Here is a 56,483-nt window from a genome sequence, read left to right on the forward strand (position 1 = left end):
GTGAGCTTGCCGCATGAGTCCGTGCTTGCGCGCGATCGGCTCCGGTCCTGCGGACCGTTTCACGCTTCGGCCAGGCCTTGGCGGTACGCGTAGCGGATCGCATCGCCACGGCCTTGGGCACCGATCTTCGCGAAAGCGTTGTTGATATGCGTTTTCACCGTCGACTCGCCGATGAACAACGACGTGGCGATCTGCATGTTGCTCATGCCCTGGGCGATCAACTTCACCACCTCCACCTCGCGAGGGGTGAGTCTGTCCGGGTTGCTCCAGCGATCCACCGGGCCGAGGCGCGACGAGTCCGGGTGTCGCAGGGCCGCCACCAGCCGCCGGGAGACGACGGCGCCGAACGTGGATTGACCGGAAGCCGTCGCGCGCAGAGCCGCCGCGATCTCAGCCCGGCCGGCGTCCTTGGTCAGGTATCCGCGTGCGCCCGCATGCAAGGCCGAGACGATCGAGTCGTCGTCGGCGTAGGTGGTCAGCACCAAAACCGCTACCTGCGGGTACTCCCGGGTGATGCGCTCCGTGGCCTTCACCCCGTCCATCACCGGCATCCGCAGGTCCATCAGCACGATGTCGGCGGGGGTCTCCGCCAGCAGGCGAAGGACGTCTTCCCCGTCGCCCGCCGCGCCGACCACCTCGATCCCGTCCATCAGCCCGAGCAGCGCCACCAGCCCTTCCCGGATGATCTGCTGGTCATCGGCGACGACGACCCGGATGTCGTCGGTGTCACTCATGCCGGCACCTCAGCGACCAGATCCCAGCGTCCCTCCCTCTCCCGGGCGACCAGCCGTCCTCCCGTCAGGATGAGACGCTCACGCATACCCGTCAGGCCGTACCCTGCGGGCGGAGGCGTACGGAACCCGTCGGCGGAGGCGGGAACAAGCCTGTTGCGCACCTCCAGGAGAACGGTTTCGGCGCGGTACTCCAGCCGAACCTCGATCGCGGTACCGGGAGCGTGCTTGGCCGCGTTGGTCAGTGCTTCCCTGGCGGTGCGCAGCAGGCAGACGGTGGCCGCCGGAGACAGCGGGCGAGGCGTCCCCGCAACCGCAAAACGGACCGGCGTCGGATGGTCGGCGCCGTGATCCGCGGCCAGCTGGGCCAGCGCCTCGGCCAGCGGCGGAACGTCGTCGCGGAGCGCTGCCACCGCCTGCCGTGCCTCGGACAGGCCTTCGGCGGCCAACCGCCGAGCCCGCCGTACCCGTTCCAGCCCTCCGGTCAGGTCACGCCTCTCGCTCAGCAGCGCGTCGGCCAGCTCCAGCTGCACCCCCAGCGCACCCAGCGAGTGCGCGAGCACATCGTGGAGCTCGCGGGCGATCCTGGTCCGTTCATCCAACGCGGCGGCTCGCGCCTGTTCCGCCTGAGCCCTCCGCGTCTGTTCCAGGAGCCGCCCGGCGTGCTCGGCCTGGACACGGTACTGCCGCCTGCAGAGCCCCAGCACGACGACGACCGGCATCACCGCCGCATTGCCGAACGCGTCTCCCGCCGGCCGGCCCGCGAACACGCACGACAACGCGACGACCGTCACCGTCGCACCGGTCACCGTGACGATCAGAAGTGGGCTGGGGCGTATGTGCATCGAGAAGGCCACCAGCCCGACGCAGGCCATGATCATCGCGGTCCCGTCGGTGGTCGGCCCGACCGCCGTCGCCGCGATCGACGACGACGCGCCGAGGACGACCAGGGCGGGTACGGGTGCTCGCCGCTCCAGGAGGACGAAGGCCGACCAGGCGGCGAGGCTCAGGCCCAGCTGTCCCCAGGTCAGGCCGGTGAGCGCGCCCGGACGGGCCGTCAACGGGGCGGCCACCATCATGATCGTGCCGACCAGGCGTTCAACGCGCCACCCCGGTGACAGGTAGACCGGCCAGGACGGTCGTTTCGCCGGAATCCGCGTGCCGATCATAAGGTGGCTCCCGAGCGGAATGATGACTAGTCGCGCAGGTTGGCGATGAGTTCAACCGCCAGCAGCCGGTAGGCGATGAACCCCGCCAAGACCACCAGCCCCACGACAGCCAACGCAACTATCGACTTTCCGCTCATTCTTCCTCGTTTCCCGCCGAGAACCCAGCTCACAATCGCCTTGATCACGTTCAGCCGGTTGACCTCTCGTCTGTTCATGGAGGGAAACGTACGGATCCTCCGGCTATGTGGGCACCTCCCCACGATGGAGACCAGGGTGGAGCCGGGGTGGAGTTCTCAGGCGACCCGGATGGGTTGGGTCCAGGCGCGCCGAAGGGCTGGATGGGGTTCCAGGCCTGCCTCTCGTCCCAGGTTTCGGAGGGGCCGACGCATTCGCCACCCCGCCAGGAGCAGGCCTGACCTACCCAAGGTTTCACCGCTTAGGTTCCCAAGAGCGGCCCATCACCGCGATGTCCAAGCTCCCGTCGAGCTCCGCGGCCCGCGCGACCAGGCGCGCCGCCGCATCTGCCGTGGTCAAGGGCTCGTCGACCGCGGCAATCGCCAGGGCCAAGTCCTTGGCCAGGGCGGCGACCGTGAAATCCGCCCCACCGTAGGTTCCTTGAGTCAAGCGGGCGCGTTTGCCGGCCGCCAAGGGACCGAGCACCCCCTCCTGGAGGATGTCCAGGACGTCCTCCCTGTCCAGGCCGAGGCCGGACCCGAGCCGGATCGCGTCATGCAGTGCCCCCACCGCGGTGCCGAGAGCGAGGTTCGCGACCAGTTTGAGCGATGAGGCACTGCCCACAGGCCCCACATGGCGACGTCCTCCGGCATGTGACCAGACCCGCAGCACGGACTCCGCGTCCCGCGCGTCCTGGTCTGCTCCGCCGGTGAGCACGTGCAGCGCGCCCTTTCGCACGGCGGGCACCGAGCCGATCACCGGAGCCTCCAGATAACGCAGGCCGGCGGCATTCGCGCCCTGGGCCAGGCGCCGGGATTCGTCCGGGGCGAGGGTGGTCGCATTGATGATCAGCGTCCCCGGGGCGGCGCCTGCCGTCACCCCGGTTTCGCCGAGGAGTACGGACTCCGCGGCCGGACCGTCGAAGACCACGAGAACCACGGCCTCCGCGCCACGTGCCGCGTCGGACGGAGTGGCGGCGATACGGGCATCGGCCACCTTTCTGGGGTTCCTGTTCCACACGGTGAGGTCGTGCCCGTCGACGGCAAGAGCCTCCGCTAAGGCTGTCCCCATCCTGCCCAGGCCACACACCGCCACCTTCACTGCGCGGTCTCCGGGATCAGGGCAAGCGCGTCCACCTCCAGCAGTAGCTCCGGGCGGAACAGAGCGGCCACCTGGACAGCGGTACTGGCCGGCGCGCGCTCGGTGTCGATGTACGCGTCACGTACGGCGCGGACCGCCGACAGATGGCCGACATCGGTCACGAAGTAGGTGAGCTTGACGACGTCGTCAAACGTGGCGTTTGCCGCCGTAAGGCAACTGCGCAGGTTGTCGAACACCTGCCGCGCCTGGGCGGCAGGATCCCCCGCTCCCACCACCTCCCCTTGCTCGTTCAGCGCCACCTGCCCGGACAGTACGACCAAACGGCCGGATCCGATGACCACATGGGTGTATCCCATCCCCGGCGCGACGCCATCCGGAGCGGTGATGTGTGTGAGCTTCGTGTCATTCACGACGGCATCCTCCTCCACCGTGCCGCCATCTGACCAACGCATATACAGCAGAGCAGCCATGCGTGAATGGAATGTCCAGGCTAGGGTGCTCAGTCGTGGACATCACCGCACTGCGCTCGTTCCGCGAGGCGTACCGACAAGGTTCGATCAGCGTTGCCGCCCAAATCCTCGGCTACACCCAGTCCGCGGTCTCCCGGCAGATCGCCGCACTGGAGACCCGCCTCGGGACACCGCTGCTCGAACGCCACGCACGCGGCGTACGACTCACATCCGCCGGAGAGGTGCTGCTGGAGCACGCTGCGGTGATCCTCCGGCGCGTCGAGCACGCGGAGCGGGACGTGATCGCCTCGCGCGAACAACCCGTCACCTACCTGAGGGTCGGCGGCGTTCCCAGCACTTCGGCCGGCCTCCTGCCACAGGCGCTGAACGTGTTCGCCACCGAACTACCGTCCGTGCGAGTCGCGTTCGCAGAGGACGTCACCCCACGCATGCTGCCCCGGCTGCTCGACGGAGAACTGGATGTCGCCGTCATCACGGACTACCCGCCCGGCATCCCGGCCTATGCGGGCCTTGCCCTGACGCATCTGCTCGACGAGGAGCTGATGTGTGCGCTGCCGGAGGATCATCCGCTGGCTCGGCGGGACGTGATCGACCTTGCCGATCTATCCCAGGACACCTGGGTGGAGGACTACGAGGGCGCGGCGTCCATACTCTCCCTGGCCTGTGCGCAGGCGGGTTTCACTCCTCGCATCGACATCCGATGCGGCAGCTGGCTCGGCAAGCAGGCATTCGTCGCGGCCGGCCATGGCGTGATGCTGGCACCCGGGCTGCTTGTACCGGCCCTTCGCCGGGACTTGGCCGTCCGCGCCTTGGTGAACCCGCCGCGCCGAAGCGTGTACGCCTCGGTCCGCCACCGGCCGGCATCGGCGACGGCGGCCGCAGATGCCTTTGTTCGTGCCCTGGCTCAGGTGGGCGCCGAGGTGGCCTCGATTCACCGGGCATGACGCACCCGCCCGTCACCCGACGTCGTCCGGGTTGCGGCGGGCGGCGACCGCCTGCCGGGTCTCCTCGGCGATCAGATCGGCGTTGATCTGGTCCACCGCGTCCGCACCCGCCGCCGCGGCCACGCCAACCTGGGCCATCGGATTGCCGAGTTCCTCAGCCTCGTCGGCAAACAGGGTGAACGCGCCCACGTGCGCGCCCGCCCCACGGCGAAACGGTAGCCGGGGCAACCCATTTCAATTCGCCGGAACCGGACCGGATCTTGGACCGGCCATTCACTCTCTATTCTCTACAACTAGTAGTACTACGAGAGATAGAGGGCTGGGATGCGTGTTCTCATAGTGGGGGCGGGGATTGCCGGGCTTGCGGCGGCCAAGGGGTTTCTCGCCGCAGGACACGAGGTGACCGTGCTCGAACGGGCGCCCGCCCTGCGGGAGACCGGCTGCGCGATCGTGCTCTGGAGCAACGGCACGACGGTGCTGGGCGATCTCGGCGTGCGGATGGACGGCGCGGGGCGGCGCATCGACGCCTTCGAGGTCCGCAGTGCCGGGGGACGCCGGATGGTGACGATGGACACCGGACGGATGGCGGCCCGGTTCGGCGCGCCGATGGTGGTGATCCCTCGCTACGTGCTGATCGCCCGGCTCGCCGAGGGACTGCCGGAGGAGATCTTCCGCTTCGGCGCCCGCTTCACCCGTCTCCACGACGACGGCCGAGGGGTGCGGGTGGAGACCGAGGACGGCACCGAGTACTCGGGCGACCTGCTGGTCGGCGCCGACGGCGTGAACTCCCCGGTAAGCGCGGCCCTCTTCGGCCCCGGATCGGGCACCCGGGGCACAGCCGCCCCGCCGACCGGCGTGGCCACCTGGCAGGGCCTGGTCCCCGCGCCCTTCGACCTCGGCTCCCGCGCCCTGTTGTTCCTCGGGCGCCTGGGGGGTTTCGGGATGGCCTCCGCGGGCGACGGCCTGCTGCAGTGGCTCATCGACTTCCGCCCGCGGCCGGGTGACGACCTCGCCTCCCCGGACCGTGCGCTGGCCGCCCTCCGGGCACGGTACGGCGGGTGGGCGTCGCCCATCCCCGAGTTGCTTGCGGCGCTGACGGAGAAGGACGTCGGGTTCTTTCCGCACCACCGGCACCCCGCGCCGCTCCGCTGGGGCCGGGGCCGGTGCACCCTGATCGGCGACGCGGCGCACGCGATGCCCCCCATGCTGGCCCAAGGCGCCGGTCAGGCCCTTGAGGACGTCGGGGCACTGCTGCGTGCCCTGGCGGGCAATGCGGATCCGGCCGCGGCGCTGCGCGCGTACGCGAAGAGCCGCGGGCGCCAGGCCGCACTGGCCTCCGCCGTGGCCGTCCGGGGCATCGCGACCTCCGGGCCGCGGGCCCTGTTCCAGAGCGAAGGCCTCCTGCGCGCCGCCCCTCCCCTGCCCGGCCGCCTGGCGACCTGGCTGGTCGGAAACTTGATAAAAGGGGTCAGCGACCGGCTTTGAGCCCGCCCTCCCCGTGAGAGGCTCCGGCCGATGAGCACCTTGGCCAGGGCTTCGCCCACGTCGGCCGCGCGTGCGGGGTCGTCCATGAGCATCCGCCGGCGCACCCGCACCACGCTCGCCGCGGCCTCCGCGGCCGCCGGGTACGGCTCGGTCTTCGCCCCGGCACCGGTGAGCGCGGCGACGGTCCGGTCAGCACGGTTGGCGCAGTCCGGCGACGAGGAGCTCGACCAGTTGACGTGCGTCATAGCGGGGGTCGCTGTCGGCGCCTATGCAGAGGTTTCCGACGCCGCGCATGAGTTGGTAGGCGTTGAGGCCGGCGCGGATCTCACCGGAGGCGGCGGCGGCGTCGAGGAGCTGGGTGCACACCGGCAGGAGGCGGTCGAGAAAGTAGGCGTGCAGCGTTTCGAAGCCGCCGTTGTCGGTCTGCAGTGCGGCCGCGAGGCCGTGCTTGGTGACCAGGAAGTCGACGAAGAGGTCGATCCACCGTCCCAGTGCGGCGTGCGGAGTCGGGCCGGCCGCCAGGAGGGTTGGACCGGCCTCGGCGCAGGCGTCGACCTGGTGGCGATAGACGGCGATTACGACGTGCGCGCCGTCACCGGGCGGCGCTGCGTCCCGCCAGGACCTTGGCCAGCGCCCGGCTCACGTCGGACGCACGGGCGGGATCGTCCATGAGCATCTGCTGGCGGACCCACACCACGCTCCGCGAAGCCTCCTCAGCCGCCGGGCACGGCTCGGCCCTCGCCCCGGCACCGGTGAGCGCGGCCATGGTGCCGAGCGGCGGGTAGCCGCCCTCCAGAGGCACGCCCTCGGCCGCCATCGCCGTCAGCAGGAACTCCCGCTCGACCGGGGCCTCCACCCGCAGCATCAGCAGGTGCCGCGAGTCACGGGTCGTACCTGTGGGCTGCGGCACCACGCTCACCGGCAGGTCACCGAGGTCGAGCGCGGCGACGAAGGCCTCGCGCCGGGCGATCTCCTTCTCCAGCCGGTCCAGCCACGGCAGCAGCAGCGCCGCCTGGATGTCGGTCATCCGCAGGTTCCAGCCGACCTCGGGGTGCCCGTACCAGGCGCCGCCCAGCCGTCTGCCCAGGTTGCAGGCCGACCAGACGGCGCCGTGCACGGCCTGATCGGCACACACGATCACACCGCCTTCGCCCGCGGTCATCGCCTTGCTCGCCTGGAAGCTGAACACCCCGGCGTCGCCGAGGCCTCCGACGGGCCGACCGCGGTAGGCGGCCCCGTGGGCTTGGGCGGCGTCTTCGACGACCTTCAGGCCGTGCCGGGCGGCGACGGCGGTGAGCGGGTCCATGTCCACCGGGCTGCCGGCCAGGTGTACCGGCATGACCGCCGCGGTCCGCCCCGTGATCGCCGCCTCGACCGCCCGCGCGGACAGGTGCAGGTCCCCCGGGTCGACGTCCACGATCACCGGAACGGCCCCGGCGAGCAGCACGGAGGTGGCCGAGGCGACGAAGGTGTACGCGGGGACGATCACTTCGTCGCCGGGTCCCACCCCCAGCCCGCGGAGGGCGGCGAACAGGCCGAGCGTGGCGTTGGCGACGGTGACGCCGTACGGGACGCCGGACCGGCGGGCGAACTCCTCGGCCAGTTCCGCGCAGCGTGTGCCCTGGGTGGCGCCCCACAGGCCGCTCTCCAGGACCTCGGTGACGAGTTTGCGCTGGGCGTCCGACAGCGGTGGCGGCCAGGAGGGCCAGGGATCGGTGCGTACGGGGGTGCCCCCGTCGACGGCGAGCTTCATAGGGGTGTTCCTCCGGGATTGCGGGCGAGGCGGGGGCCGAGGACACGGGCGAGGTTGCCCCCCTGGATGAGGGCCCGATCGGGTTCGGCGAGCGGGGCCAGCGCGACCCGGCCGAAGCCGATGCGCTGGTCCAGGAAGCAGGCGTCGCTGCCGAACACCACCCGCTCGGGACCCGCGAGGGCGGCGAGACGGGCGATCCACCTGCCGGTCATCTTGGATCCGCAGACCTCCAGCAGGACAGACGGGTGCTCGGCCACGGCCTCGGCGGCGCGGCGGAAGCCGTACGGCCAGAGCCCGGTGTGTCCCATGAGCAGTGGGACCTGCGGATGGCGGGCCGCGACGACGGCGAATTGCTCCGGTGAGCTCCACGGCGAGTCGGTCTGGCCGTGCGCGAGCACGGGCAGGCCCAGCTTCCACACCGGCTCGTACAGCGGGTCGTCCAGGCGGCACAGGTGCACGTCTGGATGGAGTTTGACGCCCCAGACGCCCGGACCGTCGGTCGGCGGGGTGCGATGGTGGGGGTTGTAGACCTGCCAGACGCCGAACCTGCCGGGGTGGGCGGCGGCGACCGCGAGGGCACGGCGGTTGCCTTCGACGGCGTCGGGCCCGAGGCCGAGCAGATGGCTGATGCCGGTGGCGGCGATGCCGGTGGAGTCCATGGTGGCGATCAGGCCCTCGGCGGAGGGATCGGGGATGAGGAAGTCGGGCCAGCTGCCGATGTGGCCGTGCGCGTCGAGGATCACAGCAGTCCCTCCAGCGATCCGGCGGCGATCAGATCGACCTCGTCCTGGCCGAGGGAGAGATGGTCAAGCAGGTAGCGCGGGCCGCAGTCGTCGACGAGTGGTGCCCCGGTGCCGAACACCAGGCGGGACGCGCCGAACCGCTCGGCAAGCCACTCCACGCCGCCCTGGGTGTTGACGGTGCCGATCTCCAGCCACAGACCGGGGATCTCGGTCATCAGCTCGGCGATCGCGCGCAGACGCCTGTACCCGGGGTTCAGCAGCAGGATGCGCAGGTCCGGCAGGCTCCGGGCGAGGGTGAGCAGCCCGCCCGGCGAGGTCTCCTCGAAATCGATCGCGACGGGCAGGCCGAGCACGGCCAACCAGCGCAGCGAGACCGGGCCGGTCAGCTCCCAGCGGTGGCGTTCGGGACAGAGCCGGACCAGGCGCACGCCCCAGTCCCGCACCTCATCCGGGCTCGCGGGAGCGCAGGCCCCCGGGACGCCCGGCACCACCACGGGCACCGGGACCAGGCGGGGGTCGCCGAGCTTCAGCAGCGCTTCGTTGCCCGCCTGCGGGTCGGCGTAGAGGCTGAGGGTGTGCGTCACGTACGCCCGCTCTACGCCCAGCCGGTCCAGCTCGGCCCGGGGGTCTTCGGGGAAGTCGTCGAACGGCACCGGCCCGACAAGCCGGTGCGCGTCGGCAATCCTGCTCGGCTTATATTTCGGCACAGACCGAAATTTAGTCAAGAGCCAAAGTAGGCGTCAAGGGAGCGGCAAGCCCTTGTGGTTGCCTGGATCCAGCAATTATGGTCATGGCCGGTATCTCAAGGGAAGGCTTACGCATGACGCCCTTCGACACCCGGCACCTGATCGGCGACCTGGTGGTGACACTCGACGTGGACGTCCTTGCCGGAGCCTATCCGGACCGTGACCTCCCTCCGGACCCCGCGCCGGTCGTCCTGGCCCGGCACGGCGTCGCCGCGGCCGCGACGGCGGGCCTGCGCGCCGCGCTCTTCGACATGGTCTCGGGCAACGACGAGGTCCTGGCCTCGGCGCCCGGGAATTGGGTGGCGGTGGTACCCGTCGGAAGCCTTGACCTGCGCGACCCCCTGGGTGCGGTACGCGAGATGGAACGCCTGGCCGCCCTGGGCGTACGGGGGGTCCGCCTCTTCCCCGACGAACAGGGCGTCGAAGCGGACTTCCCCTCGGTCCGCCACGTGGCCCGGCGGGCCGCCGTACTCGGCCTGACCGTGCTCACCGGAGGTGACGTACGCCGCTTCTGGCGGCCGTTCACCGGCCTCGGCCTGCGGGTCGTCTTCCTGGACACCCACTTCTACCACCTCGGCGACTTCCTGGTGGCGGCCGCCGACGAGCCCGGCTTCCACACCTCGACCCGGCTGCTCAACTCCCCCGACGCGCTGGAGACCGCGGTCGGCGAGATCGGCCCCGAACGCCTGCTCTTCGGTTCCCGCTCCCCGTACTACGAGCCGCTCGTCCCCCTGCTGCGCCTGGCCACCGGCGGCCTGAAGCCCGACGAGACGGCGCTGGTCGCCGGAGGCAACGCCCGCCGCCTGCTCCTCGGAGAACCCGCATGATCATCGATGTGCACGCGCACCAGGGCCCGTGGTTCTTCACCATGGACGTCGCCGCGCTGACCGTCGCCGCCATGGACCGCTACGGAATCGACCTGGCGGTCGTCTCGGGCACCGAGGCCGTGATCTACGACGCCTCGGCGGGCAACCGCTCCCTCGCCGCCTTCCTGGGCTCCGGGGCGCCCGGCTCCGAGCGGCTGTACGGGTATGTGACCGTCAATCCGCGCCGCCTGGCCGCCGCCGAACGCGACCTGGACGCCTACCTGCCCACCGGCCGGTTCGTCGGGGCGAAGATCCACACTGACTACACCGGCTCCCCGATCGGCTCCCCGTGGATGCGCGAGGCGCTGACCCTGGTGGCGGCGGCGGGCGTGCCGGCGCTGGTGCACACCTGGGGCACCTCGGTGCTCGACCTGGCCCGGGTCTGCCGGGATATCCCGGGCCTGCGCGTGATCGCCGGGCATATGGGCGCGGACGGATACCGGCACGCCGTCGAGGCCGCCCGCACCTGCGACCGCCTCTACCTGGAGCCCTGCTGGTCGCACTTCCCCGCCGGGCGCATCGCGGAGGTCGCCGCCGCCGTGGACCCGGGCCGACTGCTGTTCGGCACCGACTCCACGCTCATCGACCCGGCCTCCGCGTTCGGCTCGGTGGCGGCGGCCGGGCTGACCGGCGACGCGGCGGACCGTCTGGCCTGGCGTAACGCCGCCGACCTCTTCCGCCTGCCGATCGGCTGAACGACTCCGGCCGTGCCAAGAAGGGTTATGTCGGGCGAAGCGGCGATCCTCATCCCCCGTGACGGGCACGGTCTTCGCCGCGACGAACGCCGCTCCCATCATCGTCGGCGGACTGGCGAGAAGCGTCGCTCGTGAGCGACGATTTCGCCCCCTGGCGGGAGTCCTCACTTTCGACCGTCTTTTACCGACCTGACGCGAGGACTCCTGTGACCGATGAGAAGTGGCTGTCTGACAAGACCGATCCGGCGCCGAAGGCACAGGGCCGTCGCGTGGCCGGCCTCTGGCCGCTGGTGCATGCCGAGCGGGCGGCCCTGGCGGGCGACCTGGTGGATCTGGCCGACGAGCGGTGGGCGACGCCGTCGCTGTGTGCCGGGTTGACCGTGCGGGAGGTGCTGGCGCACCTCACCGCAGGGGCGAGCCTCAACGGTGTGCGGTGGCTGGCGGGGGTGATCCGCTGCCGGTTCGACTTCGACAAGCAGGTCGCCATGCGGCTGGCCGAGCAGTTGGGCACGACCGCGGCCGAGACGCATGACAGGTTCCGCCGCGTCGTCACGAGCACCACCAAACCGCCTCTCCCCGTCATCGCGATGCTGGGTGAGACGATCGTGCACGCCGAGGACATCCGGCGACCGCTGGGCATTCGCCATGAGTACCCGATCGAGACCCTCACCCGGGTCGCCGAGTACTACCAGGGCTCGGACATGGTCGTCGCCGCCAGGAGACGGATCGCCGGCCTGCGACTCGTCGCCGTCGACGGCCCCTTCACCACGGGCTCCGGGCCGCTGGTGTCCGGCACCACCCTGGCATTGGTGATGGCCACGACCGGACGCTCGGTGTACTGCGATCAACTTGACGGCGACGGCGCCGAAATCCTGCGCGATCGGCGCGACATGAAGTGACCGGAGGTTCGAATCCAGCCCAGCCGGCTGTCCCGTTGCCTCAAGACCGGTGCCCGCTGCGGACACCGGCGCCGGCGACACCCACCCCTGCAGGCAGCACCACGACAGGAACTCCCCGACCGTCCCCATGATCGCGTTCACCGCCCGCACCGACGGCACCGCCTGCGAGGTCACCTGGACCCGCCTCCGCCGATCGCAGTCTGCCCTCATCCGGTACGGGCTGCGCCGGATCGCCGCGCGGCGTCCGGTCCGGCGCCCGGGCACGCCGCAGGCCGCAACGCTCACGCGGCGGCCCGTACCGGCTGCGATCGTCCAGCCAAGCCGCGGACGGGTCAGGCCTCGGCGAGAACGCTCCGTTCCAGCGCCCGTCCGTCCTCCCCCGCCGCCGGGCCGAAGAGGTCGACGGCGTGGGTGTGCGGGATGCGCCCCTCGGCGGCGGCCAGCCAGAGCATGCGCTGGACGTAGCCCTCCATCGGCGCGGTGAACGTCGCCGCGGCCAGCCGGTCCAGCCGCGCCGACGCCTGCTCGAACTCCCGCAGCTCGTTCCCGGCGAAGGCGCGCATCACCGCACGGGTGACGCCGACCCGCGCCGCCGCGATCCCGACCAGGGCGGCCTCGGCCCCCCACAGCAGGGAGGGCCCGAACATCCGGTCCTCGCCCGTGATCGCCAGCCGTCCCGCGTCCCGGGTGATCCGGATCGCCTCCTGGCAGCCCATCGCGTCCGAGAGCAGCGCCGTCTTCAGTCCCGCCACCCCGGGATGGCGGACGATCTCGCGCAGCAGGGCGGGCGGGCAGGGCCGGGTGTAGAGGTCAAAGGCGATCATGGGGAGGCCCGAGCCGCGCCAGACGGCGTCGTGGACGGCGAGCCGGTCCTGGGCGGAGGGGAAGACCAGCACGCCTGCGGCGCCGAGCTCGGCCGCGGTCCTGGCCTCGGCCACGGCCCGTTCCACCGGGTCCGCGGGCGCCTCCGGCCCGGCCGGTCGCGCCGTGTCCGCGGTGAGGGTCACCGGGTGCGGCGCTCCGGCACCGGGTGCGCCGCCGATCCCGACCAGCACGGGAACGCCCAGGGCGACGGCACGCTCGATCACGGCGGCCCGCACCGGCGGGGGCAGGAAGGGACCCCGGCCGGTGTGGGCGAGTACCGCGAGCCCGTCGGCGCCGTCGTCGAGCAGGCCGCGAAAGTAGGCCGTCACGACGTCGAGGTCCACCTCGCCGGAGGCCGTCATGGGAGTGGCCGCCGCGGCGAGAAGAGTGCCGTGCAGCCGATCCCGCAGCTGCGCGGCAGGTGTTGATATTTCCATCCAAAGGACTCTATTTGAGTCCGGTCATCGAGATGCTGTTCACCAGATAGCGCTGCAGCAGCGCGAAGACCAGCAGGCAGGGCAGCACCGACAGCGCGGCGGAGCCCATGAGGTGGGCCAGCGGCGCTCCCTCCGTACGCAACGAGGCCAGCCCCACGGTGAGCGTGCGCACCTCGTCCGACTGGGCCATGACGAGCGGCCAGAGGAAGTCGTTCCAGTGCCACAGGAACACGAACACCCCGAGGGTGGCCAGGATCGGTTTGGTCAGCGGGAGGACGATCTGCCAGTAGATGCGCCACTCGGAGGCCCCGTCGACCTTGGCCGCCTCGAACAACTCGTCGGGCAGGTCGCGGATGAACTGCCGCATGAGGAAGACCGCCTGGGAGTTGGCGAGCGTCGGGACGATCAGCCCCCAGAAGGTGTCCACCCCGCCGAGCTGGGAGACGAGGACGAACATGGGGATCAGTGTCGCCTGGAACGGCACCATGAACGTGGCGAGGAACGCCCACATCATCGCGTCGCGTCCCGGAAAGCGCTTCTTGGCGAAGGCGTACCCCGCCATGGACGCGGTGAGCAGAATGATCACCACGGAGACCACCGAGTAGATCACCGTGTTGACGGTCCAGCCGAGGAACCCGGAGGCCGACAGCAGGTCCGTGATGGTCTTCAGGGACAGCGACTCCGGCCACTGCACCGGCAGGGTCGGGCTGCCCGGCGGCGACAGCGCGACCACGAACATCACGACGAACGGGCTCACCGTGATGGCCGACACCAGGGCGAGCAGCACCCACAGGGGCCACCGGAAGGGTTTGCGCCGAGGCTTGGCCGACGGCTTCGCCTTCGTGGTGGCGGGCCGGGTGGCGGTGAGCGTCATGCGTTTCCCCGATCGAGCAGGCGGCGCTGGATCAGCGACACGACGAGCACGAGGGCGAAGAGCACGACGCCGAACGTGGCCGCGTAGCCGAGGTTGGAGAATTTGAAGCCCTGGTCGTACAGACCGTAGATGAGCGTGTAACTCGCGCGTGCCGGGCCGCCACCGGTCATCACGTAGATCGTGTCGAAGGTCTGGAAGGCACCGATCGTCTCGATGACCAGCACGAAGAACAAAGCGGGCTTGAGGAGTGGGAGGGTGATCCGGCGGAACCGCTGCCACGGTCCCGCCCCGTCCACCGTGGCCGCCTCCAGGTAGGAGGCCGGGATCGCCTTGAGCCCGGCCAGCAGGATCAGCATGGAGTACCCGAAACCCTTCCACACCGACACCACGGCCAGCGCGGGAAGGACGAGGGCGGAGTCCTCCAGGAAACCGATGGGGCCGACGTCGAGTTTCCCCAGCAACCCGTTGATCAGCCCGTCGAACTCGTAGATCCACCGCCAGATCACACCGGCCATCACGAAGCTGGTGACGTACGGCAGGAAGAGCATGCCCCGGAAGAACCCGCGCATGAAGACGACCGCGTTGAGCAGAAGCGCGGTGGCGAGCGCGGCGACCACGGTGAGGGGCACGTAGATCGCCACGTAGAGCAGCGTGATCCACAGGCTGTCCCAGAACTTCGGGTCGTCGAACAGCCGGGCGTAGTTCTCCGCGCCGATGAAGTTCCACTCCCCGCCGAGGCTCATGTCGGTCAGGCTCATCGCCCCCGCGCCCAGCGAGGGCACGAACCTGAACACCAGGAAGAGCACCAGCATGGGCAGGACGAACAACAGACCCGTTATCGGATCCCGCATGCGCTGTCGCACGGCTTCACGCCTTTCGCACGTGACGGTCCCCCGCCGGGGAGGGGGCGGACCGCATCAGCCGCTGCCGGCCAGCAGGGCGTTGGCCTCCTTGGCCGCGTCGTCGAGCGCCGTCTTGGCGTCCTTCTTGCCGAGGAGGGCCGCCTGAAGTTCCGGCGCGACCAGCGCCATCACCTGGCGGGCCATCGGGTGGGTGTCACCCGGGAAGGCGAACTCCAGCGACTTGGCGAACTCCTGGACGGCCGGGGAGGCACCGGGCACCGTCACGTCGTCGCGGGCGGGGAAGAAGCCGGACTCCTTGGCCAGCTCGGCCGCGACCTCGGGTGAGGACAGGAAGGCGGCGACCTTCTTGGCGGCGTCGGGCTGCGGCGAGTGCTTGGCCAGCACCAGCCCGCCGGGGATGCCGAAGGCGACCTTCTTCCCGCTCTCCAGCGGCAGGCCGACGCCGACGTTCTCCGCGCCGATCGCCGCACCCAGCTGGACGGCCTGCAGCGCGGTGGCCGCGTGGTAGACGGCCGTCTTGCCGGCGGCCAGCGTCCCGCCCTCGATGTCGTTCTTCTTGGTCGCCGTGTTCCCCGGCAGGCCGCCCGCCTTCTGCAGGTCGAGCAGGAACTGCAGGGCCTCGACTCCCTCAGGAGCGTTGAAGGCGACGGTCTTGCCGTCGGCGGCGAACACCGAGCCGCCGTTGCCCCACAGCAGCGGGTAGAAGCTCTGGTTCAGGCTGACCTCGGGGGCTCCGGGGTAATCCAGGATCGCGATCTTCTTGGCGGCGAGCTTGGGCGCGGCGGCCTTGAACGCCTCCCAGGTCTGGGGGAACTCGGTCACGCCCACGTCGGTGAACAGCTTCTTGTTGTAGATCGGCGCGGTGATGGTCTGGTAGATCGGGACGCCGTACAGCTTGCCGTCCACCGTCAGCGCGGTCAGGGAGTTAGGCAGGAACGAGGTCTTGGCGGGGGCCACCACGTCGTCCACCGGGACCAGGGTTCCCTGCTGGGCGTACTGGGGGATCTGGTCGGGGCCGAGCACGACCAGGTCGAACCCCTTCTTGGAGGCGAGCGCCGTGGTGATCTTCTCCTGGCGTCCGTCCCAGGGCTGCTGATCGATCGTGAGGTCGATCGTGCCGTTCGCGGCCTCGAAATCCTTCTCCACCTTGGTCCAGAACGCCTGGCTCTTGGCCTGATCTCCGATGACGGGATACATCCACAGCGTCACCGAGCTCTTGTCCGTCCCCGAACCGGCGTCGGCGCCGCATCCGGCGAGTGCGGCTCCCAGGACGGCTGTGAGGCCGACGAGCATCGCTCTTCTCATCGGGACCTGCCTTTCATGTCTTAATAGCGGTCCAGACCGAAATCTAGCCATCGGAATCAAGAAGGGTCAATGCCCGATACCTGAACGTGACGGCGGAACCCGTCGGCGATGGCGGTCACATGCCCGGCGGTGTAGTTCTCGTTCACCTCGACGATCAGCAACGTCTCGTCGATCAGGCGCTGTGCTTGAGGGCAGTCCGCAGGTGGCCCCGACAGGGGAAACCTGGACGTACCGTATATCGGCCCATCCCACAGAGGCGCCCGGTTGAGCGGTTCGGCGAGGTACCCGGACCGGACCGGAATCCCGTCGGCGGCCAGCTTGGCGGCGAGCTCGGGGGCTCCCCCGCCCGGCAGGACGATCGGGAAGTACCACCAGGCGTGCCCGCGGGGGTCGGGGAGCGCGAGCCCGGGCAGACCGGCCAACTCCGCCCGCAGCCGCAGCGCCCACCGCCGCCGCGCGGCCACCACCCCGGGCAGCTTGGCGAGCTGGCACCGGGCCACGGCGGCCTGCAACTCGGTCATCCGGTAGTTGAGCCCGAAGCTCAGGTGGTGCCGTCCGCCGGCCCGGTCCCAGCCCTTGTCGGCGAAGAGCCGCATCGCCTGGGCCGGCGCGTCGTCGTCGGTGATCACCAGGCCGCCGTCGCCGCAGGTGATGTGCTTCCACTGCTGCAGGCTGAAGCAGCCGACCTCGCCGATCCGGCCCACCGGCCGTCCGTCGGGCAGCTCCCCCAGCCACGCCTGCGCGCAGTCCTCGATCAGGGTGAGGCCGTGCTCGTCGGCGATCGCCCGCAGCTCGTCCAGGGCGGCCGGCGCGCCGAACAGGTGGACCGCCATGATCGCCCTGGTACGCGGGGTGATCGCGGCCCGTACGGCCTCCGGGTCGAGATTCCCGGAAAGCGGGTCTACGTCGGCGAAGACAGGAACCGCGTTCTGCGCCAAGATGGGGGCCACGGTTCCGAAGTCGGTCACGGGTGTGGTGACGATCTCGTCTCCGGGGTCGGGCGCGGCCGCCACGACCGCGAGATGCAGTGCGGCGGTACCCGAGGAGCACGCCACGGCGTGCCGGGCACCGTACAGCGCCGCCATCTCACGTTCGAGCGCCTTGGCCTCGGTCCCCCACACCGAGTTGAGCATCCCCGAGCGGATCACCCGCTCGACGGCGGCCACCTCCTCGTCGCCGAGAGTCCGGCCGGTCGTGTCCGCGGCACTGGGGAAGTTCGGAGTCAACGTAGCACCTCGCACGGGATAGAGTGATAGCGGTCTTGACCGTAATTTAGCCGGGAGGCTTCATTGGGGATCCTCGTCGGGGTCGTCGGCCCCCACGACCTCGTCGACGACGTGGCGGCCGTCTGTGAGGAACAACCGGGTGTGAAGACCTTGCGGCTCGACTACGACCACGAGTCGCAGGCGCCCACCATCGTCGAGGCGCACGCCGGATCGGTGGAGGGCTGGCTGTTCACCGGCATCGTGCCGCACATGCTCGCCTACGAGGCCGACGTCCTGACCCGCCCCGCGGCGTTCGTCGACTACTCGGGCGCCACCCTGCTCAGCGCCCTGGTCGGGCTGCAGCATCAGGGCCACGACGTCACCCGCCTGTCCGTCGACACCCTGTCGAGCGCCGACGTGACCGTCACCTTCACCGAGGCGGGCCTGCCCACAGACCGGCTGCGGGTCCTCCCCTGGCGCAGCGGCCTGACCTCGAAGACGGCCGTCGCCTTCCACCGCCGCGGCGGCGAGCACGCTGTGATCACCTGTCTGAGCTCGGTGCACGAGGCGCTGCGGGACACCCTCCCGGTGCTGCGCCTGGTCCCGTCCGCGCACTCGGTCCGCGTCGCCCTGCGCCAGCTCCGGCTCTCCGCCGAGGGCCAAGCGCAGGAGGACGCGCAAATCGCGCTGGGCCTGATCGAGCTGGACGGTGAGGAGGGCCTGATGCGCGAGGCCACCGCGCTGGGCGGCACCCTCGCCGCCTTCCGCGGCGGCACCCACCTGCTCGTCACCACCCGCGGCCCGCTGCACGAGGCCACCGGCGGCTTCACCTGCCTGCCCATGCTGGCACGGCTGTCCGCCTACAGCCAGGTCGTCCGCGCCGGGTTCGGCCTGGGCCGCAGCGCCGCCGAAGCCGAAAGCCTGGCCCGCCGCGCGCTGGCCAGGGCCCGGCGGATCGGCGACCGGGCCGCGGTGCTGTCGCTGCGGGCCGACACCGACGTGGTGCTGGAGTCGGCCGGAGCACCCCCGGCCAGCGAGACGAACCTGCCCGTGCTGGCTCGCCGGGTGGGCCTGTCGGTGTCGACCCTGGAGAAACTGCTGGAGGCGCGGGAGACGGTGGGCGACCGGCCGCTGACCACCCGCGAGATCGCCGATCGGCTCACGGTGCAGATGCGCACCGCCCGCCGGATGCTGTACCGCCTGGAGCTGGCCGGGCTCGCCGAACGCACCGGCAACCTGACCAGCGGGTCCAGCGGGCGACCGCTGACCCTCTACCGCCTGACCATCTAGCGCAGCCACCGGTCCAGGCCTTCGGCGACGAACTCGTCGTCGCGTAGCCACGGATAGGCCGCCCAGATCCGGTCGATCTCGGCGAGCTGGCCCGGGGAGAGCTCCTCCTCGGGGTCCAGGCACCAGCGCCCGGCCAGCAGCCCCTGACGGCGCAGGATCTCGTGGATGCCGGGGATGCAGCCGCCGAAGCCGTTCGCGGCGTCGAAGATGGCCGCGTTGGCGTCGGTCAGATGCCCGTCCAGGGTGAGCAGCCTGCGCACCGCGGCGTCGTCCCCGCCCCGCGCCCGCCGGGCCTCGTCGAGCAGCTCGACCGCCCGCCGTACCCACACCGCCCACTGGCCGAGCAGCCCGCCGACGAACTCGACGTCCACCTCCTGGCCGTCCACGACGACCCGATGCGAGGTGATCAGGTCCGACAGGATGTGGTCGTCGTTGCCGGTGTAGAGGGCCACCTCGCCCACGCGCCCGGCCCTGACCACGCCGTGCAGAACGTCCAGCGTCCGATACCGGTTGAACGGGGCGACCTTGATGCCGACGACCGAGTCGACGGAGGCCAGGCGCGTCCAGTAGTCACGGGTCAGCGTCCGGCCGCCGACGGCCGGCTGCAGATAGAAACCGACGACCGGCAGCACCTCCCCCACCGCGCGGGTCCGCTCGATGAGGCCGTCCTCGTCCAGCCGGGAATGCGGGCTCAGCAGGACCATGTGATAGCCGAGCGAGGCCGCCAGCTCCGCCTCCGCCACCGCCTGCGCGGTGCTTCCGGTCACCCCCGCCACCAGGGCCACCTCGCGCTCGTAGCCCCGGGCGGTTTCGGCGGCCAGCTCCAGGACGGCGGGGAGCAGGTCGGTGCCGTGGATCGCGAACTGGGTGGTGTGCACCCCGACGGCCAGACCGCCCGCCCCCGCCTCGATGTAGTAGCTGGTCAGGGCCCGCTGCCGCCGCTCGTCGAGCCGCCGGTCCTCGGTCAGCGCCAGCGGGTGCGCCGGGATGACCGTTCCCCTGCGGAACAGGTCGTGGACGGAGCCGTGCCTCTCAGGTGCCGTGCTCAGCACGTGCATTCCCCTTTCCCCCGCGTCGACGCGGTCAGAACGCGCCGTCACGGCGCTCGAACTTGGTCGGTTTGCCCAGCAACGGTCCCCCGTCGCCCACCCAGCGGGCGGTGTGCTCGACCAGCTCGGCGAGCGTCAGTCCGGGGTACCCGAACAGGCCGTGGCAGCGCGAGGCGTTGGACAGCAGCGCCGTGGGCGCCTCCTCGCCGGTGAAGACCGGCTCCCGGCCCAGCAGGGAGCCCAGTTCCGTCGCCACCTGCCGTACCGAGACCAGCTCGGGTCCGGTCACGTTGAGCACGTACGGCGGTGCGGAGGCCAGCAGCAGCGCGCGGAGCGTCACCTCGTTGGCGTAGCCCTGCCAGACCACGTTGACCTGGCCGGTGGTCAGGTCGATCGGCTGCCCGGCGAGGATCTTCTGTGCCAGGTCGACCAGCACGCCGTACCGCATCTCGACGGCGTAGTTGAGCCGGATGAGCGCCGTGGGCGTGCCGTGCTTCTCGGCGAAGTAGGTGAACACGCGCTCGCGGCCCAGGCAGCTCATGGCGTAGTCGCCGACCGGCCCGGTGGGCGATCCCTCGGCGGACCCGCCGGAGGTGACCGGGACGAGCGGGTAGACGTTGCCGGTGGACAGCGCGGCGATCCGGCTGCCTGCGAAACGGTCGGCCACCCGCCCGGGCAGGTAGGCGTTGGTGAACCAGGTGGCGTGTTCGCGCCCGTCGGTGCCGAACTTGGCGCCGACCAGGAAGACCACGTTGGGCACGTCGGGCAGTTTTTGCAGCGCCGCCTCGTCGGCGAGGTCGGCCGCCACCACCGTGGCCCCTTCGTCGCTCAGCCGCCGCGCCAGACCGGGCTCGGAGAAGCGCGACACCGCGATGACGCGTTTGCCGCCACCGGCCGCTTTGATCCCGTTGAGTGCGAGGCGGACGAGGCTCGGGCCCAGCTTGCCCCCGGCGCCCAGCACCAGGATGTCGCCGTCGATCTTGGCCAGGTCCTCGACCAGTCCGTCGCGAGGTCGCGACAGGTGGTCTTCCAGCTCGGCGGTTGTGCGCACGCGGGACTCCCTCACTCTTATTTACGGTCCAGACCGTAACCGGAGCGAGTTTGGGCTGTCAACGTCGGCGGAGGACCGGCGGGGCCTTAGGGACATGCCTCCCGGGCCGCGATCAGCGTGCCCAGCACCGCGCGGGTCTGCTCCCACGGCACCGGGCTCGGGGCGCCGCCCACCATGGCCAGGAACGCCTCCACGGTCCCCCGGTAGCCAAGGCCGAGCAGGAAGTCGCCGCCCGGGGTGATCACGGCTTCCCGGGTGCCGGACCGCGTGTGCACGGCGACCGTGTAGGACTCCTCGTCGGTCACCCCGAGCACCTCCACGGTGCCGGTGACCCCGTTCTCCCAGGCCAGCGCCATGACCCCGGTGTCCTCGGAGTTGAGGGCGGTGTAGGACCGGATCGCGGCGGCCGCCCCGGCCAGCCGCACGGCGGGCCCGAGCAGCGCAACCAGCAGCTCCACCCCGTGCACCCCCATCGTCACCATCGTGCCGCCGCCCACCGCCGGGTCGTCCTGCCACGGGTTGTGGCCGGCGGCCCACAGCCCCACGTCGTGCCGGACGGTGGCCCGTACCGAGAGCACCTCCCCCGGGTCCTGGCCGCCCAAGGCGGTGAAGGCCGGGGCGAAACGCAGCACCGAGGTGGAGAGCACCAGGTGGGGCGCCGTGCGGGCCACCGCGTCGACGGCGGCGAGCTGGGCGGCGGTCGCGGCGGCCGGCTTGTTCACAAAACACGGCAGACCCGCCGCCAGCACCGGCTTGAGCGCCGCGGCGACCTCCGGATTGGGCACCGTCAGCACCACCCCGTCCGGCCGGGCGGCGAGCAGCTCATCCGGGCCGGCCGCGACCTGGGCCTTGGGGTGCTCCTCGACGAAACGCGCCAGCCGGGCGGAATCCTCCTCCCACACCACGAGGTCGGCGTGCGAGGCGAGGCTGCGGGCGTCGGTGTACGGATGGCTGGTGGCGAGCCCGGCGATGGCGATGAGCACGGTCTTCTCCCGATCAATGAGGGGGGTACCGACCGTACACCTCACCTGAAAGCGGGCAGCCGACTACGGGAACCGGCCTTTGGCGATTCGACGTGGAAGGGGGCCTGACGCCACCGGTAGAGTGGGCGGTCAGGGCCTCGTCCACGCGACGTGGTCCTGAGGCGGTGGGGCCCGCCACCCCGGGCGACGGGGAAACCGCGGTGAGCGCCGCCAACGGTCCCTGCCAGAGTTCTGGTGGGGAGGATATCCGTGCACGAGCCCGTCGCGCCTGTCGACTCAGACGTCCGTGTCCCGGCCATAGGCGCCGAGCCGCGGCCTCGGGCCTGGCCCGTACTGGCGGCGATCTCCGCCGGCGGCGCGCTGGGTGCGCTGACCCGCCATTCGATCTCAACGGCCCTGCCGCACGCCCCCGCCGGGTTTCCCTGGTCGACGTTCCTGATCAACGTGTCGGGCTGCCTGCTGATCGGCGTGCTCATGACGTCGGCCGACCGGCTGTGGGCGGGACGCCGGCTACTGCGCCCGTTCTGGGGGGTCGGGGTACTGGGCGGCTACACCACCTTCTCCACCTACGTCATGGACATCCACTCCGCCATGCAGGCCGGCGCGCCGGGAGTCGCACTGCTCTCCACGGCCGCCACACCGGCCGCCGCGCTGCCGGCGGTCTGGGCGGGCGTGTCCGTGGCCGATGCGGTCCTCACGTGGGCGCGGCGGCGGAGGCACGGGTGACACGTCGCGGACCCGCACGGCGGCTGAGGGTTTTCCCGGGCGTCCGCACGCCGGGGAAGGCGGGTGCCCGATGACGGTGCTGTGGGTGGCTCTGGGTGCGGCGATCGGCGCCCCGCTGCGCTACCTGATCGATCGCCTCGTGCGATCCCGGCACGATTCGGTGTTCCCCTGGGGCACCCTGACGGTCAACCTGGCCGGGTCCTTTGTCCTGGGCGTGCTGACGGGCCTGCCCGGCGGCACGGCATGGTCGGCGGTGGTCGGCACCGGGTTCTGCGGCGCGCTGACCACCTACTCCACCTTCGGCTATGAGACGCTGCGCCTGATCCAGGACGGCGCTCGCTTCTCCGCGCTGGTCAACGTCGTCGCCGGCGTCCTGGCCGGGCTGGGCGCCGGCCTGACGGGGCTTCTCGTGGCGCAGGCCCTCACCGCCTGACCGGCGGGCGCATCGTTTCCGGCCCGCGATCGTCGATCCACCGTGCCGGAGGTGGAGTCACGTGCTCCGTGACCCCGAGACCCAGGTCGGTGTACGGCCCAGGCCTTCAGGGCGGCGGGGCGACCGGACCGGCGCAGCCCGTACCGCCCTGAAGGTCGTGCGATGAATCCGGCCGACCCGGCGCCGGTTCCGCGTCCGTGGCGTCCGCCTCGCCCTCCGCCGGCCACAGCGCGTACATACCGGCGGGAGGCCGCCCGCCTCCGTCAGGGCCGGCCGGCGGACCGCCTCCCGGTGAACACCCCGATCAGGAGCGGGATCACGGCCCACCCGGCGAGCACGGTGAACGCCGTCCACGTCGGCATGATGTCGGGGACCTGCTCGATCAGCTGGAGAGCCGGATACGTCGGCAGGAACCGGTTGACCACGTCGCCCCAGGAGAACATGTTTGCGACGAACGGCAGCATGAGCACGATGCCCACCAGCGCCGCGGTCGCCACGGCTCCGTTGCGCAGGACCATGCCCAGGGCCAGTCCGAGCAGCGTGGTCACCACGATCATGAGCGTTCCTCCGGCGATGACCGTCCACGCTCCGGCGGGCAGGAACGAGGGCTGGAACTCCGCGGCCACGAACCGCCCGTAGAGGTAGCCCGGAACCGCGATGAGCAGCGAGCCGACCACCGCCACCCCACTCAGCACGGCCGCCTTGGCCGTCAGCACCCGCGCTCTGGACGGTGTGGCGACGAAGGTCATGTCGATCATGCCGGACGTGTGCTCGCCGCTGATCGCCATCGTTCCCAGCATGCCGAGCGGCAGCTGCGCCAGGATCACCCCCACGTAGACGGCCACGACGACTCCCATGGCCGCGTGGTCGCCGGTGCGGTCCGGCGCCCAGCGTGAGATGACGGTGGCGGCGCCCAGCACGGTGAGCGCGAGCGAGGTCAGCACGCCGATACCCACCGCCCACCAGGTCGAACGGAGCGTCCGCAGCTTGATCCACTCGGCGGCGATCGCGTTCACCGCGCACTCCCTTCAATGATCTCCATGAACACGTCCTCCAGTGAGGCGTCCGGCCGCACCAAATCCGTGATCTTCGCGTCGGCGAGCAACCGGCCCCGGCCGATGACGATCAGATGGTCGGCCGTGACCGCCATCTCGTGCATCAGGTGGCTCGACACCAGGACGGTACGGCCTTCGGCGGCGAGCGACTTGAGCAGACCGCGCATCCAGCGGATTCCTTCGGGATCGAGCCCGTTGACCGGCTCGTCGAGCAGAAGCACCTCAGGGTCGCCGAGCAGGGCCGCGGCAAGTCCGAGCCGCTGTTTCATGCCCAGGGAGAAGCCGCCGACGCGCTTGTGTCCCACGTCGCCGAGCCCGACAAGCTCAAGCAGCCCGGGGATGCGACCGCGTGAGATCCCGTTGGAGCGGGCCAGCCACCCCAGGTGCTGCTTCGCGAGCCGCCCCCCTTGCACCGCGGTCGCGTCCAGCAGCGCACCGACCTGGGTGAGCGGCCTCCTGAGTTCCCGGTAGGGCACGCCGTGCACCGTGGCGCGTCCGGCGGTGGGCCGGTCCAGGCCGAGGATCAGCCGCATGGTCGTGGTCTTTCCCGCGCCGTTCGCGCCGAGGAAACCGGTGATCATCCCGGGTGAGACCGTGAAGGACAGGTCGTCCACGGCGCATGTCTGTTTGAAGCGTCTGGTGAGTCCGATGACTTCGATCACGCCTTCACGGTCGGCCACGCCCGTCCCGTCCCGCATCGGTCTTGAGACCGATTCACCTCGCCGGGTCGCACGGTTAGATTCGTGCCGTGCGCGAACAGATCCGTCTCCCCCTGCTGAGCCGGGTACCGGCCTGGGCTTGGGTGACGGTCGACACCGGAATCGCCCTCGTGTTCGCGGCCGCCTTCACGGGACTCGCCTCGTCGAGAAACCCGGCGGCGCCCGATCTGTTCGACTACGGGTCGGCCCTGGCCGTCAGCCTCCCCATAGCGGTCAGGCGGCTGTGGCCGCGCACGGTGTTCTTGATCGTCCTGATCGGCGGGCTCGGCATGCGCCAGTTCCTCGTCCCGCACGCCGACCCGCTCTGCCTGCCACTCGCGCTGTACACGCTGGCCACGCGGGGCAGAGCCGGCTTCGCGCTGCTCGCGGCCGCCGGGGTCTCCGCGCAAGGCGTGCTGGAGCTGCCGGTGACCGGCACGGTACGCGATCATCTCGGATTGGTCCTGGCGATCCTGCTCGCCTCCTGGGCCGCCGGCACGGCCGTACGCCAGCGCAGGCTCCACACCGAACAGCTCGCCGCGCAGGCGGAGGAGCGGGCACGGACGGAGGCCATGGCGGAGCGGTTGCGGATCGCGAGGGAGTTGCACGACGTCATCGGCCACACGCTCAGTACGATCACCGTGCAGGCGGGCGTGGCGGGGCATGTGGGTGAGGCGGCGGAGATGCGCCGCACCCTGGCCTCCATCGAGGAGACCGGCAGATCGGCGCTGCGCGAGACCAGACGGCTGCTCGGAGTGCTCCGCGAGGACGGCGAGGCCGAGCTCACTCCAGCCCCCGACCTGGCCGATCTCGACGCGCTCATCGCCCGGACCAGGATGGCGGGCCTGGAGGTGGAGCTGAGAACAGACGGTGAGGTGGAGGGGGAGATGGAGCTGACGGTCTACCGGATCGTTCAGGAGGCGCTGACCAACGTGCTCAAACACGCAGGAGCCCGCCACGTCCTGGTGCGGATCGCACGGCAGGAGGACAGACTGATCGTGGAGGTCGCCGACGACGGCACGAACGGCCAGGTGAAGCCGTACGGACACGGGCTGACCGGGCTGCGCGAGCGGGTGCACCTCTTCGGCGGCGAGTTCGAAGCGGGTGCCCGCCCGGTGCGTGGTTTCCGCGTCATGGCCACACTGCCGCTGTGATCAGGGTGTTGGTCGCCGACGACCAGGCGCTCATCAGGGCCGGCTTCCGCCGGTTGATCGACAGCACGCCGGGGTTCCACGGCGTCGGCGAGGCCGCGACGGGCGCGCAGGCGGTGATCGCGGCCGCTCGCCACCGTCCCGACCTGGTGCTCATGGACGTGCGCATGCCGGAGATGGACGGCATCGAGGCCACACGCCGCATCTGCGCCGGCCGCCCGGGGACCCGCGTGCTCATCGTGACCACGTTCGATCTGGATGAGTACGTCTACGGAGCGCTGCGGGCGGGCGCCGCGGGTTTCCTGCTCAAGGACACTCCACCCGCCGAACTGCTGAGGAGCATGACGGTCGTCGCATCCGGCGAGTCGCTGCTGGCGCCGACCGCCACACGGCGGTTGATCCGGCGGTTCGTGCACCCGTCGCCACCGGCCCGCTGCCTGGACATCACCGAACGGGAACGCGAGGTCCTCATCCTGGTCGCCAGAGGCCTGTCCAACGCGGAGATCGCCGGGAGCCTGTACATCAGCCTCGGCACCGTGAAGACGCATGTGAGCAACCTGCTGACCAAGCTCGACGTCCGCACCCGCGTCCACCTGGTCATCGCCGCCTATGAGTCACATCTCATCACCTGACAGGCGGCGATCGGCGCCGGCTATTCCTCCCTGCCCGGCCGGCGGCATGTGGTGCCGCTGAAACCGCTGATCGGCATCGGAGGGTTCACCTACGACGGCCCCGGCAACCCCGCCGCGTCCGAGACCCGCGACGTACCGCCCGGCCCCGCATGAGCAGCCGTTCCCGTCGAAGCGACGCCCGGCGCGGGACCAGGATGTCACCACCGGCGGAAAGCCTGCCCGTGGCGGCCTCGGCCGGGCCGGAAGAGACTCACCACGTGATGACCACCACGATCCCCCGGTCCGTCGCGGCCGCTTCGGCGATCCAGTCCCGCTGCGTGTCCATCGCCGGTGAAGCGGACTCGAAGTCGGGAGTGTACCGGTCGCCGGCCATCTCCGGGATGACGATGCCCTCGGCGACCTCGGAGAAGGCGTCCCACGGCACCGCCTCGGCGCGTGCGTGTGCGAGACGCACCGTCTCGGGGCGCATCGCGTAGAAGACAGCGGAATCGGCGGCAACCCCGGAGTCCTCCCTGAGATCGTCGGGCGGCTCCCCGCCGTACACCATGTCCAGGAACGCGGACACCGGCGTGCGGACATCCGCCGGCAGGCGCGGGCGCAGCAACGTGTAGTACCGGCCGGCGGCGACAAACGTGAAGCCACCCCGGTACGTCCGCTCCACCGCATAGGACAGCAACCGCTCGGGCGGCTCGGGGGTCGGCTGACGGGCGGCCTGCGCGGCCAAGAACGCATCGTTGTACGCGGCGTTGGCCTCCCGGTAGAAGTCCAGGCCCCGCGCCACCCGGACGTCGGCCACCATCGGCTCCCACTTCGTGATCAGCGCGAAGACATCGGTACCCATCGGCGTAGGTTACGAGATCGCCCGGTGCGCCACCACAGACCAGGCCCGCCGACGAAGATGCTCCGATGAGCCGGACCGTGCACTCGGTGCCCAATGCCGGCGTACGGCTCACAGCGGGCGAGCGGGTGTCGCGTACACCGGTGACTCCGGTCCGAGCCCCGATGTGGCGGACCTGGCTCGCGGCGCTCACCTGCTCCTGGCCGAGGCCACCTACGTGGATTGGGTGCCGGAGGACTCGCGGCGCCACCTGTCCGGCGCCCGCCAGGCAGGCCGGCAGGCCAGGGAAGCCGACACCGGGCACCTGGTGCTCACGCACCTGCAGCCGGGCACAGACCCCTCAGCCGCGCACTCCGCCGCCGGAATACGGCGGTGAGATCGGCGTCGCCGTATCCGGCCTGGTCATCGATCTTCCCTGACCAAGGCGTCCGGTGACGCCGTCGAAACGGGGTGGATCCGCGGCGCCCGGGATGGTGCCCGGGCGCCGCAGCCCGTTCAGGTCAGACGCCGAAGGCGGCCGGGTAGCGGATGAGGCCGGTGGGAACCGGGACGGCCGGGTCCAGGGTGAGGGCCATCATCGCCTCGTCTGGTACGTCGAAGGGTGGGCGGATGCCGAACCCGGACGCCGGGACGAACCCGAACCGGGGGTAGTACTCGGGGTGCCCGAGGACGAGGACGAGGTTCTCCCCCATGTCCCGGGCGGCGGCCAGGGCGGTGCGGATGGCGGCGGAGCCGGCTCCCTGCTTCTGGTAGGCGGGGAGCACCGCGCACGGGCCGAGGGCGAGGGCCGGCTCGCCGTCGACGTGACAGCGGCTGAGCAGCGCGTACCCGGCGACGGTGCCGTCCTCGGCCGCCGCCACGACGGACAGCCCGTCGATCCAGGCCGCCCGGTCGGCGCGCAGGGCTTCGACGAGGTCGGCCTCCAGCGCGGTGGGGAAGGCCGCCAGATTGACGGCGCGGATGGCGTCGATGTCGCCGGGGGTCTCCGGGCGGGTGGTCCAGGTCATGGTGGTCCGTTCGTCTACGGGAACAGGGGCGGGATGGAGGACGTAGCCGGCGTAGCGGTAGTCCGCTCCGTACCGCCGGCGCATGTCGATCTCTTCGTGGAGTGCCGCGAGGGCCTTGACCATCCCGGGATACTCCGGGTCCGCGGTGGCGGCCCGCTCGGTGAGCGGGGTGTAGTACTCGTCCCACCAGTCCTCGTCCGGCAGCGGCAGGTAGGCGCCGATCCGGTATCCCGCTTCCTGCGCCGCGCGGGCGTTGCCGTCATGGGTGCGCAGGGAGTAATGGGTGTCCCAGAAGGCGCGGACCTGCGGGGAGGGAGTGGGGGTGCTCCATTCGGCCTCGGTGACGACGAGCACCCCGCCGGGGGCGAGGAGGCGGCGCCAGAGCCGCAGCGCCACGTCGAAACCGATGTTGTAGACCGACCCTTCCGCCCAGATCACGTCGAACCCGTGATCGGGGAACGGCAGCCGGTCCATGGACCACCTGAGTGCCCGGATTCGGGACTCAAGCCCTTGGCGTGCCGCCGCGGCGGTCAGCTCGCCGAGGAAAGGCCGATGCAGGTCGACGGCGGTCACGTGGCCGCCGGTCTCGGCGGCCAGCAGCAGCGCGGAGCGGCCGGGGCCGCAGCCCAGGTCCAGGATCCGCGGCCGCTCGGGGAGCGGTCCCGCCAGGTCCAGCAGCTGCCGGGTGACGGCGTCGGAGCCGGGCCCCTGCCGGGGCAGACCGTGGTGCAGGACGAAGAACGCCGAGGTCGGCGGTGCGCCGTCCGCATTCGGTGCCGGGGTGTCGTTGTGGTTCACGCCTGCCCCCGGAAAAGGGTCCGCGCACCTTGTGCCGGGATCGGCTCGATAGACGGGAAGCCGGTGGCCGAAACCACGATGTGGCTTGCCAGGGCATGGAACGAAAAAGCAAGGAATCCAGAAGACAACGGAGAGACCCTTGAAAAGGGGCCCCGATGGGCACAAGCCGCTCAAGCCACCGGCAGAAGCCGATGGGGAAACGTCAGGTCAGACCGGGACCCGGGACATAAGGATGGTCCGGGCGCTGCCCACGGCAGCGGTCACCACGACGGCCATCAACCCACCTCCCGAATGGCTTCAGCATTCCGCTGAAGGTCTCTGCGTCACGCAACCTTAGCATGCCTTCGACCGCCTCCAGCCCGGCCGCTCCGGCGACGAGGTAGGCCAGGCCGAGGCCGAGGCCACCACGGCTCCCACCAGGACTGGTGTCCACGGTCGGCGCTTGGGGCGGTCCGGAGTCGGCGGACCTATCCGACGACGGCGACGCCGGGTTCCGTCCCGAGGACGTCGCCGTGCCACCCCCGGAAAGCACCTGACCAGGTCGGCTACCTGGCCACCACCGCGGCGACCGCCGCAAGCGCCCCGGCTTGGCCGGAGGGGTCGGGGATGCTCCGGGCGATCCGTTCGGCCTCGACCGGGTCGTGGTCGGCGACCGCTTCGGCGATCGACCGCAACGCCCAGCCCTGACGGCCGTGGGGGTCGGCCATGGTGCGGACGATGTGCTCGGCTTGGCGGAACAGGGTGTGGCCCAGCCCCCGGTCCTGTCCGGCCACCACCGCGCCGATCTTCCACAGCGCGCGGGCCCGATCCAAGGGGATTTCGATGCCGTGGGCGACGTCCGCCGCCTCGGACAGGAACGCGTCGGCCCGATCCCGATCGTGTCCCGCCACGACCGCGCCGATCTCCCGCAACGCCCTGGCCCGGAACAACGGGTCGCCGACGGTACGGGCGATGCGCCCGGCCTCCGCCACGTCGTACCCGGCCACCGTGACGGCGACCCTCCGTAGCGCCTCGGCCAGGTGCGGTGGTTCGTTGATGGTCCGGGCGATGCGCTCGGCCTCAGCCGGATCGTACACCGCCACCACCGCGGCGACACGGCAGACCTGTGCGGTGAAGCCCCAGGTACGGGCGATCCGGGCGGACTCCGCCGGGTCGTGCCCGGCCATGACACCGGTGATCGACTCCAAGGCCCTGGGCTGGGCCTGCGCGACGCGTACGGCTTTGGCGAGCACCTTGAGGGCGCGGTCTCGGTCACGTCCGGCCACCACCGCGCCGATCATCCCCAACGCCCAGGCCCGGATGGCGGTGTCGGTGATGGTACGGGCGATGCGCTCGGCCTCCACCGGGTTCTCCCCCGCCGTCATCACTGCGGCCCGCCACAACGCCCAGCGCCGTCGCTCGGGGTCGGCGACGCCTCTGGCGATGCGCTCGGCCTCGGCCTGGTCGTACACCACGGCGGCGATCTCTTGCATCGCCTCGGACCGGCGGGCGGGGTCGCCGACGGTCCCGGCGACGAGTTCGGCTTCGGCGAGCAGCGTGTGCGCCCGCTTCCGGTCGTACCTGGCCACCGCCGCGCCGATCGCCGCCAAGGCCGAAGCCCGGAACGCCGGATCGGTGATGGCACGGGCGATGCGTTCGGCCTCCTTCGGGTCGTACCCTGCGACCACTCCGGCCATCCGCCCCAGCGCCCAGACCTGGGTGGGGGGATCGGTGATGGTACGGGCGATGCGTTCGGCCTCTTTCGGGTCGTGTCCCGCGACCACTTCGGCGATCCTCCGCAACACGTCGGCCTGAGCGGAGTGGGAGGTGACGGTACGGGCGTCCCGTTCGGCTTCGGCGAGGAGGCCGTGTGCCCGCTTCCAGTCGTATCCGGCCGCCTCCGCGCCGATCTCCCGCAGCGCCGAAGCCCGGAACGCCGGATCGGTGATGGTACGGGCGATGCGCTCGGCCTCCGGCAGGCGACGGGAAAGGGAACCGGCGGCTCGCAGCGCCGCGGCGGTTTGGGCGGCGCCGGCGGGGCGTTCGAGGGGCTCGGAGGCGAGGAGCGCCGCGACGATGCGATCGACGTCGGCGCCGGCGCCGGGTCGCAGTCTGCTGGGTGGGCCGGGGTTTCCGCCGGCCATGCTGTGGGCCGGAACCCGTCCGTCGTCCGCAGGGAAGACGGTCAGGCCGGTGATCAGGTGGTGGAGCGTGGCACCGACGGCGTACAGGTCGGCGCGGTAGTCGAACCGCCACCCCTTGAGCTGTTCCGGCGCCAGGTAGGCAGGGGTGCCCGGCTGGAAGCCGGTCCGGGTCAGGCCCGCGGTGCCGAAGTCGCACACCTTGATCGTGCCGTCCGCCAGCAGCATCAGGTTGGCGGGGGTGACGTTGCCGTGGACCACACCCGCACCGTGTGCGGCCGCCAAGGCGTCGCAGGCCTGCGCCATGTAGTCCAGCACATCCTTCACCGGGAGCCCGCCGGGCCGTTCGTCCAGAAGCGTCTTCAGGTCGCGGCCGTCGAGGTACTCCTGAACCAGGAAGAGACGGACCGGTGCCGAACCGTCCCCGCGAGCCTCCCGATGTTCCCCCAGGTCGTACACGGCGGCGATGTTGCGGTGGTTCAGCCGGGCGGCGGCCTCCCCCTCGCTGCGGAAGCGCTCCGCCACCCCCTCGTCCAAGGTGGCACCGGCTCGGAGCAGCTTGACCGCCACCCGCCGCCGCAGGTCCCGGTCGAAGCCGAGCCAGGTCTCACCTGTCCCGCCACGACCCGCGAGCGCGTCCAACCGATACCGGCCCGCCAGCATGACCCCAGCCTTGACGGTCGTCACGCCAGCCCGGTCTCATCAGACGGTCCGGGCACGGAAAGGACGAGCGAGCGGTCGGCGAGCGGAGCGGCCAGGGGCGGGAGTGCCGCACCCGCACACTGGTCTCCCGGCTCGCCACAGCCGCATCCTGCCGTCCCGTCATTGCTTCCGGCGGCCAGAACACCGAACGCCACCGAGATGACGGGATCGGTGTTCCCGGGAAGGGTCACGTCCAGATCTCCAGCGGCTCGTCGATCCTCTCACCAGCGAGAAAGCGGGTCAGCAGGCGGGGAAGTTCGCGGGGATAGAACCGGTCGGTGCCGGCGACCACCTCGGCGATCGGCCACCAGCGAAAGTCGAAGTAGTCCTCTTTCTCGTAGTCCAGCCGGTCGCGGTCGTCGATGTCGGGTCCCGATCCGGCCAGCCGGATCTCGACGACGAGCTCGTGTTGGAGATGGCGGACGTCGCGGTGGCGGAATGAGCCGTCGCGGGTCCAGGTCGGCGCCCCGATCTGTTCGTCGTCGACCGTGATGCCTGTCTCCTCGCGTAGTTCGCGCAGGGCGGCTTGACGGTAGTTCTCGCCGGGGTCGATGCCGCCCCCAGGCAGTTCCCACCACTGGCCGAGTTCCGGAGCGGTGATCTCGCGGGTGTGGAACAGCAGGATCCGGTCGAGAGCGTCTCGCACGACCAGCCGCACGACGTCGCGCTCCACGATCGGCAGATCCCGCGGCAGTCGGGCCATCGGGTATCGCCCCCTCCGTATGCGCTCGGCGTGCCTGTGAGCATGGAGACGGTCGCCGCATCATCATCGACGGCTTGTGGAGACAATCGAATACCGTACGGCGGCCGCTGGGCACAGCGTAGCCATCGGCGAGGCGATCCCCCTCACGCGCCAGGCCCTCGCCGAACCCGCCTCCGTCCGGTTCGAGCACAAACCCGAACTCGCCCTCGACGGCATCGCCTCCCGCCGCCCATAAGACCTGTGGCACTGTACGGCCGGCTGATCGGCCTGGCGCAGCCCGTACCCCTGCTTCGATCGCTACGCCGTTCCGCCGACGTGTGGTGTCCCATGGCTGCCTCGGGCCGGATCAGGAGTCCGGGTTGGTGGCTTTCGCCTGGGTGGCGCGCAGCTCGACGGCGTCCAGAAGCAAGCCCAAGGTGATCTCGAACTGGTCTTCCTCGTCGACCTGGGCCAGGTGGGGTGCCACTTCGGCCAGATGGGGGTAGAGGGAGGGCGAGGCGAGCAGATACTCGCGCTGCCAGGCCTCGCGGTCGCCCCGCCGTTCTTCCTCGCCGACCGTGGCCAGTGTCGCTTCGAAGGACGAATACGCCAGGCCCACGTCGACCAGTGCACGGTAGTAGGAGGCGGCTTCCCGTCCGCGTAGACCGGCCTGGAACAAGGCCTCGACGATCCAGTTCGCTCCCCGGAACTCCGCCTCACGCCGGGAGGTCCGGGTGGCCACGAGCGCGGCGACCTTGGGGTGGGCCAGGCAGGCCCGGCGTAGCCTGCGCGCGAGGTCGGCGATGGTGTCGCGCCAGTGCGCGGCCGGGGTGAATCCCCGGTGCGACTCCTCCAGGAGCCGGTTGGTCAGCGCGAGCAGCAGGTCGTCTTTGTTGCCGAAGTGGCGAAGCACGGCGGTGTGGTCGACCTGGAGTTCGGCGCCGAGGCGCCTGAAGGTCAAGGCGTCGGCGCCTTCGGTCTCCACGATCCGCAGCGCGGTCTCCACCATCAGTTCCGGCGTCAGGAAGTTCAGCGATCGGCGTTTGCGTCCGCCCGACGCGGTGCGGGTGGTGTCTGTGGTCACGGACTCATCGTAGCCGCCTCAACAGCCAGCGTTGACACCATTGGTGCTTGGTCTGGCATCTTTGCACCATTGGTGACACCATTGGTGCGAAATACAGAGAGGCCACACCGTCATGCCGAAGGAAACACCGAAGGACACGCCGACATCGTCGCCACCGGACGCACGTCCGAAGGCCGCGCGGAGGGCATCCGCCGAACGGTCGGTCGCCGTGATCGGGGCCGGTCCCTCCGGGCTCGCCGTCGTCAAGGCCCTCCGTGACCGGGACATCCCGGTGACCTGCTTCGAACGTGGCAGCCGGATCGGCGGACTGTGGGTGTTCGAAGGGGTGAACGGCACCTCGCCCGCCTACAGCACCCTGCACCTCAACTCCAGCCGCACCCGCACCGAGTTCGCCGACCACCCGATGCCCGGCGACTGGCCCCACTATCCCCACCACACGCAGATCGCCTCCTACCTGAACGACTACGCCGAGCGCTTCGACCTGCTCGGCGCCGTCCGGCTCGACAGCGACGTCGAGGCCGTCACCCGGGAGGACGACGGCACCTGGACCGTCACCGGTACGGGCCCCGGCGGGCGCTTCCGGCACTCGTTCACCGCGGTGGTCGCGGCCAGCGGCCACAACTGGGAAGCCCGGTGGCCCACGCCGTACCCCGGCACCTTCGGCGGGGACCAGATGCACAGCCACGACTATCGTTCGCCCCGGCAACTCGCCGGAAAACGGGTGCTCGTGGTCGGTGGGGGAAACTCGGCCATGGACATCGCGGTGGACTCCTCCCACCACGCGGTCCACACCACGCTCTCGATCCGCGAGGGCGTGTGGGTGATCCCCAAACATCTCCTCGGCCGACCGAGCGACACCCTGGGCGCACTCACCCGGCGCCTCCCGTGGCAGGCCCGGCAGGTACTGCTGGAACGGGTGCTGCGCACCATCGTGGGACCGCCGCAGCACTACGGCCTGCCCGCGCCCCGGCACGGGCTGCTCGCCGCGCACCCGACGTTGTCGGACTCCCTGCTCGCCCGCATCACCCACGGCGAGATCACCCCGGCGCCGGGTATCCGGGCGCTCGACGGGGACGCGGTGGTCTTCGACGACGGCGCCCGCCGTGAGATCGACCTCATCGTCTGGTGCACCGGCTACGAGGTCACGATCCCCTACCTGCGACCCGAGCAGATTCCCGGCAGCCCCGAGGCGATGACCCTGTATCTGAAGATCTTCCCGCCGGATGCCGAGGGCCTCTACTTCGCGGGCTACACCCAGTCCACCGGATCGGCGTTCCCGGTCGGCGAGGCCCAGGCCAGACTGATCGCCGCCCACGTCGCCGGGGCCTACCGCCTGCCGCCGCGCCAGGTCCGGCTCGCCCGGTACCGCCGGGACGTACGGGCGGCGCGGGAGCGCTGGGGCGACAAGCGTCCGGCGATGCGGATCGACGGGGACGAGTACATCGGACTGCTGCGCCGGGAACTCTCCGGCTCCGGAGTCCGGGGCTCCCGGTGACACCGCCTCGGGGCGGACCGCGCGGTCCGCCCCGAGGCACTCTCAGGTGATGTCGGCGATCCGCTTGGTGTCGGAGTAGAGGGGCAGCATCCGGGTGATTCTGCCGTCCCGCACCCGGTAGACGTCACACACGGTGAGATCGAACCGTTCACCGGTGCGCACCGCCGTACCCGCGAACCGGGCCAGGCCCAGCACCAGCACTCCGTCCGGGTGCGGTGTGGCGGAATCCTCGACCATCTCCTGCATGGGCGTGATCACCTCCACGTGTGTGTCGGCGACCAGCGGGGCGATGGCCTCGGTGACCGCGCGCAGCGCGCCGGCGCCGGTGTAGGTGCCGCCGTACGGCAGGCCGTCGGCCTCGACGATCTCCAGGTCGTCGGCCAGATACGGCGCGACCAGGCTCCAGTCGGCGACGCCGGTGGCAAGGTATCCGGCTTTGAGCTTCTCGAAGGTCTCCAGGTACTCGACGACGAGTTCGACGGGGGTGGTCATGGCGTTGGGTCCTTCCGATCGAGGTCTGCTGAACACGAGAGGGTCGGGGGAAGGCGGAGCCCTGGCCGTATCCGGGCGGAGCCTCACCGGGCGGCCCGCACGCGGCGCACCAGCAGCGCGCCGACGATCCCGGCGAGCGCGCCGGCGAGGAACAGCAGCGGATAGCCGCCGAAGGCGATCAGCATCGGGGCGAACACCGGGGCGACGGACTGCGGAAGCACCGCGGCGACGTTGGCGACGCCGAGGTCCTTGCCGACGTCGTCGCTGCTGGGCAGGACCTGCACGATGAGGGCGAGGTCCACCGCGTAGAAGCATCCGCTGCCCAGCCCGCACAGGCCCTGGCCGAGCAGGCTCCATTCAGGCGTCGGCGCGAGCACGATCACCAGCAGTCCGAGCGAGGCGAGCACCGCCGAGCCGAACACGAACACCTTGCGGCGTCCGAGCCGGTCCGACCAGACGCCGCACACCAGGGCCGCGGCCATCGCGGCCAGGCTGAACACGAGGTTCGCCAGAAACACGTGCCAGGGCACCTCGGCTTCGGCCACCCCGAAGTGGTCGGTGAACAGATAGGGCAGGTAGGTCAGAGTGATCGCCTGGGAGAGGCAGAACAGGAAGCGGGTGCACACGGCCCAGCCCATGTCCGGGTGGCGCCGGCGGTCGAACCAGAGCAGTCCGGTCGTCCGCCGTCGGGGTTTCGGGCCGGCGGACGGCAGGGTCCGGTCGCGCAGCAGGACAACCAGGACGAGCACCGAGACCAGTCCGAGCAGCGCGGGGACCATGAACTGGAGCGCGATCCCGGCGAACACCACCGGCAGGAACGTGCCCACGATGTAGGACGCGTTCTGGGTGAGGCTGAACACCCCGGCCAGGGCGCCGCGCCGTTCGGGCGGCACCTGGTCGGGCAGGGTCGCGGCGAGTGCGGCCAGCACGACGTTGTACCCGACCTGGGCCACGCACCAGGCGCCGAGCAGCCGCGGGATGGAGTCCGACAGGACGACCAGGTAGGTTCCGGCGGTGCCGGTCAGCATGCCGCCGAGCAGCCAGGGGCGGCGCATGCCGTACCGGCTTCCGGTTCGGTCTGAAAGCCGTCCGGCAACCGGCGAGACCAGGATGCCGATGAACGCGGCGACCCCGAGGACCAGGCTGAGGCTCGCGGCCTTGCCGTCCGGATCGACCTGCTGGACTTTGAGCGCCATGGTGATGTTCAGCGGGGTCAGCAAGGCCACGAAAAGGCCGAAGCTCGCCATGGAGGCGCCGGCGACATAGCGGCGCGAGAGCCGATCCGGGCCGGGGTGGGCGGCCTCGGCGGCTGAGGTGACAACAGACATCTGAGGCTCCCGGTACGCGAAAGTACGGCCGTTTCCCGGCCAAAGAGTTAACAACATTGGTGTCAACTGTGGTGCTAGGATGACCTGCGACACCGCTGGTGTCAACGGTGGTGCTTAGTGATGGGAGTCCAATGCACGACACAGAGCTGGCCTATCTGCCCGCCACGACGGCCCTGGCCATGTTCCGGGCCCGCACCCTGTCCCCGGTCGAACTGCTGGACGCGGTCATCGCCCGGGCGGAGCGGGTCGAACCGGCCGTCAACGCCTTCACCGAGGAGCTGTACGGCGAGGCGCGGGATCAGGCCAAGATCGCCGAGGCCCGCTACCTGGGACGGGACGGCGGCCCACGGGCCCTGGAAGGGCTGCCGGTCGCGGTCAAGGAAGAGCAATCGATCGCAGGCCGAAGCGAGACCTCGGGGTCACTGCTGCTGCGGGACAACATCGCGACCGAAACCCACCCGGTCGTCGAGCGGGTGGTCGCCGCCGGCGGCCTCGTCCACGCCCGCACCACAACGCCGGAATTCTCCTGCGTGTCCTTCACGCACAGCAGACTGTGGGGGGTCACCCGCAACCCGTGGAACCTCGACTACTCACCGGGCGGCTCCTCGGGCGGCGCGGGAGCGGCACTCGCCGCGGGTACCACCACCCTGGCCACCGGATCCGACATCGGCGGATCGATCCGCATCCCCGCATCCTTTTGCGGTGTGGTGGGATTCAAGCCGCCCTACGGCAGGGTGCCGAGTCTGCCGCCCTTCAACCTCGACCACTACTGCCACGAAGGCCCGATGGCCCGGACCGTCGCCGACACCGTCCTGCTGCAGAACGTCCTCACCGGCCCGCACCCCGCCGACCACGCGTCCCTCGGTCCCGCGGTCCACGTCCCCGCGGCCGTAACGGCGGCCGGCATGCGGGTGGCACTCGCCGTGTACCCCGGTGACCTGCCCGTCGACCCCGAAGTCGCGGCCAACACCCGAGCCGCCGCGCAGTCCCTGGCCGACGCCGGGGTCATCGTCCGCGAGGTCGAGCTCTCCTGGACCCGAGCCGAGCTCAGCCGGGCCGCCTGGGCGCACTACGCCACCGTCTTCGGCCCGGTCGTGGCCCAGGCCGAGGCGGCGGCACCCGACCTGCTCAACCCCTACACCCGCGAGTTCCTCCGCCAGTGCCGTACCGGGCCGGCCGGCACCACCTACGTCGAGGGTCTCCACTTCGAGGCCAGGATCCACGCGGAACTGGCCGAACTGTTCCGGACCCACGACGCTCTGCTGCTGCCCACCACGGCCGTCCCCGCCTTCCTCGCCGGCGACGAATACACCGACACGGTCGTGACGGTGGACGGGGTCGAACTCGGCTACTACGCGGAGGCCGCCATCACCGTCCCGTTCAACATGGCCGGCCGCTGCCCCGTGCTCTCCGTCCCGTCCGGCTTCGCCTCCACCGGCGTACCCACCGGACTGCAGATCGTCGGCCGCACCTACGACGACGCCACGGTCTTCGCCCTGGCCGCCGCGCTCGAACGCACCCGGCCGTGGGCGTACGGCCCCGGCCGCCACCCGGTCGTCACCCCTCCGGCCTGATCCCGATCACGCCGGAGGGCGTACGGCTTCCACCCGGCCGGATCGGCTGCCTGGTCCACCCCGTTCCCCTGGTGAGGGCGACCCGCTCGCGAGAGACGATCGCGGCCGGCTGGGCTTCTTCCCCCCGGCACCGGACCGGCCGAATCCGGCCCTGCCTCCGGTCCAAGAGCTCGTCGGACGCGGGCGCCGGGTCGGATTCACCACCGGCGTCCGGCAGCGAACCGGTCAGCCAGGGCCGTCTCCAAGGTGTCCGATGCGGACCGGCCAAGGCTCCCCTGCTTCAGGCCTTCAGGGACTTCAGGCGTTCAGGCGATGGTGCGAATCACACGGCGAGATCAGAATGGCGATATGGCGCCAGAGGTGAACCTGATTCCCGCCCCGCGTCGTATCGAACCGACCGGAGGGTCGGGGCCGTTCGCCGGGGAAGTGCGTACCGGCGTCGATCCTTCGCTCGCGCCTGAGGGATATCGGCTTACCGTCACCGCCGACGGCGCCGAGATCGTCGGCGGTACGGAGGCAGGGGTCTTCTGGGGGCGCCAGACCCTGCGGCAACTGCTCGGCCTGGACGCCTTTCGCCGTGCCCCGATTGAGCGGGAACCGGTCACGGTGCCCTATCTGATCGTCGAGGACGCGCCGCGTTTCGGATGGCGCGGCTTCATGCTGGACGTCGCACGGCATTTCCTGCCCAAGGACGACGTGCTGCGCTATGTCGACCTGCTGGCCGCCCACAAGCTCAACGTCCTGCACCTTCATCTCACCGACGACCAGGGCTGGCGCATCGAGATCGCACGGTACCCCCGGCTGACCGAGGTCGGCGCGTGGCGGCCGAGGACCCGGATGGGCTGGGGCGAACCGGCGATGTGGGACGAGCGGCCGCACGGCGGTTTCTACACCCGCGACGATCTGCGGGAGATCGTCGCGTACGCGGCTGGGCGGCACGTCACGGTCGTCCCGGAAATCGACCTGCCCGGCCATGCGCAGGCGGCCATCGCCGCCTACCCCGAACTGGGCAACTCCGACGTCGTCGACACCGCGGCGCTGGAGGTGAAGACCGACTGGGGCTTCAACCGCAACGTGCTGGCCCCCACCGACGCCGTGCTGCGTTTCTACGAGGGCGTCCTGGAAGAGGTGCTGGAGATCTTCCCCGGCCCATTCGTGCACATCGGCGGGGACGAGTGTTTCAAGGACCAGTGGCGGGCGTCCCCCACGGCCCAGGCACGCATCCGCGACCTGGGGCTGAAGGACGAGGACGGGCTCCAGTCCTGGATGATCCGCCACTACGACCACTGGCTCACCGCACGTGGCCGCCGCCTCATCGGCTGGGACGAGATCCTGGAGGGCGGATTGGCGGAGGGCGCCGCCGTCATGTGCTGGCGTTGGTACACGGGCGGCGTCGCGGCCGCGGAGGCCGGCCACGATGTGGTGATGTGCCCGCAGCAGGAGGTCTACCTCGACCACGTCCAGGCCGACGGCGCCGAGGAGCCCGTACCGTTCGGGTGGGTGCACACGCTGGAGGACGTCTACCGGTTCGAACCCATCCCGCCGCGGCTGGCCGGGACACCCCACGCGGCCCGGGTCATCGGCACCCAGGCCAACCTGTGGACCGAGGTCGCCGAGGACCGCGGCCGGGTCGACTACCAGACCTTCCCCCGGCTCGTCGCGTTCGCCGAAGTGGCCTGGTCCGAGCTGCCACACCCGGACGAACGCGACTTCGCCGGCTTCGAGCGGCGAATGAACGCGGCCCACTACGCCCGCCTGGACGCGCTGGGCGTCGCCTACCGCCCGCCCACCGGACCCCGCCCCTGGCAGCGGCGGCCCGGTGTTCCGGGACGGATGCACGACCGGCCCCGGCGGACCTGGCGAACGGCCTGACCCACCACCCGAGACCGTCGCCGGGGACGAGGCCTCGGTTCGCTCCTCGGCTACCGGCTCATTCGCTCGCCGCCGGTGTCAGGGAGACGTTCCAGTAGTCGGCGTAGCGGCTCGTCGTGGCTTCCTTCGTCCACAATCCGGCCGCCGTCCAGGAAGACGATGCGATCGGCGCGCCGCTTGTGGCCGCCGGCGCGAGGCCACCGAACTCGACCGGTCTGCACGGTGGCGGCCAAGCCGACGGGCGGGAACGCCGCACCGTCCTCACCCGGCCAGGGCGCGTCGCAGAGCCGTGCAGAGTTCGGCGATCTGCCGCTGGGACACCTCGGCGGACAGCAGCGCGTGCGATCCGTGGAAGGTTCCGGCCCACTGGTGGAGTTCGACCGGCACTCCCGCCTGCAGCAGGCGCAGCGCGTACACGATGTTCTCGTCGCGGTTGGGGCAGAACTCCGCGGCCGCGATGTAGGCGGGGGGCAGACCGGACAGGTCGGCGGCACGCGCCGGGGCGGCGTACGGCGTGGCGGGCGCGCCGCCCAGGTAGTGCCGCCACGCCGCGGTGACCGCGTCGCGATTCATCCAGGGCGTGTCGGTGAAGTGCCGCGCCGACCACGTCTCCTGCCGGTCGTCGAGCCCGGGCTGGTTGAGCAACTGGAATCGGATCGACGGCCCGTTTTGATCACGCGCTCGCAGTGCGATCCCGGCCGCGATTCCCGCGCCGGCGCTGTGACCGCCCACCGCGATCCGATCCGGGTCGACGCCAAGCTCGGCCGCGTGCTCGACCGTCCAGTTCAGCGCGGCGTAGGCGTCGTCCAGGGCGGCCGGGTACGGATGTTCGGGGGCCAGGCGGTAGGCCACCGAGATCACCACCGCGCCGGAGCCGTCCGCGATCCGGGCGGCCCACGGATGCTCGGTGTCCAGGTCGCCCATGACCCATCCGCCGCCGTGCAGCCACACGACGGCGCCCTGCGCCCGGTGCGGGCGGTAGATCCGCACCGCCACGTCCGGGTCGGCGGGCACCGTACGGTCCTCGATCCGCATGTCGGCGGTGTCCGGTGCCGGCACCGCGCCGGCCAGCTCGGCGAGCTTCCTGCGCGCGGCGACCGGGTCGGTCAGGTCGGCTCGGGGGAACAGCGGAATGAATGCTTCCAGTTCGGGATCCATGCCGACCATCCTCACGGAGGCCATCCCGAAGATCAGCCGACATCCGTCGCGAACGTCACGCCGATCACGCACCGATCGGCGCGCCTATGCTCGTGTCATGGAGGCACTGGCCGAACGGCTCTCGCACCTGGATTCGCAAGCCGAAGGCGCGATCCGCGTCGTCATGTACTACGACACCCTGATGCGCCGCCGGGTGGACCTCCCGGCGCTCGCCCGGGCCTCGGCGGGCCTGGCCGAGTGCGTGGCCGGGATCCGGCTCCACGGCACGGGACGGGTGATCCGCGCCTCGCCCGACGGCAGGGAGGCACCCGCCCCGCCGCCACCCCCGTCCGGCACGGCGCCGATCACGCTCGACGAGGAGGAGATCGGCACGGTGTGGCTGGAACGTCCCGGCCCACCGGGCCCGCTCGACGACATGCTGCTGGACCGGCTCGCCATCGCCGCTGCGGCGGTCGTCGAACGGTACGGCCCGGCCCGCACCACGATGGCCGACCCCGCCCTCGTCGAGCTGGTGATCAGCGCCGACGGTGACGAGGCGGCCAGAGCCCGGGCGCTACGGCTCCTGGGCTTCCCCGCCGACCTGCCGGTCCGAGTCGTCGCCGTACGGTCTCGGCTTCCGCTCGACCAGGTCGGCGGCCTGGTCTGCCCGGCTCGCCCGGTGAAGGCGGCCCCGCTCGCCGACGTGGGCGTGCTGCTGGCCACCACCGTGGACGCGGCCCGGTTTCCGGCAGGCGTACGCGCGGGCATCGGCGCCGCCGGAAGCCCCGACCTATCCTGGCGGCAAGCCCGTACCGCCCTCCGCTTCACCACCCCGCGCCGGCCGGTCGTCCCCTACGACGGCCTGGGCGCGCTGGCGCTGCTCGCACAGGTGCCCCGGGACGCCGCACGCGACAACGCCGACGTGGCGGCGATCGCCCGAACGGCCGGCAACCCGGAAGATCTGGAGACTCTGGACGCCTACTGCGAAACCGGCTCCCTCCGCCGGGCCGCCGACCTTCTCCACCTGCACCACAGCAGCGTCTCCCGCCGGCTCGAGCAGATCGGGAAGACGCTGGACATCGAGCTCACCGAGCCCACCGGACTGCTCCGGGCCAGGCTCGCCCTCACCGCGTGGCGGCTGCTCGACGACTGAGGACGAGCCGTCCGGCGGCGGTCCGGCACACGCGATCAGATCCTCATCCACCTCGCAGGGCAGGGTGCGGAGCGTCTTGACGGCCCGCCCCGGGGATTCCGGGGCCGGCCTGCCCCTCGACTCAACCGGTATCCGCGGCATCGACGGTGGAGCCTTGGCTTCGGGCTCGGCCGACCGGGCTCGCGGTGCGTCAGCCCTTGCCGGGTGATCGCATCCCCAGCTCCGCGACGACCGCGCCTTCCACCAGTTCACGGGCGCGTTCCAGGCTCATCGAGCCGCTGAGCCACCGTTCGCTCACCCCTTCGACCAGGGCGGTGAGCCGTTCGGCCACGTCGACGGGGACGGCGTCGGCGTCGGCCAGCCCGGCCGCCTGCGCCTGCCGGATCATGCCGGCGAGGTCGTCGGCCCATTCGCGGGTGGAGGTGCCGAGCGGCTCGCGCAGGTCGGGGTTGAAGACCGCGCTGGCCCGGAGTTCACCCCAGGCCACGCTGTTCTCCCGGACGGTGGGGGTGTCCTGCAGTTCCAGGAGCAGGAGCAGTTCGAGCTGCTCGCGCGCGTCCTTGCCGATGTCCAGGGCTTCGTGGGTGTAGCGGCCGGCTCGGTCGCTGATGAATTCCAGGGTCTTGCGCATGAGGCCGGCGCGGTCGCCGAAGTGATAGTAGATCAGCGCGGTCGACACTCCGGCCTCGGCGGACAGTTTCTCCACCCGCAGCCCGCGCACACCGCTGTGCGCGATGACGCGGACGGCCGCTTCCAGGATCTGCCGTTGGCGATCGGACGACATGTCACCTCACATCACAAGGATCGGGGACGCCTTGACTGAAACTTCAGTCGGTCTGCAGCTTAGCAATCACTGTCGTGCTCAATGTCCAGGTCAGCGGGGTAAGCTCACTTCTGACGAAAATTTCAGTCAGGGAGAGATTTGTGGATGTCACCCGACGCCGAACATTGCAGGCCGCGCTCTTGGCCTCCGTCGGAGGCGTGTTGAGCGCCTGCGGCGCGTCCCCCGTGGGAGGCGGGACGACGACCGCCGCCGCGCGGAACACGCCGACCGCGAAGGCCGCCGGATGGCTGATGCCCGAGGAGACGCATCCGCACCGGCTGACCTTCATGTCGTGGCCCACCGAACTGATCTGGAAGTCCGACACCGCGGGGGTGCGCCGCGACATCGCCGGCATCGCCCGCGCGGTCGCCGGCTTCGAACCGGTCGTGCTCCTCGCCAACCCGGGGGACGTCACGTCCGCGCGGCGCGCCTGCGGCTCCCAGGTCGAGGTCGTCCCGATCCCCGTCGACGACCTGTGGATGCGCGACACCGGCCCCACCTTCGTGCTCGGCGGCAAGGACATCGCCGGAGTCGACTTCAACTTCAACGGCTGGGGCCGCAAGCAGCGGCACTCCCGCGACAAGGACGTCGCCCGCGAGATCCTGGCCAGGGAACGGATCACCAGGATCCAGGCGCCGATCGTCGGCGAGGGCGGCTCGATCGAGGTCGACGGCGTGGGCACGCTCATGGCGACCGAAAGCTCCCTGATCAACGACAACCGCAACCCCGGGAAGACCCGCGCGGACATCGAGCGCGCGCTGACGGAGACCGTCGGCGCCACCACCTTCATCTGGGTGAAGGGAGTCAAGGGCAAGGACATCACCGACTACCACATCGACGCGCTGGCCCGCTTCTCCGAACCCGGCGTCGTGGTGATCAGCACCCCGCCTGAGAACGCCCCCCGCGACGTCTGGACCGCCGCCCACGACCAGGCGTGCGAGGTCCTGAAGACCGCCCTCGACGTCCGCGGCAAGCGGCTCGAACTGGTGGAGCTGCCCGAACCCGTCGACATCGGGCGCCGTGGCGAAGACTTCCTAGCCACCTACGTGAACTACTACGTGGTCAACGACGGCGTCATCCTGCCCCGCTTCGGCGACAGGAAAGCCGACAGGGACGCCGCCGCCGTCATCCGCGACCTCTACCCGGGGCGCGAGGTCGTGCAGGTGCCCGTCGACGCCCTCGGCGAAGGCGGTGGCGGCATCCACTGCGCCACCCAGCAGCTGCCCAAGCGGAACTGAACCGAACGCTCCCACTTTGCGTTGCCGCAGGGATCGAGACGTGGGTGGCGAAAGCCTTCAACGAGTCGGCATCGGCGGGATGTCGCTTTCCTCGGCTCGCATCATGATCCACACAGGAAGCGGGCCTGCCCCTGCACGGCCAGGAACAGCTCGAGCAACGCCCCGGGCAGGCACCGCGGCGCATGCTCTCCGCGGTCGTCGATGTGGACCCGGTGCCCTACCCTCGCGAGTACGGCGATGCGCCCCGTTCGAAACGACGACGTCGATTTCCTTCCGCCGGAGCCAGAGCCCGCCGAACCCGGCTCCCGCTGTCAGGACCTTCACGGTGAGTACCTCTCTTTGAGTGCGTCGGCCATCGCTTGGTCGGCGGCGGGTCGCCGCTCCCGGTCGTAGGCGTCGAGCGGAGCCTCGCCGCCCAGGATCTCGGCCAGGCGGTACGCATCCCGGATCCGCGCGTTGCCGTGGAGGCCGGGAGCGGGTGGCAGCGTGTAGGCCGACTTGGCCATGAGGACCACCCGCCGGTGCACGAACGTGTCGGCCACCCTCGCGGCGACCTCCGTCACGGTGACGCCCAGCAGATCGACCGGCATGTCCGCGCCCAGCGCCTTGACGACCAGTTCGCCGGGATCACCGGCCTCGGGAACGCTCAAGGACCACGTTCCCGGCTCCTCGGGCAGCAAGATGCCGCCGACCGCGCGGACCAGGAAACCGTCGCGTTCTTCCAGTTCGGCGCGGAAACGGATGGTGTGCAGGTGGCCGAGCGTGCCGGACCCGTGCACCCCGATGCCGAGGCTGTCCCTGATCGTGCCGTCGTCGGCGGCGATCACGTACTCGGCGTCGAGGTCCGCCGCCCGGACGCCCATCCGTACCTCTGCCCCCAGCCGCGTGGCCTCCGCCAGCATCAGCACCTCGAGCTCGTGCTCGTTGCAGGAGACTCCGCCGGTGGGCGTGCGGAGCAGCGTGCGTTCGGCGTCCGCCAGCGTGTTCAGCGCGAACAGCCGGCCTGCGTGATCGAGTGCGATCCTGCGGACCGGCTCGTCGAGCCCCGCGGAGCCCAGCAACCGCATGGTCGCGTCGGTGAGCAGGTGATTGCGGGGTGCGCGGGGTACTTCCCGCTCCTGCTCCAGGACCGTGCAGGCAACTCCTCGGGCGCCCAGGAAGGCGGCGACCGCAAGGCCGCTGAGGCCACCGCCGACGATCAGTACATCCACGGGGAGCACTCCTTTCTTCAACAATGTTGAAGAATAGTAGGCGAGCACTCCGATTACTTCAACAGCGTTGGAGAATAGGGAGGATCAGGAGCCGTGAGCAGTCGTGCCGGTAAACGGCGTTCCGGCACGGGAGCCGGCGTCCGGGGCATGTCGTCCAGGCGGCTGCTCTCGGCAGGACTTCCGACGGCTCGTTGTGTTTGGCAATGACCATGCGGCCCAGGGCGATGTACGGCCGGAGGCGGCCCACGCGTTCAGGTCGCCCCGGCGCCGCCCGTACACCGCCCGGCCAGGGGTGACAGCCGGGTCGCGGACGGGGTCGCCGACCTCACGACCTCCCGCGCGGGTACGGCCCAGGCACCCAGGCCCGTACCCGTTCCGATGGCCCCGGCGGGGATGGTCAGGGAAGGTGTTCGATGCGGACGGGAGGGCCGTTCGGGTCGACGCGGGGAAGCCAGGACGTGGTGAGGAGGGTCGGGCGGGTGGGGATGAAGCGGGTGAGGCGGCCCTTCCACAGGACGCGGACGCCTTGGACGACGCGGACGGCGGGGATGCGGGCGAAGATCCGGGGGCGGAGGATGAGTTTGCCGCGGGCGGGCAGGTCGGCGGTGGAGCGGATGCGCTGGGGGCTCACCCAGCACAGCGAGTCGTCCACCTCGATGGGGACGCCCGCACCCGTGACCAGGTCACTCCGGCTCCGCAGCCGAGCCGCCACGGCGTGGCCGACGTGGCGGCCGGTCAGCGCGGCGACGTCGGCGGTCTCCACCGGGTGGCACAGGTTGCCTGCGGCGTAGACGCCGTCGACGCTGGTCAGGCCGGTGGCGTCGATCTCCGGCCCGCGGGTGGCGGAGTCGATCCGCACGCCGCGCAGGCGGGCGAGTTCATGGTCGGGGATCCAGTCCCCGCTGAACACCACGGTGTCGCAGGGAACGTTCCAACGGTGTCCGTCGGCCACCCGCTCCAGGGTGACGCCGGTGACGGCGGGCTTGCCGTACACCTCCACGACGCGGACCCCGGTGAGGACGGGGACGGTGAAGGCCAGCCGCGCCCCCCAGCGGAACGCCTCGTAGCTCTGGTGCCGGGACAGTTCGGTGACGAGCCCGGCGACCTCCACCCCGGCGTGCCGGAGGGTGGTGATCGCGGAGAAGCTGACGTGCTCGGCGCCGACGATCAGCGCACGCCGCCCGACCGGCTGGTTGTGGAAGTAGACGGCCTGCTGGAGCTGACCGGTGGTGTAGACCCCCTGCCCCCGGTCCCCCGGCACCCAGCGGGCCGCACGGGGACGTTCCCGCGCCCCGGTGGCGAGCAGGATCGCCGAGGCGTGCACGGTCCGCAGGCCCTTCGACGAGGTCACCTCCAGGCCGCCGTCGGGCGACCAGCCGGTGACGGTCGCACCGGTGTGGACCACGGCTCCGGCATCCGCGGCCAGGTCCGCGTAGTGCCGGGCGTATCCGGGACCGGTGAGGACCCGGTGCAGGTCGCGCATGCCGTACCCGGGATGGTCGCAGTGCCGGGGAACGCCGCCGGCCACCGACTCGCGCTCCAGCACCTCGACCCGCTCCACGCCGGCCTTGCGCAGCGCGACGGCCGCGGCCAGCCCGGACGGGCCGCCCCCGACCACCACGACGTCGGCTTCGTGCCTGACTCTTCCGTCCGTGTTCACCTGGCCACCTCCGCGGGCACCGGCGTGCCGGCGCCGTCCTCAAGCATGCGGCGTACGGCTGCGCCGCAGAAGAATCCCTGGCAGCGGCCCATCCCGGCGCGGGTACGGCGCCGCAGCCCCTCCGCGGTGGTCGCGGGGATGTCGCCGGCCAACGCGTCCCGGATCTCGCCGCGGCTGACCCGCTCGCAGAAGCACACGACCTCCCCGTAGGCGGGGTCCCGCGCGACACACGCCGGATCGGCGGAGGGACGTGGCCCTGCCTGGCCGATGTACGGCATCGCGGGTGGCTCGGATGCGGTCTCGGGAGCGGGCCTGAGCCCCATCTTCTCCGCCATCACCCCGGCGACGTACTCGGCGACGGCGAGCGAGGAGGTCAGGCCGGTGGAGCGGATCCCGCCCACGCAGACGTAACCCTGCTCGGGATGGAAGGAGATCTGGTAGTCGCCGTGCTCGGTGGCGGCCCGCAGCCCCGCGTAGATCGTGGTGACCTCTTCGTCGCGGAGCGCGGGCAGGATCCGGGCGCCTTTCTCCCGGAGCATGGCCAGGCCTTCTTCGGTGGTCCCGGTGGCGGTGGGGTCGTCGAGGTCTTCGGCGGTGGGGCCGAGCAGCACGTTGCCGTACACCGTGGGCGCGACCAGGACGCCCTTGCCCATCTTGGTGGGAACGGGGAGCAGGACGTGGTCGACCAGGGACCGGGCCAGCTTGTCGAAGACGATGAGCTGGCCGCGGCGCGGGGTGACGGTGAAACCGCCGTGGCCGAACATGCGGTGCACGGCGTCGCTCGCCAGCCCGGCCGCGTTGACGACCTGCCTGGCCCGGACGTCGCCCCGCCCGGTCCGCAGGACGATGTCCTCCCCCGCGGTGTCGACTCCGGTCACGGTGGTTTCGAGCAGCAGGGTCGCGCCCTGCCGTACCGCTTCCGTGGCGAACGCCAGGGTGGTGGTCCACGGGCAGACGATCCCCTCGTCGGGGACCTCCATGGCGCCGAGCGCCCCCGGGCCGAGGTGCGGCTCGCGGCGGCGCAGCTCGTCGGCGCCGACCATCCGGGTGTGCCGGTAGCCGTTGGCGGCGGCCTGCTCGGCGAGGCCGGGCAGCGCCGCGTACTCGTCCTCGTTCCAGGCGACCAGCAGCGCGCCGGTCGGCTCGGTGGGGATCCCGGCGCGGGCCGCGTAGTCACTGAGCAGGTCATACCCCCGGGCGACCAGGGTGGACTCCAGGGTTCCGGGTTTGGCGTCGAATCCGGTGTGCAGGATCGCGGTGTTGGCCTTGCTGGTGACGTCGCCGACGTCACCCCGGGCGTCCAGCAGCGCGACGCTCGCGCCGCGCCGGGTGAACTCGCGGGCGAGGGCGGAGCCGACCACCCCGGCGCCGATCACCGCGATGTCGAAGGTACGGCCGGGGGCGGCGTTCCGATGGTTCACGTCTCACTCCAACGGCGGGTCAGGTCCAGGGCGGTCCGCCAGCGCGCCTGCTGCTCGCGCGCCCAGGCGGCGTCTTGGGCGGGTTCGACCACCCGGGCGGGCGGCGGCTCGGGCAGGGACCTGCCCGCGGTGGCCCGCAGGGCGAGGTCGGCGGCGCCGAGGGCGGTGGCGTGCGGGGCGTGGGCGACTTCCACGGGGGTCTGCAGGAGGTCGGCCTGGAGTTGCATGAGCAGGCGGGAGCGGGTCAGCCCGCCGTCGACGCGAAGCCGGGTCAGGGGTGCCCCGAGGTCGGCGACGACGGCTTCGGCCAGGTCGGCGACCTGGGCGGCGATCCCCATGCAGACGGCGCGGGCCAGGTGGGCGCGGGTGGCGGCGAGGTTGAGCCCGAGGAACGCGCCGGCGGCGTCGGGCTGCCAGTGCGGTGCGGCCAGTCCGGCCAGGGAGGGGACGAAGGCGACGCCCGCGGTGTCGGTCACCGTGGTGCCGAGCCGGTCGAGGTCTTCGGGATCGTCGAGCAGGCCGACGCCGGTGAGCCAGGTGAGGGCCTGGCCGACGGTGTAGACCTGCCCGTCCAGGCACCAGCGGCGTTCGCCGGCCAGGTCCCAGGCGAGGGAGCCGGTCAGCCCGTGGCCGCTGCGCACCGGACGGTCACCGGTGTTGGCGAGGAGGAACGCGCCGGTGCCGTAGGTGCACTTGGCGTCGCCGGTCTCGCGGCAGCGCTGGGCCCAGAGGGCGGCCTGCTGGTCGACGACGATCCCGGCGACCGGGACGCAGCCGCCGAACGCGCCGGTGGCGCCGATCACCTCGTCGTTCCTGGCCAGGCGCGGGCGCTCCTCCTCCAGGCCGAACAGCTCCCAGGCCTCCTCCGACCAGGTGGCCGAGTCCAGGTCGAGGAGCATGCCGCGGGAGGCGGTGGTGACGTCGGTGACGAACTCGCCGGTCAGCCTATACAGCAGCCAGGTGTCGGTGGTGGTGATGACGCCGCCGGGCCCGAGGCGGTCGCGGAGCCAGCGCATCTTGGGGGCGGAGAAGTAGGGGTCGAGCGGCAGCCCGGTGATCTCGGCGAGCCGGTCCGCGTGTTCCCGCATCCGGTCGCAGACCACGGCGGCCCGGCGGTCCTGCCAGACGATTCCGGGGGACAGCGGACGGCCGTCGGCCCGGTCCCAGGCCAGGACGGTCTCCCCCTGGTTGGCCAAGGCGACGGCGCCGGGCCGTACCCCGGCGCGGGCCACCGCTTCCCGCCCGGCTTCGAGCACCGAGGTGAGCAGGGACATCGGGTCCACCTCGACCGCACCGGGCGCCGGGGCGACCACGGAGACCGGGCGGTCGACCTCGGCCAGCACGGTGCCGCCGGAGTCGACGAGCAGCGCCTTGGTGGAGGAGGTGCCCTGGTCGAGGGCGAGGACGATTCCGTTCACGCGTCGGCGTCCCCTCCGGCGTCGGCCGCCGCCTCGGGACGCAGGACGGTCAGGCCGGTGTCCCGCAGCTGCCGGACCACGTCCTCCTCGACGGCTCCGCCGGTGACCAGCGCGGTGACCCGGTCCCAGCCGCAGACCTTGCGCAGGGCGATGTGGCCGAGCTTGGTGGAGTCGGCGAGCACGTACACGCGGGTGGCGTTGTCGATCATGCGGTTGCGCACGGCGATCTCGTCGAGGTGGTAGTCGGTGAGCCCGGCGACGGGGTGCACGCCGCCGGAGCCGAGGAACGCCTTGTCGGCGAAGAACCGCCCGACCTGCTCCTCGGCGTCGGCGCCGGAGCTGGTGAGCTCGTCGTGCCGGATCCGGCCGCCGATGATGTGCAGGTCGATCTCCTTGCGCCCGGCCAGGGCCGTGGCCGCGCCGATGCTGTTGGTCACCACCCGCCCGTGGAAGGAGGCGGGGAGTTGCCGGGCCCAGGTCAGGACGGTGGTGCCGACGTCGAGGAAGATCGTGTCGGTGTCGCCGACCAGCGTGGCGCAGATGCGGGCGATCTCGTCTTTGGCCTTCTGTTGCAGCGACTCCCGTTCCACGCGGGTGGGTTCGGCGCTGCGGGAGAGGTTACGGGCTCGCGCCGCGCCGCCGTACACCCTGCGGATGACGCCGTCCTTCTCCAGCAGGACCAGGTCGCGCCGGATCGTCTCGGCGGAAACCTCCAGCTCCGCGGCCATCTCGGTCGGCCGCAGCACCTCGCTCTCGTCGAGCAGGGCGAGGATGCGCCGGCGCCGTTCCTCAGGAAGCATTCACGGTCCCTTCAACTCCCGGTCCACTTGGTCAGGTTCGTCGGATCACACGGCGGACCATGCCGGCCCGTCTGCCGAGCTCGTCGAGGCCGGCCGCGATGACCAGGGCCGCACCGGTCGCCATCGCCTGGGCGAAGTAGGGGACGTTCATCAGCGTCATGCCGTTGCGGAGCACGCCGAGGAAGATCACGCCGAGCAGGACCCCGAACATGGTGCCGCGTCCGCCGCTGAAGGCGACCCCGCCGAGGAGGACGGCGGTGAGGACCTCCAGCTCGAAGCCGACCCCGAGGGTTCCGGGAGGCGCCGAGTCGAGGCGGGCGGCGTACAGGACGCCGCCGAGCCCGGCGGCCAGGCCGATCACGCCGTACAGCACCAGCGGGAGGCGCTTGGTCGCGACGCCGGACAGGTAGGCGGCCTCGGTGTTGACGCCGATGGCGTAGACGTGTCGGCCGGAGGCGGTGCCGTAAAGGAACAGCGCGCCGAGGGCGAAGACCAAGACCGCGATCCACACCGGTACGGGGACGCCGAGGTAGAGGCCGCGGCCGAGCAGGGCCATGCCCTGGCCGAAGTCCGAGGGCGGGTCGTCGCGGAGGAACTGGGTGATGCCGCGGTAGAGCTGGAGGGTGCCCAGGGTCACGATGATCGGGCTCAGCTTGGTGTAGGCGACGAGGACCCCGTTGACGAGGCCGCCCAGGGTGCCGACGGCGAGACCAGCCAGCACGGCCGCTCCCCAACTCCAGTGCTGGTCGACGATGAGCAGTCCGGTGATCACCCCGGCGAGCCCGACCGCCGATCCGACAGAGAGATCAACATACCCCATAATCACCAAAAGCGCCTGGGGGACGGCGACGATGAGCAGCACCGCGCTCGACAGGGCGATGTTCTTGATGTTGCCCGTGGTCAGGAACAGATCCGACTGGGCGGTGAAGAACACCACCATGAGGATCAGGCCGATCAGCAGGGCCGAGCGCAGGGCCAGGTCCAGCAGGTTGCGGCCGCCGCCCTTGGCGGTTCCGGCGGGGGTGGTGGCGGTCGTCGCGGTCATGGGCGACCCTCCGAGACGTTCGGGGTGCCGGCGACGTCGCCGGTGACACCGGTGAGCTGGTGGGCGTTCTGGAGCAGGGTGGCCTCGGTGATCTCGTCGCCGGTGAGCTCGGCGATGACCTTGCCGCGGTCCATCACCAGCGCGCGCTGGGCGAGCTGGGCGACCTCCTGGGCGTCGGAGGAGGCGAAGACGACGGCCAGGCCGCGCTCGGCCAGGTCGCGGCAGACCTGGTAGATCTGGCGGCGGGCCCCCACGTCCACACCTTGGGTGGGCTCGTCGAGCAGCAGCACCGCGAGCCGGTCCGCGCGGGCCAGCCAGCGGCCCAGGACCAGTTTCTGCTGGTTGCCGCCGGAGAAGGCGGCACCCTTGCGGGTGGCGTCCGGCGGGTGCAGCGCGACCTTGCCGGCGGTGTCGGCGAAGAGCCGCCTCTCCCCGCCGGGGTTGCGCACCCCGAGCCGGCCGAGCTCGGCGAAGGAAGGAAGAAGAAGGTTGTCGGCGGCGCTGCGGGTGCCCCACAGGGCTTGGCGGGCCCGGTCGGAGGGGACCAGCGCGACGCCGCGGCGCAGCGCCTCGGCCGGGCCACCGCGCCGGGCCACCGGGCGGCCGTCCACCTGGAACCCGCCCGAGGTCGCGGGGAAGCGCCCGGCGAGGGTCTCCAGGAACGAGCTGCGGCCCGAGCCGAGGACACCGTACAGGCCGAGGATCTCCCCCGCCCGCACCTCCACGTCCAGCGGTCCGAACCGGGGCCCGGCCAGGCCCGTGACCTTGAGGCGCACGTCGCCGAGGTCGGAGCGTTCGACGGCCGGGGTGGGCTCCCCGGTGCCGCCGGAGATCACCGAGACGATGCGCTCGGGCTTGATGTCGGCGACCGCGCCGCTGAGCGCGACCACGCCGTCGCGCAGGACGGTCACCCGGTCGGCGATGCGGAAGACCTCGCCCAGCCGATGGGTGGTGTAGATGATCCGGACGCCGCGCTCCTTCATCCGCGCGACCTCGGCGAAGAGCCGTTCGGTCTCGCTCTCGGAGAGGGAGGCGGTGGGCTCGTCCAGGATGAGGACCCGTACGGCGGTGCGGTGCCAGGCCTTGGCGATCTCCAGCAGCTGCTTGGTGCCGACGGGGAGGTCGCCGACCCGGGTGTTCGGGTCCAGGGTGAGGCCGAACCGCTCCAGCAGCTCCTCGGTGACGCGGCGCTGCCGGCGGCGGTCGACCAGTCCGGCGATCCGCGATTCCTGGCCGAGGAAGAGGTTCTCGGTCACGGTGAGCACGTCGATGAGGGACAGGTGCTGGTGGATGGTGGCGATGCCGGACTCGAAGGCGCGGGCGGGGGTCATGTTCTGCAGCGGGACGCCGTCCAGGGTGATCTGGCCGGAGTCCGGGACGGTCACGCCGCCGATGCACTTGATCAGGGTGGATTTGCCGGCGCCGTTCGGGCCGAGCAGGGCGTGGACCTCACCGGGCGCGATGTCCAGGTCCACGCCGGACAGGACGGTGAACGTGCCGTAGCCCTTGACGAGGTCGCGGATTCCGAGCGTCATGCCAGGGGGTCCTTCCGAGGGGTGGAAAGGGGGCGGAGCCCGGCCGGGCCCCGCCCCCAGGCCGGGTCAGCTGTAGTCGCTCATGTACTGCTTGAGCTCGGGGTGGTCGGCGGTGACGGCCACCGGGGGCACGTTCACACCGGTGTTGGGCTTGCCTTCGAGCAGGTCGGCGGCGACGTCGGTGACGGCGAAGCCGATGTCGCGGATGCGCACCGCGACCGAGACCCGGTAGATCCCGTCCTCGGAGACCGCCTGCAGGCCTTCCTTCGAACCGTCCTGGCCGCCGATGAAGATGCCGGGGTCCTTGGCGTCCTTGCCGGCGTTGAGGAACGCCTGCCGGGCGCCGAGGGCGACGTCGTCGTTGTAGCCGAGGACCATGTTCAGGTCGGGGTGGGCCTGGAGCACGGTCCGGGTGATCTGCTCGCCCTCGGTCCGGGTGCCCGCCTTCTGGGTGGAGACGATCTCGATGTTGGAGGCGCTGCCGGGGAAGGTCTCCTTCAGGCCGTCGTCGCGCTGGGCGCCGACCGCCAGGTCACGGTTGTTGAGCACCAGCACCTTGACCGGCTTGCTCTGCTTGGCCGCCCACTCGCCCGCGGTCGTACCGAGCGCCTTGCCGCTCTCCAGGCCGCTGAACAGCACCGCGGCGTCCTGGTTCTTCAGCGGGGAGGCGTAGGAGACGAAGACGGTGCAGTTGTCGCGGGCCTGCTTGGCCAGCGGCTCCATGGAGGCCGGCTCCAGCGGGTAGGAGACGATCGCCGGGATCTTCTGGGTCACCCAGGTCTGCACGTTCTGGATCTGCTTCTGCAGGTCCTGGTCGTCGGCGGTGTACTTGACCTGGTAGCCGCGCTCACCGGCGCGCTGCTCGGCGAACTTCTTCAGGTCGCCGTAGACCGACAGGGAGGTCAGCGGGTAGTCGAAGCCGATGACCTTCTCGGTGGAGCGCTTGCACGGCTCGGCGGAGCCGCCCGCACTGGGCGCGCCGTCCTCGGTGACGCCGCCGCAGGCGGTGACCAGGAGCGCGGTGAAGGCGATCAGTCCGGCGAAACGGGCCGCCCGTCGGGGTTTGGCGATGGAAGGGGACATTGGGGGAGCCTCCTCGGGGCTGAGGGGGTCCGTCGGCGCGGTGCCGGCGGCGTTGAGGGATGGGGGCGTGGCGGTCAAGACCGCTTGGTGTCGCGTGCGCCGAAGTTCGCCAGCACGTTGCGGATCAGCGTGGACACGTTGTTGTCGGCTCCGTTCCACAGCAGGGAGCCGCTGAAGCAGACCGAGCCGACGGAGAACACCGCTCCCCCGCTGCTCTGCTCCACGACGACCATGTCGGAGCGGACGTCTTCACATTCACTGCCGCCGAGCCCGGGCCCGAGCATGAGCACGTCTTCGACGGCGAGCTGGTAGTAGTCGCTGTGCCGGCGGGATGTGGCCAGCACGGCGGTGTTCGGCGGGCTGCCGAGGGTGAGGTCGAAGCGGTCGAGTTCGTCGCCGCTCGCGCCGTCCATGATGAACCCGAAGTCGCCGATGAGGTCGTCGTCGATCCCGTCGAAGACCCAGGACCACTCGGGCTCGTAGGACAGCGGGGTCCGCTCGAAGGGCGGCGCCTTCCGGTCCCAGCCCTGGCTGCACATGCCGACGCCCACCAGGGTGTTGGGCGAGCGTCCGCGCCGCCGCCACAGGCCGCCGCGCTCCCCGGTGGTGGAGTGCCGCTCCTCACCGGGCCGGGCCTCCCAGGTCCGGACCCCCGCGGAACGGCGTACCTCCAGCACATGCGGGCGCTCGGGGTCCTGGGAGGTCACCCAGTAGAAGCCGTTTCCGCCCAGGTAGGCCAGGCATCCGCCGGTGTCGGCGTGCCGGCGGAGCGCGTCCAGCATCCGCTCGCTGTGGTACTCGGGGTGGGAGCCGGTGACGACGGTCTGGTACCCGGCGAGCGCGTCGTCTCCGTCGGCGTGCAGGTCGTGGTCGCTCAGCACGTCGTACTCGAAGCCCTGCCGTTCCAGCCAGTACGACAGGTAGAGGTCGGCGCCCAGGTGCCGCGGCGCGTTCTGCAGCCACATCCGGTAGTCGGGCCGCAGGTTGGGGATGGGCCGCAGGATGCTGGAGTAGCAGAAGCCGGACCCGTCGCTGTGCGTGTCGTAGAGGCTGCTCGCGAACTCGGGGTGCTCGGCGAGCGCCCGGTCGTGCGGCCACGGGGTGATCGGGTGGTCGGCGAGCCCGGCCGCCTCGTAGTCGAGCCGGTGCAGCAGGCGCTCGTTGGCGTAGGCGGTGTAGGTGAAGGTCGGGACCAGGAACGCCAGCTTGGCCCGGGGAGCGTCCGCGGCGGGCCGGACCACGACGGGGATGTGGTCGGTCTCCTCGCCGTCGGCGGTGACGCCGCGCAGCCGTACCGCGTAGATCCCGCTCCGCAGATCGCTCGGGAGGACGACCGTGGCGGCGACGGGCCAGCCCGCGTCGATCAGGTCGTCGTCGTGGAAATGGATCGCTCCATACTGGTCGGGGGCCGATGTGAAGTCGTCGTTCTCCCCGGTCCAGTTGTGGCCGGTCATCGCCCGCGCGGGCATGTTGACCAGTACGGCGTCGCGGCCCCGGCCGGAGACGTCGGCGACGACGGCGGCGGCGAAGTCCCGGTCGAACGCCCACTCGGCGAGGGTCTCGCCGGCCGCGCGG

54 protein-coding genes and 3 pseudogenes (2 of these 57 running past the window's edge) are annotated in these 56,483 nt (G+C 71.2%); 17 read left to right on the plus strand and 40 right to left on the minus strand.

What is annotated here, in order from left to right; all coding sequences use genetic code 11:
* The 6 genes and pseudogenes from RUR_RS18100 to RUR_RS18125 form a co-directional block, all read right to left on the minus strand.
* Positions 1-15 (minus strand): annotated as a pseudogene (locus RUR_RS18100) (AraC family transcriptional regulator) (its annotated part extends 297 nt beyond the left edge of the window); the annotation flags it as partial.
* Between the two features lie 44 nt (positions 16-59).
* Positions 60-734: a response regulator transcription factor gene (locus RUR_RS18105; RefSeq protein WP_283136253.1), complete on the minus strand. Its 675-nt coding sequence runs from the start codon at positions 732-734 to the stop codon at positions 60-62.
* The gene (locus RUR_RS18110) at positions 731-1,900 is read right to left on the minus strand and encodes a sensor histidine kinase (RefSeq protein WP_283136254.1); all 1,170 of its coding nucleotides are present in this window, start codon (positions 1,898-1,900) and stop codon (positions 731-733) included. The genes RUR_RS18105 and RUR_RS18110 overlap by 4 nt, the downstream gene beginning before the upstream one ends.
* Positions 1,901-1,926: 26 nt before the next feature.
* The gene (locus tag RUR_RS18115) at positions 1,927-2,115 is read right to left on the minus strand and encodes a hypothetical protein (protein WP_283136255.1); all 189 of its coding nucleotides are present in this window, start codon (positions 2,113-2,115) and stop codon (positions 1,927-1,929) included.
* Between the two features lie 214 nt (positions 2,116-2,329).
* Positions 2,330-3,175, minus strand: coding sequence for an NAD(P)-dependent oxidoreductase (locus tag RUR_RS18120; RefSeq protein ID WP_346349046.1), 846 nt, complete (start codon positions 3,173-3,175; stop codon positions 2,330-2,332).
* Positions 3,172-3,645, minus strand: coding sequence for a RidA family protein (locus RUR_RS18125; RefSeq protein WP_283136256.1), 474 nt, complete (start codon positions 3,643-3,645; stop codon positions 3,172-3,174). Before RUR_RS18125 ends, RUR_RS18120 begins: the two co-directional genes overlap by 4 nt.
* A gap of 35 nt (positions 3,646-3,680) precedes the next feature.
* On the opposite strand from RUR_RS18125, the gene RUR_RS18130 reads away from it, so the two are divergent.
* The gene (locus RUR_RS18130) at positions 3,681-4,589 is read left to right on the plus strand and encodes a LysR family transcriptional regulator (protein ID WP_283136257.1); all 909 of its coding nucleotides are present in this window, start codon (positions 3,681-3,683) and stop codon (positions 4,587-4,589) included.
* A gap of 12 nt (positions 4,590-4,601) precedes the next feature.
* On the opposite strand, the gene RUR_RS18135 is transcribed toward RUR_RS18130, so the two are convergent.
* The gene (locus tag RUR_RS18135; protein WP_283136258.1) at positions 4,602-4,778 is read right to left on the minus strand and encodes a hypothetical protein; all 177 of its coding nucleotides are present in this window, start codon (positions 4,776-4,778) and stop codon (positions 4,602-4,604) included.
* A gap of 135 nt (positions 4,779-4,913) precedes the next feature.
* Between RUR_RS18135 and RUR_RS18140 the strand changes: the two genes are divergently transcribed.
* A complete protein-coding gene (locus RUR_RS18140; protein ID WP_283136259.1) occupies positions 4,914-6,074 on the plus strand; it encodes an FAD-dependent monooxygenase in 1,161 nt (386 codons plus the stop codon).
* Between the two features lie 189 nt (positions 6,075-6,263).
* Here RUR_RS18140 and RUR_RS18145 read toward each other — a convergent pair.
* From RUR_RS18145 to RUR_RS18160, 4 genes and pseudogenes are all read right to left on the minus strand, one after another.
* Positions 6,264-6,662: pseudogene (locus RUR_RS18145) on the minus strand (SbtR family transcriptional regulator); the annotation flags it as partial.
* Positions 6,663-6,666: 4 nt separating this feature from the next.
* On the minus strand, positions 6,667-7,827 hold the full coding sequence (locus tag RUR_RS18150; protein WP_283136260.1) for a DegT/DnrJ/EryC1/StrS family aminotransferase: 1,161 nt from the start codon (positions 7,825-7,827) through the stop codon (positions 6,667-6,669).
* Positions 7,824-8,570: an amidohydrolase family protein gene (locus RUR_RS18155; RefSeq protein ID WP_283136261.1), complete on the minus strand. Its 747-nt coding sequence runs from the start codon at positions 8,568-8,570 to the stop codon at positions 7,824-7,826. Before RUR_RS18155 ends, RUR_RS18150 begins: the two co-directional genes overlap by 4 nt.
* The gene (locus RUR_RS18160) at positions 8,567-9,277 is read right to left on the minus strand and encodes an amidohydrolase family protein (protein ID WP_283136262.1); all 711 of its coding nucleotides are present in this window, start codon (positions 9,275-9,277) and stop codon (positions 8,567-8,569) included. Before RUR_RS18160 ends, RUR_RS18155 begins: the two co-directional genes overlap by 4 nt.
* Before the next feature lie 113 nt (positions 9,278-9,390).
* Between RUR_RS18160 and RUR_RS18165 the strand changes: the two genes are divergently transcribed.
* The 3 genes from RUR_RS18165 (at position 9,391) to RUR_RS18175 (ending at position 11,776) form a co-directional block, all read left to right on the plus strand.
* A complete protein-coding gene (locus tag RUR_RS18165) occupies positions 9,391-10,143 on the plus strand; it encodes an amidohydrolase family protein (protein WP_283136263.1) in 753 nt (250 codons plus the stop codon).
* A complete protein-coding gene (locus tag RUR_RS18170; RefSeq protein ID WP_283136264.1) occupies positions 10,140-10,877 on the plus strand; it encodes an amidohydrolase family protein in 738 nt (245 codons plus the stop codon). The genes RUR_RS18165 and RUR_RS18170 overlap by 4 nt, the downstream gene beginning before the upstream one ends.
* 269 nt (positions 10,878-11,146) lie before the next feature.
* Positions 11,147-11,776 (plus strand): maleylpyruvate isomerase family mycothiol-dependent enzyme, encoded by a 630-nt coding sequence (locus RUR_RS18175; protein ID WP_346349057.1) that lies wholly within the window; start codon positions 11,147-11,149, stop codon positions 11,774-11,776.
* Positions 11,777-12,108: 332 nt separating this feature from the next.
* Here RUR_RS18175 and RUR_RS18180 read toward each other — a convergent pair whose 3' ends face one another.
* The 5 genes from RUR_RS18180 to RUR_RS18200 are packed head-to-tail and all read right to left on the minus strand — an operon-like array spanning position 12,109 to position 17,345.
* Positions 12,109-13,077, minus strand: a complete 969-nt coding sequence (locus tag RUR_RS18180; RefSeq protein WP_283136266.1) for a dihydrodipicolinate synthase family protein — start codon at positions 13,075-13,077, stop codon at positions 12,109-12,111.
* Positions 13,078-13,087: 10 nt separating this feature from the next.
* Complete coding sequence (locus RUR_RS18185; RefSeq protein ID WP_283136267.1) at positions 13,088-13,951, minus strand: carbohydrate ABC transporter permease; 864 nt, start codon at positions 13,949-13,951, stop codon at positions 13,088-13,090.
* Positions 13,948-14,814: a carbohydrate ABC transporter permease gene (locus tag RUR_RS18190; RefSeq protein WP_283136268.1), complete on the minus strand. Its 867-nt coding sequence runs from the start codon at positions 14,812-14,814 to the stop codon at positions 13,948-13,950. The genes RUR_RS18185 and RUR_RS18190 overlap by 4 nt, the downstream gene beginning before the upstream one ends.
* 54 nt (positions 14,815-14,868) lie before the next feature.
* A complete protein-coding gene (locus RUR_RS18195; protein WP_283136269.1) occupies positions 14,869-16,119 on the minus strand; it encodes a sugar ABC transporter substrate-binding protein in 1,251 nt (416 codons plus the stop codon).
* 56 nt (positions 16,120-16,175) lie between these two features.
* The gene (locus tag RUR_RS18200) at positions 16,176-17,345 is read right to left on the minus strand and encodes a DegT/DnrJ/EryC1/StrS family aminotransferase (RefSeq protein WP_283136270.1); all 1,170 of its coding nucleotides are present in this window, start codon (positions 17,343-17,345) and stop codon (positions 16,176-16,178) included.
* A gap of 63 nt (positions 17,346-17,408) precedes the next feature.
* Here RUR_RS18200 and RUR_RS18205 point away from each other — a divergent pair, with 63 nt between their 5' ends.
* Complete coding sequence (locus RUR_RS18205) at positions 17,409-18,614, plus strand: hypothetical protein (protein ID WP_283136271.1); 1,206 nt, start codon at positions 17,409-17,411, stop codon at positions 18,612-18,614.
* Here RUR_RS18205 and RUR_RS18210 read toward each other — a convergent pair.
* The 3 genes from RUR_RS18210 to RUR_RS18220 all read right to left on the minus strand — a co-directional run bounded on the left by RUR_RS18210 (position 18,611) and on the right by RUR_RS18220 (position 21,697).
* Positions 18,611-19,672, minus strand: coding sequence for a dihydrodipicolinate synthase family protein (locus tag RUR_RS18210; protein WP_283136272.1), 1,062 nt, complete (start codon positions 19,670-19,672; stop codon positions 18,611-18,613). The two genes, RUR_RS18205 and RUR_RS18210, sit on opposite strands and share 4 nt — an antisense overlap.
* Positions 19,673-19,697: 25 nt before the next feature.
* On the minus strand, positions 19,698-20,714 hold the full coding sequence (locus RUR_RS18215; protein WP_283136273.1) for an NAD-dependent epimerase/dehydratase family protein: 1,017 nt from the start codon (positions 20,712-20,714) through the stop codon (positions 19,698-19,700).
* Positions 20,715-20,800: 86 nt separating this feature from the next.
* On the minus strand, positions 20,801-21,697 hold the full coding sequence (locus RUR_RS18220) for a Gfo/Idh/MocA family protein (protein WP_283136274.1): 897 nt from the start codon (positions 21,695-21,697) through the stop codon (positions 20,801-20,803).
* A gap of 249 nt (positions 21,698-21,946) precedes the next feature.
* Between RUR_RS18220 and RUR_RS18225 the strand changes: the two genes are divergently transcribed.
* The gene (locus RUR_RS18225; RefSeq protein WP_283136275.1) at positions 21,947-22,423 is read left to right on the plus strand and encodes a fluoride efflux transporter FluC; all 477 of its coding nucleotides are present in this window, start codon (positions 21,947-21,949) and stop codon (positions 22,421-22,423) included.
* 70 nt (positions 22,424-22,493) lie between these two features.
* Positions 22,494-22,856, plus strand: coding sequence for a fluoride efflux transporter CrcB (crcB, locus tag RUR_RS18230; RefSeq protein ID WP_283136276.1), 363 nt, complete (start codon positions 22,494-22,496; stop codon positions 22,854-22,856).
* Between the two features lie 263 nt (positions 22,857-23,119).
* Here crcB and RUR_RS18235 read toward each other — a convergent pair whose 3' ends face one another.
* Together RUR_RS18235 and RUR_RS18240 are read right to left on the minus strand one after the other, a co-directional pair.
* Positions 23,120-23,872 carry an ABC transporter permease gene (locus RUR_RS18235; protein ID WP_283136277.1) on the minus strand — a complete coding sequence of 251 codons (753 nt, stop codon included), beginning with the start codon at positions 23,870-23,872 and terminating at the stop codon, positions 23,120-23,122.
* Positions 23,869-24,573, minus strand: coding sequence for an ABC transporter ATP-binding protein (locus tag RUR_RS18240; RefSeq protein ID WP_346349047.1), 705 nt, complete (start codon positions 24,571-24,573; stop codon positions 23,869-23,871). Before RUR_RS18240 ends, RUR_RS18235 begins: the two co-directional genes overlap by 4 nt.
* A gap of 86 nt (positions 24,574-24,659) precedes the next feature.
* On the opposite strand from RUR_RS18240, the gene RUR_RS18245 reads away from it, so the two are divergent.
* Together RUR_RS18245 and RUR_RS18250 are read left to right on the plus strand one after the other, a co-directional pair.
* Entirely contained in the window at positions 24,660-25,763 is a 1,104-nt protein-coding gene (locus RUR_RS18245) for a sensor histidine kinase (protein WP_283136278.1), read from the plus strand.
* Complete coding sequence (locus RUR_RS18250; RefSeq protein ID WP_283136279.1) at positions 25,760-26,392, plus strand: response regulator; 633 nt, start codon at positions 25,760-25,762, stop codon at positions 26,390-26,392. The genes RUR_RS18245 and RUR_RS18250 overlap by 4 nt, the downstream gene beginning before the upstream one ends.
* A 250-nt stretch (positions 26,393-26,642) precedes the next feature.
* Here the strand turns inward: RUR_RS18250 and RUR_RS18255 are convergent, their stop codons facing one another.
* Positions 26,643-27,233 carry a hypothetical protein gene (locus tag RUR_RS18255; RefSeq protein WP_283136280.1) on the minus strand — a complete coding sequence of 197 codons (591 nt, stop codon included), beginning with the start codon at positions 27,231-27,233 and terminating at the stop codon, positions 26,643-26,645.
* Between the two features lie 163 nt (positions 27,234-27,396).
* On the opposite strand from RUR_RS18255, the gene RUR_RS18260 reads away from it, so the two are divergent.
* Positions 27,397-27,606, plus strand: a complete 210-nt coding sequence (locus tag RUR_RS18260; protein WP_283136281.1) for an MBL fold metallo-hydrolase — start codon at positions 27,397-27,399, stop codon at positions 27,604-27,606.
* A 124-nt stretch (positions 27,607-27,730) separates the two neighbouring features.
* On the opposite strand, the gene RUR_RS18265 is transcribed toward RUR_RS18260, so the two are convergent.
* The 4 genes and pseudogenes from RUR_RS18265 to RUR_RS18280 all read right to left on the minus strand — a co-directional run bounded on the left by RUR_RS18265 (position 27,731) and on the right by RUR_RS18280 (position 32,560).
* Positions 27,731-28,237 carry a GNAT family N-acetyltransferase gene (locus RUR_RS18265; protein WP_283137045.1) on the minus strand — a complete coding sequence of 169 codons (507 nt, stop codon included), beginning with the start codon at positions 28,235-28,237 and terminating at the stop codon, positions 27,731-27,733.
* A gap of 231 nt (positions 28,238-28,468) precedes the next feature.
* Positions 28,469-29,035 (minus strand): annotated as a pseudogene (locus tag RUR_RS18270) (class I SAM-dependent methyltransferase); the annotation flags it as partial.
* A gap of 545 nt (positions 29,036-29,580) precedes the next feature.
* Entirely contained in the window at positions 29,581-31,842 is a 2,262-nt protein-coding gene (locus RUR_RS18275; protein WP_283136282.1) for a serine/threonine-protein kinase, read from the minus strand.
* 202 nt (positions 31,843-32,044) lie between these two features.
* On the minus strand, positions 32,045-32,560 hold the full coding sequence (locus RUR_RS18280) for an NUDIX hydrolase (RefSeq protein ID WP_283136283.1): 516 nt from the start codon (positions 32,558-32,560) through the stop codon (positions 32,045-32,047).
* Positions 32,561-32,636: 76 nt separating this feature from the next.
* Between RUR_RS18280 and RUR_RS18285 the strand changes: the two genes are divergently transcribed.
* Complete coding sequence (locus tag RUR_RS18285; RefSeq protein WP_283136284.1) at positions 32,637-32,795, plus strand: hypothetical protein; 159 nt, start codon at positions 32,637-32,639, stop codon at positions 32,793-32,795.
* Between the two features lie 111 nt (positions 32,796-32,906).
* Here RUR_RS18285 and RUR_RS18290 read toward each other — a convergent pair whose 3' ends face one another.
* A complete protein-coding gene (locus RUR_RS18290) occupies positions 32,907-33,623 on the minus strand; it encodes a TetR/AcrR family transcriptional regulator C-terminal domain-containing protein (protein ID WP_283136285.1) in 717 nt (238 codons plus the stop codon).
* A 208-nt stretch (positions 33,624-33,831) separates the two neighbouring features.
* On the opposite strand from RUR_RS18290, the gene RUR_RS18295 reads away from it, so the two are divergent.
* Positions 33,832-35,118, plus strand: a complete 1,287-nt coding sequence (locus tag RUR_RS18295) for a flavin-containing monooxygenase (protein ID WP_283136286.1) — start codon at positions 33,832-33,834, stop codon at positions 35,116-35,118.
* 42 nt (positions 35,119-35,160) lie between these two features.
* Here the strand turns inward: RUR_RS18295 and RUR_RS18300 are convergent, their stop codons facing one another.
* Positions 35,161-35,610 (minus strand): nuclear transport factor 2 family protein, encoded by a 450-nt coding sequence (locus RUR_RS18300; protein ID WP_283136287.1) that lies wholly within the window; start codon positions 35,608-35,610, stop codon positions 35,161-35,163.
* Between the two features lie 83 nt (positions 35,611-35,693).
* Positions 35,694-36,938, minus strand: a complete 1,245-nt coding sequence (locus tag RUR_RS18305) for an MFS transporter (RefSeq protein ID WP_283136288.1) — start codon at positions 36,936-36,938, stop codon at positions 35,694-35,696.
* A gap of 131 nt (positions 36,939-37,069) precedes the next feature.
* Here RUR_RS18305 and RUR_RS18310 point away from each other — a divergent pair, with 131 nt between their 5' ends.
* Positions 37,070-38,512 (plus strand): amidase, encoded by a 1,443-nt coding sequence (locus tag RUR_RS18310; RefSeq protein WP_283136289.1) that lies wholly within the window; start codon positions 37,070-37,072, stop codon positions 38,510-38,512.
* A gap of 348 nt (positions 38,513-38,860) precedes the next feature.
* Entirely contained in the window at positions 38,861-40,384 is a 1,524-nt protein-coding gene (locus RUR_RS18315) for a beta-N-acetylhexosaminidase (RefSeq protein ID WP_283136290.1), read from the plus strand.
* Positions 40,385-40,645: 261 nt separating this feature from the next.
* On the opposite strand, the gene RUR_RS18320 is transcribed toward RUR_RS18315, so the two are convergent.
* Positions 40,646-41,542, minus strand: coding sequence for an alpha/beta hydrolase (locus RUR_RS18320; protein ID WP_283136291.1), 897 nt, complete (start codon positions 41,540-41,542; stop codon positions 40,646-40,648).
* A gap of 97 nt (positions 41,543-41,639) precedes the next feature.
* On the opposite strand from RUR_RS18320, the gene RUR_RS18325 reads away from it, so the two are divergent.
* Positions 41,640-42,674, plus strand: a complete 1,035-nt coding sequence (locus RUR_RS18325; protein WP_283136292.1) for a helix-turn-helix domain-containing protein — start codon at positions 41,640-41,642, stop codon at positions 42,672-42,674.
* Positions 42,675-42,864: 190 nt separating this feature from the next.
* Here RUR_RS18325 and RUR_RS18330 read toward each other — a convergent pair whose 3' ends face one another.
* The gene (locus RUR_RS18330; RefSeq protein WP_283136293.1) at positions 42,865-43,458 is read right to left on the minus strand and encodes a TetR/AcrR family transcriptional regulator; all 594 of its coding nucleotides are present in this window, start codon (positions 43,456-43,458) and stop codon (positions 42,865-42,867) included.
* A 140-nt stretch (positions 43,459-43,598) separates the two neighbouring features.
* On the opposite strand from RUR_RS18330, the gene RUR_RS18335 reads away from it, so the two are divergent.
* Positions 43,599-44,735, plus strand: a complete 1,137-nt coding sequence (locus RUR_RS18335) for an agmatine deiminase family protein (RefSeq protein WP_283136294.1) — start codon at positions 43,599-43,601, stop codon at positions 44,733-44,735.
* A 320-nt stretch (positions 44,736-45,055) separates the two neighbouring features.
* Here the strand turns inward: RUR_RS18335 and RUR_RS18340 are convergent, their stop codons facing one another.
* The 9 genes from RUR_RS18340 to RUR_RS18380 all read right to left on the minus strand — a co-directional run.
* Positions 45,056-45,946: an FAD-dependent monooxygenase gene (locus RUR_RS18340; protein WP_283136295.1), complete on the minus strand. Its 891-nt coding sequence runs from the start codon at positions 45,944-45,946 to the stop codon at positions 45,056-45,058.
* Positions 45,947-46,343: 397 nt separating this feature from the next.
* Entirely contained in the window at positions 46,344-47,606 is a 1,263-nt protein-coding gene (locus RUR_RS18345) for an NAD(P)/FAD-dependent oxidoreductase (RefSeq protein ID WP_283136296.1), read from the minus strand.
* Entirely contained in the window at positions 47,603-49,027 is a 1,425-nt protein-coding gene (locus RUR_RS18350) for an NAD(P)/FAD-dependent oxidoreductase (RefSeq protein ID WP_283136297.1), read from the minus strand. Before RUR_RS18350 ends, RUR_RS18345 begins: the two co-directional genes overlap by 4 nt.
* Complete coding sequence (locus RUR_RS18355; protein ID WP_283136298.1) at positions 49,024-50,445, minus strand: FGGY family carbohydrate kinase; 1,422 nt, start codon at positions 50,443-50,445, stop codon at positions 49,024-49,026. The genes RUR_RS18350 and RUR_RS18355 overlap by 4 nt, the downstream gene beginning before the upstream one ends.
* The gene (locus tag RUR_RS18360) at positions 50,442-51,245 is read right to left on the minus strand and encodes a DeoR/GlpR family DNA-binding transcription regulator (protein WP_283136299.1); all 804 of its coding nucleotides are present in this window, start codon (positions 51,243-51,245) and stop codon (positions 50,442-50,444) included. Before RUR_RS18360 ends, RUR_RS18355 begins: the two co-directional genes overlap by 4 nt.
* 31 nt (positions 51,246-51,276) lie before the next feature.
* Positions 51,277-52,290 carry an ABC transporter permease gene (locus RUR_RS18365; RefSeq protein WP_283136300.1) on the minus strand — a complete coding sequence of 338 codons (1,014 nt, stop codon included), beginning with the start codon at positions 52,288-52,290 and terminating at the stop codon, positions 51,277-51,279.
* Entirely contained in the window at positions 52,287-53,825 is a 1,539-nt protein-coding gene (locus tag RUR_RS18370; RefSeq protein WP_283136301.1) for a sugar ABC transporter ATP-binding protein, read from the minus strand. The genes RUR_RS18365 and RUR_RS18370 overlap by 4 nt, the downstream gene beginning before the upstream one ends.
* 66 nt (positions 53,826-53,891) lie before the next feature.
* On the minus strand, positions 53,892-54,908 hold the full coding sequence (locus RUR_RS18375) for a sugar ABC transporter substrate-binding protein (RefSeq protein ID WP_283136302.1): 1,017 nt from the start codon (positions 54,906-54,908) through the stop codon (positions 53,892-53,894).
* A gap of 74 nt (positions 54,909-54,982) precedes the next feature.
* A protein-coding gene (locus RUR_RS18380) for a N,N-dimethylformamidase beta subunit family domain-containing protein (protein WP_283136303.1) crosses the window boundary here: on the minus strand, positions 54,983-56,483 show its 3' portion. The gene runs 671 nt beyond the window's last position; 1,501 of the gene's 2,172 nt are visible here — the last part of the coding sequence; the start codon falls outside the window, past its right edge — the gene reads right to left on this strand; its stop codon occupies positions 54,983-54,985.

The organism is Rhizohabitans arisaemae, from assembly GCF_025996515.1.
In the GTDB taxonomy this organism is placed as follows: Bacteria; Actinomycetota; Actinomycetes; order Streptosporangiales; family Streptosporangiaceae; genus Rhizohabitans; species Rhizohabitans arisaemae.

What these genes read in the sequence shown, in the direction of transcription:
- RUR_RS18265 (WP_283137045.1), bottom strand. Translation starts at nt 28,237, where the DNA reads ATGACCTGGACCACCCGCCCGGAGACCCCCGGCGACATCGACGCCATC.
- RUR_RS18195 (WP_283136269.1), bottom strand. Translation starts at nt 16,119, where the DNA reads ATGAGAAGAGCGATGCTCGTCGGCCTCACAGCCGTCCTGGGAGCCGCA.
- RUR_RS18165 (WP_283136263.1), top strand. Translation starts at nt 9,391, where the DNA reads ATGACGCCCTTCGACACCCGGCACCTGATCGGCGACCTGGTGGTGACA.
- RUR_RS18300 (WP_283136287.1), bottom strand. Translation starts at nt 35,610, where the DNA reads ATGACCACCCCCGTCGAACTCGTCGTCGAGTACCTGGAGACCTTCGAG.
- RUR_RS18315 (WP_283136290.1), top strand. Translation starts at nt 38,861, where the DNA reads ATGGCGCCAGAGGTGAACCTGATTCCCGCCCCGCGTCGTATCGAACCG.
- RUR_RS18325 (WP_283136292.1), top strand. Translation starts at nt 41,640, where the DNA reads ATGGAGGCACTGGCCGAACGGCTCTCGCACCTGGATTCGCAAGCCGAA.
- RUR_RS18115 (WP_283136255.1), bottom strand. Translation starts at nt 2,115, where the DNA reads ATGAACAGACGAGAGGTCAACCGGCTGAACGTGATCAAGGCGATTGTG.
- RUR_RS18125 (WP_283136256.1), bottom strand. Translation starts at nt 3,645, where the DNA reads ATGGCTGCTCTGCTGTATATGCGTTGGTCAGATGGCGGCACGGTGGAG.
- RUR_RS18320 (WP_283136291.1), bottom strand. Translation starts at nt 41,542, where the DNA reads ATGGATCCCGAACTGGAAGCATTCATTCCGCTGTTCCCCCGAGCCGAC.
- RUR_RS18150 (WP_283136260.1), bottom strand. Translation starts at nt 7,827, where the DNA reads ATGAAGCTCGCCGTCGACGGGGGCACCCCCGTACGCACCGATCCCTGG.
- crcB (WP_283136276.1), top strand. Translation starts at nt 22,494, where the DNA reads ATGACGGTGCTGTGGGTGGCTCTGGGTGCGGCGATCGGCGCCCCGCTG.
- RUR_RS18330 (WP_283136293.1), bottom strand. Translation starts at nt 43,458, where the DNA reads ATGTCGTCCGATCGCCAACGGCAGATCCTGGAAGCGGCCGTCCGCGTC.
- RUR_RS18140 (WP_283136259.1), top strand. Translation starts at nt 4,914, where the DNA reads ATGCGTGTTCTCATAGTGGGGGCGGGGATTGCCGGGCTTGCGGCGGCC.
- RUR_RS18305 (WP_283136288.1), bottom strand. Translation starts at nt 36,938, where the DNA reads ATGTCTGTTGTCACCTCAGCCGCCGAGGCCGCCCACCCCGGCCCGGAT.
- RUR_RS18360 (WP_283136299.1), bottom strand. Translation starts at nt 51,245, where the DNA reads ATGCTTCCTGAGGAACGGCGCCGGCGCATCCTCGCCCTGCTCGACGAG.
- RUR_RS18110 (WP_283136254.1), bottom strand. Translation starts at nt 1,900, where the DNA reads ATGATCGGCACGCGGATTCCGGCGAAACGACCGTCCTGGCCGGTCTAC.
- RUR_RS18185 (WP_283136267.1), bottom strand. Translation starts at nt 13,951, where the DNA reads ATGACGCTCACCGCCACCCGGCCCGCCACCACGAAGGCGAAGCCGTCG.
- RUR_RS18170 (WP_283136264.1), top strand. Translation starts at nt 10,140, where the DNA reads ATGATCATCGATGTGCACGCGCACCAGGGCCCGTGGTTCTTCACCATG.
- RUR_RS18105 (WP_283136253.1), bottom strand. Translation starts at nt 734, where the DNA reads ATGAGTGACACCGACGACATCCGGGTCGTCGTCGCCGATGACCAGCAG.
- RUR_RS18255 (WP_283136280.1), bottom strand. Translation starts at nt 27,233, where the DNA reads ATGGGTACCGATGTCTTCGCGCTGATCACGAAGTGGGAGCCGATGGTG.
- RUR_RS18210 (WP_283136272.1), bottom strand. Translation starts at nt 19,672, where the DNA reads ATGCACGTGCTGAGCACGGCACCTGAGAGGCACGGCTCCGTCCACGAC.
- RUR_RS18180 (WP_283136266.1), bottom strand. Translation starts at nt 13,077, where the DNA reads ATGGAAATATCAACACCTGCCGCGCAGCTGCGGGATCGGCTGCACGGC.
- RUR_RS18370 (WP_283136301.1), bottom strand. Translation starts at nt 53,825, where the DNA reads ATGACGCTCGGAATCCGCGACCTCGTCAAGGGCTACGGCACGTTCACC.
- RUR_RS18280 (WP_283136283.1), bottom strand. Translation starts at nt 32,560, where the DNA reads ATGGCCCGACTGCCGCGGGATCTGCCGATCGTGGAGCGCGACGTCGTG.
- RUR_RS18375 (WP_283136302.1), bottom strand. Translation starts at nt 54,908, where the DNA reads ATGTCCCCTTCCATCGCCAAACCCCGACGGGCGGCCCGTTTCGCCGGA.
- RUR_RS18365 (WP_283136300.1), bottom strand. Translation starts at nt 52,290, where the DNA reads ATGACCGCGACGACCGCCACCACCCCCGCCGGAACCGCCAAGGGCGGC.
- RUR_RS18310 (WP_283136289.1), top strand. Translation starts at nt 37,070, where the DNA reads ATGCACGACACAGAGCTGGCCTATCTGCCCGCCACGACGGCCCTGGCC.